The 50,510-nt window shown below is 39.9% G+C and carries 49 protein-coding genes, 5 tRNA genes and 2 pseudogenes; 18 read left to right on the forward strand and 38 right to left on the reverse strand.

Annotation, left to right across the window (positions count from 1 at the left end):
- Positions 1–356: 356 nt before the first annotated feature.
- Entirely contained in the window at positions 357–965 is a 609-nt protein-coding gene (locus CFT42_RS13285) for an HD domain-containing protein (protein ID WP_088816382.1), read from the reverse strand.
- A gap of 58 nt (positions 966–1,023) precedes the next feature.
- Here CFT42_RS13285 and CFT42_RS13290 point away from each other — a divergent pair, with 58 nt between their 5' ends.
- Both CFT42_RS13290 and CFT42_RS13295 read left to right on the forward strand, forming a co-directional pair.
- Positions 1,024–1,806 carry an ABC transporter ATP-binding protein gene (locus CFT42_RS13290; RefSeq protein ID WP_088816383.1) on the forward strand — a complete coding sequence of 261 codons (783 nt, stop codon included), beginning with the start codon at positions 1,024–1,026 and terminating at the stop codon, positions 1,804–1,806.
- Between the two features lie 14 nt (positions 1,807–1,820).
- Positions 1,821–2,180, forward strand: a complete 360-nt coding sequence (locus CFT42_RS13295; RefSeq protein ID WP_244169977.1) for a hypothetical protein — start codon at positions 1,821–1,823, stop codon at positions 2,178–2,180.
- Positions 2,181–2,248: 68 nt separating this feature from the next.
- Here the strand turns inward: CFT42_RS13295 and CFT42_RS13300 are convergent, their stop codons facing one another.
- A complete protein-coding gene (locus tag CFT42_RS13300; protein WP_179946586.1) occupies positions 2,249–2,626 on the reverse strand; it encodes a carboxymuconolactone decarboxylase family protein in 378 nt (125 codons plus the stop codon).
- A 71-nt stretch (positions 2,627–2,697) separates the two neighbouring features.
- Between CFT42_RS13300 and CFT42_RS13305 the strand changes: the two genes are divergently transcribed.
- Complete coding sequence (locus tag CFT42_RS13305; RefSeq protein WP_088816385.1) at positions 2,698–3,060, forward strand: MerR family transcriptional regulator; 363 nt, start codon at positions 2,698–2,700, stop codon at positions 3,058–3,060.
- 87 nt (positions 3,061–3,147) lie between these two features.
- Here CFT42_RS13305 and pepT read toward each other — a convergent pair whose 3' ends face one another.
- Positions 3,148–4,374 (reverse strand): peptidase T, encoded by a 1,227-nt coding sequence (pepT, locus tag CFT42_RS13310; protein ID WP_088816386.1) that lies wholly within the window; start codon positions 4,372–4,374, stop codon positions 3,148–3,150.
- Positions 4,375–4,400: 26 nt separating this feature from the next.
- Complete coding sequence (locus CFT42_RS13315; RefSeq protein WP_088810979.1) at positions 4,401–4,928, reverse strand: DUF1697 domain-containing protein; 528 nt, start codon at positions 4,926–4,928, stop codon at positions 4,401–4,403.
- An 87-nt stretch (positions 4,929–5,015) separates the two neighbouring features.
- On the opposite strand from CFT42_RS13315, the gene CFT42_RS13320 reads away from it, so the two are divergent.
- The gene (locus tag CFT42_RS13320) at positions 5,016–5,771 is read left to right on the forward strand and encodes an exodeoxyribonuclease III (RefSeq protein ID WP_088810978.1); all 756 of its coding nucleotides are present in this window, start codon (positions 5,016–5,018) and stop codon (positions 5,769–5,771) included.
- Between the two features lie 227 nt (positions 5,772–5,998).
- Here CFT42_RS13320 and CFT42_RS13325 read toward each other — a convergent pair whose 3' ends face one another.
- Complete coding sequence (locus tag CFT42_RS13325) at positions 5,999–7,198, reverse strand: MFS transporter (protein WP_088810977.1); 1,200 nt, start codon at positions 7,196–7,198, stop codon at positions 5,999–6,001.
- A gap of 201 nt (positions 7,199–7,399) precedes the next feature.
- Here CFT42_RS13325 and CFT42_RS15075 point away from each other — a divergent pair.
- Both CFT42_RS15075 and msrA read left to right on the forward strand, forming a co-directional pair.
- Positions 7,400–7,618: pseudogene (locus CFT42_RS15075) on the forward strand (bacteriocin immunity family protein); the annotation flags it as partial.
- A gap of 33 nt (positions 7,619–7,651) precedes the next feature.
- Complete coding sequence (msrA, locus tag CFT42_RS13330; protein WP_341864838.1) at positions 7,652–8,218, forward strand: peptide-methionine (S)-S-oxide reductase MsrA; 567 nt, start codon at positions 7,652–7,654, stop codon at positions 8,216–8,218.
- Positions 8,219–8,258: 40 nt separating this feature from the next.
- Here msrA and rplT read toward each other — a convergent pair whose 3' ends face one another.
- The 12 genes from rplT to groES all read right to left on the reverse strand — a co-directional run bounded on the left by rplT (position 8,259) and on the right by groES (position 19,092).
- The gene (gene rplT / locus CFT42_RS13335) at positions 8,259–8,618 is read right to left on the reverse strand and encodes a 50S ribosomal protein L20 (protein ID WP_007477027.1); all 360 of its coding nucleotides are present in this window, start codon (positions 8,616–8,618) and stop codon (positions 8,259–8,261) included.
- Between the two features lie 37 nt (positions 8,619–8,655).
- Positions 8,656–8,856, reverse strand: a complete 201-nt coding sequence (gene rpmI, locus CFT42_RS13340; RefSeq protein ID WP_007477029.1) for a 50S ribosomal protein L35 — start codon at positions 8,854–8,856, stop codon at positions 8,656–8,658.
- A 22-nt stretch (positions 8,857–8,878) separates the two neighbouring features.
- Positions 8,879–9,394: a translation initiation factor IF-3 gene (gene infC / locus CFT42_RS13345; protein WP_088810987.1), complete on the reverse strand. Its 516-nt coding sequence runs from the start codon at positions 9,392–9,394 to the stop codon at positions 8,879–8,881.
- A 302-nt stretch (positions 9,395–9,696) separates the two neighbouring features.
- Entirely contained in the window at positions 9,697–11,247 is a 1,551-nt protein-coding gene (locus tag CFT42_RS13355) for a hydantoinase/oxoprolinase N-terminal domain-containing protein (RefSeq protein ID WP_088816388.1), read from the reverse strand.
- Positions 11,240–12,343, reverse strand: coding sequence for a DUF917 domain-containing protein (locus CFT42_RS13360; RefSeq protein WP_088810974.1), 1,104 nt, complete (start codon positions 12,341–12,343; stop codon positions 11,240–11,242). Before CFT42_RS13360 ends, CFT42_RS13355 begins: the two co-directional genes overlap by 8 nt.
- Before the next feature lie 17 nt (positions 12,344–12,360).
- Positions 12,361–13,641: a cytosine permease gene (locus CFT42_RS13365; protein WP_088816389.1), complete on the reverse strand. Its 1,281-nt coding sequence runs from the start codon at positions 13,639–13,641 to the stop codon at positions 12,361–12,363.
- A 131-nt stretch (positions 13,642–13,772) separates the two neighbouring features.
- Positions 13,773–15,341, reverse strand: a complete 1,569-nt coding sequence (locus CFT42_RS13370; protein WP_088816390.1) for a PucR family transcriptional regulator — start codon at positions 15,339–15,341, stop codon at positions 13,773–13,775.
- 72 nt (positions 15,342–15,413) lie between these two features.
- The gene (locus tag CFT42_RS13375; RefSeq protein WP_088810971.1) at positions 15,414–15,812 is read right to left on the reverse strand and encodes a VOC family protein; all 399 of its coding nucleotides are present in this window, start codon (positions 15,810–15,812) and stop codon (positions 15,414–15,416) included.
- Positions 15,813–15,868: 56 nt separating this feature from the next.
- Entirely contained in the window at positions 15,869–16,405 is a 537-nt protein-coding gene (locus tag CFT42_RS13380) for a PRD domain-containing protein (RefSeq protein WP_088810970.1), read from the reverse strand.
- 296 nt (positions 16,406–16,701) lie between these two features.
- Positions 16,702–16,941 (reverse strand): hypothetical protein, encoded by a 240-nt coding sequence (locus CFT42_RS13385; protein WP_088810969.1) that lies wholly within the window; start codon positions 16,939–16,941, stop codon positions 16,702–16,704.
- A gap of 207 nt (positions 16,942–17,148) precedes the next feature.
- A complete protein-coding gene (gene groL, locus CFT42_RS13390) occupies positions 17,149–18,777 on the reverse strand; it encodes a chaperonin GroEL (RefSeq protein ID WP_088810968.1) in 1,629 nt (542 codons plus the stop codon).
- Between the two features lie 30 nt (positions 18,778–18,807).
- The gene (gene groES, locus CFT42_RS13395) at positions 18,808–19,092 is read right to left on the reverse strand and encodes a co-chaperone GroES (protein ID WP_007475470.1); all 285 of its coding nucleotides are present in this window, start codon (positions 19,090–19,092) and stop codon (positions 18,808–18,810) included.
- A gap of 206 nt (positions 19,093–19,298) precedes the next feature.
- Between groES and CFT42_RS13400 the strand changes: the two genes are divergently transcribed.
- Together CFT42_RS13400 and CFT42_RS13405 are read left to right on the forward strand one after the other, a co-directional pair.
- The gene (locus tag CFT42_RS13400; RefSeq protein ID WP_088810967.1) at positions 19,299–19,982 is read left to right on the forward strand and encodes a CPBP family intramembrane glutamic endopeptidase; all 684 of its coding nucleotides are present in this window, start codon (positions 19,299–19,301) and stop codon (positions 19,980–19,982) included.
- Positions 19,983–19,991: 9 nt separating this feature from the next.
- Positions 19,992–20,198, forward strand: coding sequence for a YdiK family protein (locus CFT42_RS13405; protein ID WP_088810966.1), 207 nt, complete (start codon positions 19,992–19,994; stop codon positions 20,196–20,198).
- Positions 20,199–20,229: 31 nt separating this feature from the next.
- Here the strand turns inward: CFT42_RS13405 and glmS are convergent, their stop codons facing one another.
- The 16 genes from glmS to CFT42_RS13485 form a co-directional block, all read right to left on the reverse strand.
- The gene (glmS, locus tag CFT42_RS13410; RefSeq protein ID WP_088810965.1) at positions 20,230–22,038 is read right to left on the reverse strand and encodes a glutamine--fructose-6-phosphate transaminase (isomerizing); all 1,809 of its coding nucleotides are present in this window, start codon (positions 22,036–22,038) and stop codon (positions 20,230–20,232) included.
- A 439-nt stretch (positions 22,039–22,477) separates the two neighbouring features.
- Positions 22,478–23,089: a DUF5105 domain-containing protein gene (locus CFT42_RS13415; protein WP_088816400.1), complete on the reverse strand. Its 612-nt coding sequence runs from the start codon at positions 23,087–23,089 to the stop codon at positions 22,478–22,480.
- A 177-nt stretch (positions 23,090–23,266) separates the two neighbouring features.
- The gene (locus CFT42_RS13420) at positions 23,267–24,118 is read right to left on the reverse strand and encodes a hypothetical protein (RefSeq protein WP_088816391.1); all 852 of its coding nucleotides are present in this window, start codon (positions 24,116–24,118) and stop codon (positions 23,267–23,269) included.
- Between the two features lie 43 nt (positions 24,119–24,161).
- Complete coding sequence (glmM, locus tag CFT42_RS13425; RefSeq protein ID WP_088816392.1) at positions 24,162–25,511, reverse strand: phosphoglucosamine mutase; 1,350 nt, start codon at positions 25,509–25,511, stop codon at positions 24,162–24,164.
- Between the two features lie 175 nt (positions 25,512–25,686).
- Complete coding sequence (locus CFT42_RS13430) at positions 25,687–27,027, reverse strand: CdaR family protein (protein ID WP_088816393.1); 1,341 nt, start codon at positions 27,025–27,027, stop codon at positions 25,687–25,689.
- Complete coding sequence (gene cdaA / locus CFT42_RS13435; protein WP_088810961.1) at positions 27,024–27,845, reverse strand: diadenylate cyclase CdaA; 822 nt, start codon at positions 27,843–27,845, stop codon at positions 27,024–27,026. Before cdaA ends, CFT42_RS13430 begins: the two co-directional genes overlap by 4 nt.
- Before the next feature lie 185 nt (positions 27,846–28,030).
- The gene (locus tag CFT42_RS13440) at positions 28,031–30,289 is read right to left on the reverse strand and encodes a glycoside hydrolase family 65 protein (protein ID WP_088816394.1); all 2,259 of its coding nucleotides are present in this window, start codon (positions 30,287–30,289) and stop codon (positions 28,031–28,033) included.
- 11 nt (positions 30,290–30,300) lie between these two features.
- On the reverse strand, positions 30,301–31,101 hold the full coding sequence (locus CFT42_RS13445) for a DUF1189 family protein (protein WP_088810959.1): 801 nt from the start codon (positions 31,099–31,101) through the stop codon (positions 30,301–30,303).
- A 24-nt stretch (positions 31,102–31,125) separates the two neighbouring features.
- Positions 31,126–31,977 (reverse strand): sugar ABC transporter permease, encoded by an 852-nt coding sequence (locus CFT42_RS13450; protein ID WP_088810958.1) that lies wholly within the window; start codon positions 31,975–31,977, stop codon positions 31,126–31,128.
- Entirely contained in the window at positions 31,977–33,284 is a 1,308-nt protein-coding gene (locus CFT42_RS13455) for a sugar ABC transporter permease (protein ID WP_088810957.1), read from the reverse strand. The genes CFT42_RS13450 and CFT42_RS13455 overlap by 1 nt, the downstream gene beginning before the upstream one ends.
- Before the next feature lie 65 nt (positions 33,285–33,349).
- Entirely contained in the window at positions 33,350–34,609 is a 1,260-nt protein-coding gene (locus CFT42_RS13460) for an extracellular solute-binding protein (protein ID WP_088810956.1), read from the reverse strand.
- Between the two features lie 182 nt (positions 34,610–34,791).
- Positions 34,792–36,549 (reverse strand): glycoside hydrolase family 13 protein, encoded by a 1,758-nt coding sequence (locus CFT42_RS13465; protein ID WP_088810955.1) that lies wholly within the window; start codon positions 36,547–36,549, stop codon positions 34,792–34,794.
- Positions 36,550–36,683: 134 nt separating this feature from the next.
- Positions 36,684–38,069, reverse strand: coding sequence for an immunoglobulin-like domain-containing protein (locus CFT42_RS15080; RefSeq protein WP_088810954.1), 1,386 nt, complete (start codon positions 38,067–38,069; stop codon positions 36,684–36,686).
- Between the two features lie 230 nt (positions 38,070–38,299).
- The gene (locus CFT42_RS13475) at positions 38,300–39,274 is read right to left on the reverse strand and encodes a LacI family DNA-binding transcriptional regulator (protein ID WP_088810953.1); all 975 of its coding nucleotides are present in this window, start codon (positions 39,272–39,274) and stop codon (positions 38,300–38,302) included.
- 170 nt (positions 39,275–39,444) lie between these two features.
- Complete coding sequence (locus tag CFT42_RS13480; protein WP_088810952.1) at positions 39,445–39,693, reverse strand: hypothetical protein; 249 nt, start codon at positions 39,691–39,693, stop codon at positions 39,445–39,447.
- A gap of 418 nt (positions 39,694–40,111) precedes the next feature.
- On the reverse strand, positions 40,112–41,941 hold the full coding sequence (locus CFT42_RS13485) for an APC family permease (RefSeq protein ID WP_088810951.1): 1,830 nt from the start codon (positions 41,939–41,941) through the stop codon (positions 40,112–40,114).
- Between the two features lie 265 nt (positions 41,942–42,206).
- On the opposite strand from CFT42_RS13485, the gene CFT42_RS13490 reads away from it, so the two are divergent.
- The 7 genes from CFT42_RS13490 to CFT42_RS13520 all read left to right on the forward strand — a co-directional run bounded on the left by CFT42_RS13490 (position 42,207) and on the right by CFT42_RS13520 (position 44,621).
- A tRNA-Glu gene (locus CFT42_RS13490) sits at positions 42,207–42,278 on the forward strand.
- 141 nt (positions 42,279–42,419) lie between these two features.
- Positions 42,420–42,493 (forward strand) — tRNA-Thr (locus tag CFT42_RS13495).
- Between the two features lie 11 nt (positions 42,494–42,504).
- Positions 42,505–42,588: transfer RNA gene (locus CFT42_RS13500), tRNA-Tyr, on the forward strand.
- A 4-nt stretch (positions 42,589–42,592) separates the two neighbouring features.
- Positions 42,593–42,667, forward strand: a tRNA-Gln gene (locus CFT42_RS13505).
- A gap of 5 nt (positions 42,668–42,672) precedes the next feature.
- Positions 42,673–42,745 (forward strand) — tRNA-Lys (locus CFT42_RS13510).
- Positions 42,746–42,811: 66 nt separating this feature from the next.
- The gene (locus CFT42_RS13515) at positions 42,812–43,465 is read left to right on the forward strand and encodes a phosphatase PAP2 family protein (RefSeq protein ID WP_159458177.1); all 654 of its coding nucleotides are present in this window, start codon (positions 42,812–42,814) and stop codon (positions 43,463–43,465) included.
- Positions 43,466–43,538: 73 nt separating this feature from the next.
- A complete protein-coding gene (locus CFT42_RS13520; RefSeq protein WP_088816396.1) occupies positions 43,539–44,621 on the forward strand; it encodes an FAD:protein FMN transferase in 1,083 nt (360 codons plus the stop codon).
- Between the two features lie 44 nt (positions 44,622–44,665).
- Here CFT42_RS13520 and CFT42_RS13525 read toward each other — a convergent pair whose 3' ends face one another.
- On the reverse strand, positions 44,666–45,304 hold the full coding sequence (locus tag CFT42_RS13525) for a GntR family transcriptional regulator (protein ID WP_088816397.1): 639 nt from the start codon (positions 45,302–45,304) through the stop codon (positions 44,666–44,668).
- A gap of 189 nt (positions 45,305–45,493) precedes the next feature.
- Here CFT42_RS13525 and CFT42_RS13530 point away from each other — a divergent pair, with 189 nt between their 5' ends.
- From CFT42_RS13530 to CFT42_RS13540, 3 genes are read left to right on the forward strand one after another with little or no spacing between them, the layout of a single operon-like run.
- Positions 45,494–46,396 carry an ABC transporter ATP-binding protein gene (locus CFT42_RS13530; protein ID WP_088810947.1) on the forward strand — a complete coding sequence of 301 codons (903 nt, stop codon included), beginning with the start codon at positions 45,494–45,496 and terminating at the stop codon, positions 46,394–46,396.
- Complete coding sequence (locus CFT42_RS13535) at positions 46,389–47,624, forward strand: ABC transporter permease (RefSeq protein ID WP_088810946.1); 1,236 nt, start codon at positions 46,389–46,391, stop codon at positions 47,622–47,624. The genes CFT42_RS13530 and CFT42_RS13535 overlap by 8 nt, the downstream gene beginning before the upstream one ends.
- A 13-nt stretch (positions 47,625–47,637) precedes the next feature.
- Positions 47,638–48,111, forward strand: coding sequence for a GNAT family N-acetyltransferase (locus CFT42_RS13540; RefSeq protein WP_088810945.1), 474 nt, complete (start codon positions 47,638–47,640; stop codon positions 48,109–48,111).
- Positions 48,112–48,256: 145 nt separating this feature from the next.
- Here CFT42_RS13540 and CFT42_RS13545 read toward each other — a convergent pair whose 3' ends face one another.
- The 4 genes and pseudogenes from CFT42_RS13545 to CFT42_RS13560 all read right to left on the reverse strand — a co-directional run.
- Positions 48,257–48,613, reverse strand: a complete 357-nt coding sequence (locus CFT42_RS13545; protein ID WP_088816398.1) for a hypothetical protein — start codon at positions 48,611–48,613, stop codon at positions 48,257–48,259.
- 232 nt (positions 48,614–48,845) lie between these two features.
- Complete coding sequence (locus CFT42_RS13550; RefSeq protein ID WP_088810943.1) at positions 48,846–49,277, reverse strand: hypothetical protein; 432 nt, start codon at positions 49,275–49,277, stop codon at positions 48,846–48,848.
- 140 nt (positions 49,278–49,417) lie between these two features.
- Entirely contained in the window at positions 49,418–49,849 is a 432-nt protein-coding gene (locus CFT42_RS13555) for a hypothetical protein (protein ID WP_088810942.1), read from the reverse strand.
- A gap of 2 nt (positions 49,850–49,851) precedes the next feature.
- Positions 49,852–50,510, reverse strand: a pseudogene (locus tag CFT42_RS13560) (hypothetical protein); the annotation flags it as partial.

Below are 50,510 nucleotides of genomic sequence, written 5' to 3' on the forward strand. Positions count from 1 at the left end.
CAGCGTTCGTCCTGAGCCAGGATCAAACTCTCTTTAAAATAAATCGAATTTGAATACTTATTCAACACCGTGAATAAGTTTCCTTAGCGTCACAAATTGACTTTGCTAGCTTGTTTCTTACTTTTTTGGAAACATCTTTTTGTTTCCTGTCCTATGAATTGATTGGTGAAACATCTGTTTCATCGCTTTTTCATCTTCGTTTTGTTCAGTTTTCAAAGGTCACATTGCTCTTTCGAGACAACTTAATTATCATATCATGATTAGGTTGCTACGTCAATAAAAAATTTATATTTTATTAACCTCTTTTTTTGAGCTTTTTAAGTATATAATAATCAATGAAATAATTCAAGGAAAAGCTACTTGTTTTTGATAACTTTTTCGTCTTGTAGTTCTGAAAGAAATTTTAGCATGTAGGAATGCCGTTTTTCTGCAGCTTTGATTGCGGTTTTTGTGTGCATCTTATCTTTTAATAGTAGAAGCTTATCAAAGAAGTGTGCCAGCGTTGTGTTTGGATTTTCGAGATGGTAATCGAGTGCCTGGCGGGCTTTGGCGCCGCCGTAAGTAAATGCTCGGATGATTCCGATTGCTCCAAGGGCATCTAGGCGGTCGGCGTCTTGCACAATTTTTTCTTCGAGCGTTTCTGCCAAAACGGGATTCTTACCTTGTTTGTAGGAAACAGATTCGACTGCGCGCATAATCTTTTTAATAGCGTCTGGATCTAAGCCTGATTTTTTCATCCAGTCGCTTAACTCTGCTTTAGCCAAAGCAGGGTCTGTAGTTAGTTTTTCATCAGGGTAATCGTGGAAAAGCGCGGCTAGTTCGATGATGAGCGTGTCACCCCCCTCCTTTTTCTGCAAATGTTTGGCAGTTCGAAAGACGCGCATAATGTGTTCGAAATCATGTCCAGTGCGGTCAGACTCGAATTTTTCTTGCATCCAATGTTTAGCTGCTTCTATTATATTCATTTCGCATTCTCCTTTCTTTTTTCAGATAATTGTGTAAAATAAAGATTGAGGTGATACGATGTTTGAATTTCAACAAGTGACTTTTACTCGGGAAGAAAAACAGATTATCAGAAATATTAATTGGGCTGTGCAGACAGGCGAAAAATGGGCAATGCTCGGTTTAAATGGCGCCGGAAAGACGACGCTTTTAAAGCTTTTAAATGGTTATATTTGGCCGAGTAGCGGGCGGTTACAAGTGCTTGGCCAGTGGTTTGGACAGACTTCTTTGCCTGAACTTCGGAAATCAATTGGCTGGGTGAGCAGCGCCTTGCAGTATCAGCTGAAGGAGTATGAAACGGCGGAGCAAATTGTACTTAGCGGTAAGTATGCTAGCATCGGGCTTTACCAGCCGTTTACAGAAGCGGATATCCATCAGGCGAAGGAGTTGCTTCTCTCGGCGCACGGCGGGTCGCTTATCGGCAAAGTTTATGCGACACTCTCACAAGGTGAGCGCCAACTTGTTTTGATTGCCCGCGCACTGATGGCGGATCCCAAATTGCTTATTTTAGACGAACCATGTAGTGGGCTTGATTTGTTCGCGCGCGAAAAGTTGCTTTATCAAGTGGAGCAAATTGCGGCTAGCGACAAGACGATTCTGTTTGTCACGCATCATACTGAAGAAATTTTACCACAATTTACAAAAACCGTCCTGCTTAAGGATGGGGAGATTTTCGCAAAAGGAGCTACTCGCGAGATGCTTTCGGTTAAAAAGATGGAGAGCTTTTACGAACATCCGATTGAGATATTTCAAGTGGCGAACAACCGCATAGCGATTTATCCGCGGGAAAGTTATAATGGTTAGAGGAGGCTGATTGTATGATGGCATATAAAAGTATGATTGCGAAGGCGCTCACGCACAATTTAATTGAACAAACAAGCGTGCCAGTTTATGGTAGTTTTCCCTTCAGCGTGGCAGGCGAATTAGTCCAATTAGACGGCCTTTGGATTGCCAACTTAGCGGGTGTTACTTTCTTCTCTGAAACCGAAGCTTATTTCGTCAATAAAATGTTTTCTTATCACGATATTGCCCACTGCTCCAGACATATAAGTTTACTGGCCATGAGTCCAAAAATTAAGTTTACTCTTTTAGACGATACTACATACACTATGCTTGTGGAACAAGAGGATGCCAAGCGCTTTGTGCAAACAGTTCGAGAGCGTCAACATCATGCGTAGTTCATTTAAAAACGAGAAGAAGTTGTCACTCAAACTTCTTCTCGTTTTTGTTTTCCATAGATTTACTTTCACTTATTCCTAGCTGCAAAAACTTCTTTTGAAGCGGTCACCGCATTTAATACTTTTGGAAAGCCGACATAAGGAATACACTGAATGAAGACCTCGATAATCTTTTCTGGCGTTATGCCAACATTTAGAGCAGCATTGATATGAACATGTAACTGATCATGAGTATCTCCTTGAGTAAGTAAGCTGGTGATTGTAATGATCTCTCGCTCTTGTAGTGTCAAAGTTTCTCTAGCATAAATTTCTCCGAATGCGAATTCAACGATATATCGACCAATATCAGGCGCGATTTCCTCCAGTGATTGAATGACTCTCTCTCCTGCTTCACCATCAATTCGATTCAAATTTTCTAGTCCAATTTTAAAACGATTATTTTCCATATCCAATTCCTCCTTGTTTGTGATAGACTAAGTGTAAACTATCAAGCCTACTTTATAGCAAGGGGGAAAATATGTATAAAATTAGTGAAGTTTCAAAACTAGTGGACTTAACAATTCCAACTTTACGCTACTACGAAGAGCTTGGAATGATTCAACCTAAACGAAATAAAAATGGTTACCGTGAATTTAGTGAACAGGATTTAGAGTGGATTCAGTTCATTATTCGCTTAAAACAAACTGGAATGGAGTTAAGCGAAATTCAGAAATATGCTCGACTAAGAGATCATGGGGACCAAACAATTGAAGCGAGAATGGCCTTGTTAGACGCCCAAGAAGAACTGCTTCTAAGCAAAAAGCTGGAGATTGAAAAACATATCTATTTTTTGAAAGAAAAACAATTGGTTTATCAAGACATGCTTCGGAAAAGAAACTAATCGAACTTTTCATTTTTTGAAATCTCCATTTGAATTGTCTTATGAAACAAAAAACAACCGCAAATGCATGCATTTGCGGTTGTTTTTTTATGCGCGTTTTTCAAATAATTGAACCATCTCGATGATGACTTTTGTTGCTAGTTCCATATTTTCAACAGAAACATATTCAAATTTACCGTGCATGTTCTCCCCGCCGGCAAATATATTTGGCGTTGGTAAGCCTTTGAAAGATAGCTGGGAGCCGTCTGTACCGCCGCGAATAGGTTCGATAAGAGGCTCAATGTCTAGGTTTTTCATCGCATCAAACGCAATATCGACAATGCCCTTCACGGGTTCGATTTTCTCACGCATGTTGTAGTATTGGTCATTTAGTTCCAAGACCACTTTGTCCTTCCCATATTTTTCCTGTATAGAAGAAACGATTTCTGCAACTTTTGTTTTCCGCTCCACAAACTTCAAATGATCAAAATCACGGATAATGTAAGTGGCTTTCGCTTCTTCTACCTCGCTGTTTAAAGAAATCAAGTGATAGAAACCGTCGTAACCTTCCGTATATTCTGGTGCTTCATTTTGTGGGAGCTGTGCGTTAAATTCCATCGCCATTTTTGTTGCGTTGACCATTTTATTTTTGGCTGTTCCGGGGTGAACACTGTTTCCTTTAAAGGTGATTTTCGCGGCAGCGGCATTGAAACTTTCATATTCCAGTTGTCCGCGCGGGCCGCCGTCCATTGTGTACGCATAGTTCGCGCCAAATGCAGCAACATCAAAAAGCGCTGGGCCTCGTCCGATTTCCTCGTCTGGTGTAAAAGCAACGCGAATTTTACCGTGTTTTAGTTCTGGGTGCTTCAAAAGATAATTCATCGCAACCATAATTTCCGTGATACCCGACTTATCATCAGCGCCTAGTAGCGTTGTGCCGTCCGTTGTAATGAGTGTTTGCCCTTTATAGCCCGTCAATTCTGGAAACTGCTTCGGTGACAATGCCAAATTCGGGTTTAGCATGATGTCCCCGCCGTCGTAATTTTCGTGCACAATTGGATTTACATCTTTCCCCGTAAAATCCGTAGCCGTATCAAGATGCGCTAAAAAGCCAATCACCGGCACATCTTTATCCGTATTTGCAGGTAAAGTCGCCATCACGTAGCCATTTTCGTCAACCGTCACATCGCTCATACCGATTTCTTTAAGTTCTTGCACAAGAATGCGACCAAGTTCGAGCTGACCTTCCGTTGTTGGGCAAGTCGTGCTTTCCTCGTTCGACTGCGTATCCACTTTTACGTATGTAGTAAAGCGCTTAATAAGTTCTTCTCTCATTTTCTACACTTCCTTCAATTCATTGTCTACTCCATTATAGGCTTTTCCAAAAGATCAAGCAACTTCTCACTCGTCTTTAAATTGCGCCCAGTAACCGCTTCTTCCGTCCAAGTTTTGATTACTTTATCCGTCTTAACTTCATGAACTTTTGTGGTGAACATTTTAACAAAAATAGCTGCACCGCTCGCCACATAAATCGCGTCCGCCGTTTCAATTTTGGCATTTGGCAAATGGCCGTTATGAAAGAAAATCATCAAACGCTCCGACTCCGAAATGATTGGAAATGGATTTTCGGCTAGCGTCAACCGATAAGCTTCCTCATTTAGCACCACAACAATTGGGTTTTTGATGGCGTAATACGCCTCTAGATGTTGTTCCATTTTGGCGCGCACTTCGGCCTCATTGAAAGGGGCGTTTAAAATGAGGTTGCCGCTTTGAATATACGTGATCACATTTTGAAATCCCTCTTTCGCTAAGCTCTCTCTTAGTTCTGCCATTTTTATTTTATTGTGTCCACCCACGTTTACAGCTCGTAGTAGTACTACAAATCTCATTTTAATCCCCCTTTATTACTAGTTATTATATTATATCTTAAAAGCAATCTGCGGTATAATGAAAAAAAGACTTGGAGGGTGATTTTTTTGAAATTGATTTCTTGGAATGTGAACGGTTTGCGCGCGGCTGTCAAAAAAGGGTTTATGGATTATTTTCATGAGGTCGATGCTGATATTTTTTGTTTGCAGGAAACGAAACTGCAAGAAGGTCAAATTGAGCTCGATTTAACGGGCTACCATGATTATTGGAATTATGCCGTCAAAAAAGGCTATTCAGGTACGGCGATTTTCACGAAACAAGAACCGCTAAACGTCTTTTACGGCATTGGGGCTGATGAGCATGACCAAGAAGGCCGCGTCATTACGCTCGAGTTCGAAAATTTCTTTTTCATTACCGTCTACACGCCAAATTCGCAACCTGAATTAGCGCGCCTCGCCTACCGCATGACTTGGGAAGAAGCTTTCCTAAACTACATTAAAAGTTTGGACGCAGAAAAGCCGGTTGTTTTTTGTGGGGATTTAAACGTTGCGCATAACGAAATTGATTTAAAGAATCCGAAAACAAATCGGAAGAATGCTGGGTTTACGGATGAGGAGCGCGCTAAATTTACGACGGTGCTTTCGGCTGGCTTCACCGATACATTTCGCTATTTTTATCCCGAAAAAGAAAGTGCTTATTCTTGGTGGTCTTACCGCATGAACGCCCGGGCGCGCAATACGGGGTGGCGGATTGACTATTTTGTCGTGTCAAGCCGTTTGGAAAGTCAGCTTGTTGATGCGAAAATCCATGCTGATGTGCTCGGGTCGGATCATTGTCCGGTTGAGCTTGAAATTAAACTATAAAAAACGCGGGAAGAATCATTTTCGATTCTTCCCGCGTTTTTAGTTTTATTGCCTATTCATATCTGCTAGGTTTATCCCTTTTCTTTTAACTTAATATCCTGCTTTTTATTAAATAGACATGTTTAATTATTACACTCTCTTTAATTTAATGGTTCAAAGAAAAACTTAGTCTTGCCCATTTCAAAATTTGATTAACCAAAACTCAGGCTATTAAAATTATTTTTCACTTATTCAGCGTTTCTAGTTCTTTTTGCTGCTAGTATGATAATACCAGATAGTAAAAAGGTAAGAGCCATGAATAAGAAGGCTGTTTGATAGGAATTTGTTGCAGCTACTAAGTCGCCAATAACCATCGGGGCAAAGAAGCCACCTAGAACGCCACCAGAGTTGATAGCTGCATATTTAGTTGCGATATGACTTTGTTTAAATAGTTTGTGTGGCAATCCCATTAAAGTTGTGAAAGCCATGATAAGAAAAATGTTGGCTAAACATAAACAAATAATGGAAAGGGTTAATTGATTTGACAAGTAAACGCCATAAACATTTAACGCACCTAAAATACTGAAAACGAAAATTATCATCCGTTCTTTTCCGATAAAAAAGCGACTGATTAAATATCCACCTAAAATTCCGGCGATAAGAATGCAAAGTCCAGCTAAGGAACTAATATAGCTCACTTGGCTAAGTGAAAGCCCTCTTGCCTCGTTTAAATAAGAAGCGAGCCAGCTGGTTAAACCGTAATTAGCGGCGTTAATGAAAAAGGCTGACAATAACAAAATCCAAAGTTGCTTATCACGCAATAGTTCTGAAAAAGGAACTTTATTTTTTTCTTTGTAAGAAAGGCGTTCTTCCTTGGTCGATTTTGGAATGACTAGGAAGATGCAAAGGCCGATGAAAACGACAATTGCGCCCATAATATAATACGTATGCCGCCAGCCAATCGAAACGAGTAGCGGTGCAATTAGCAACGGCCCAATGAATGCCGCAAAACCAGAAGAGGCGAGCATCGCTGACTGCGCAAATCCCCTTTTATTCAAAGGAAAATGAAGCGATATATAATTGCTGACCGAAGGCGGATAGCCGGAGTGTCCGAGGGAGCCTGCTAAAAAGCGGACGACGACTAAAAATAAGAGTGAGTAGCCAAAACCAAAAATGGCTAAAAACAAACCGATGATAATGATGGATAGCGCTAGCACAGGGCGCGCGCCAATACGGTTATTTAAATAGCCCATTGGAATTTGGAAAAGTGTATAACCTAAAAAGAAAGCGCTTAAAATTAATCCTTTTTGACTGGGATCGAAGCCTAAATCTTGCGCAACAGGCACAAGGGAGATTCCAATTGTGTACTTATCGACGTACACGCTCGTATAGCCTATGAATAGAACGAGTAAAACAAGTAACGAATTTCTATCCTTCACTTTGTTCATTTGAATTAGCCCCTTTACTTCGAGTATTCCTCAAAACAAGCTGAACATTTCGTTTTAAAGCACCTTTATTATATAATAAAAAACACACTTCGCCTGTGACAAAGATATGTATTTTTTATCCAAAATACTGCTAAAAATGTACAGAATACACATTTCAATAGCAGCACTCAAAATAAAAATAGCTATGTGAGGGATGTTTCAATGAAATATACGCCGTCAGAAATTATAAATGACTTATATAATTTAATTTTGAATCCTGGAACACGTGAATTTGAACGCTCCCTTTTAACTAAAACGAAAAATTCGTTGGAAGACGGAGCCAATTTTCACAATCAGCTTTTAAAACTTGAAGCGAGCTTACGTCCCCTTGCTTTACGAAATAATTTAACGCCTGATGTGACGGATTTTTATTTAAAAATAACGGGCAATGCTAATAAACCTTTTGATTTTTCTATTCATGACTACGAAAAAAAGCCCCATCAAGCACGCGCCATCTTTGCGGGGGGCTGTTTCTGGTGCATGGTGGAACCGTTTGAAACGAAACCGGGTATTATTTCTGTTTTGTCAGGATATACGGGCGGACATGTTCCTCACCCGACTTATGAGCAAGTCAGTGGCGGGTATACGGGACATACGGAAGCTGTTGAAATTATTTTTGATACTGAAATTGTTAGTTATTTGGAACTTGTAACGCTTTATTTCCAATTGACAGATCCAACTGATGCGCTTGGTCAAATGGCAGACCGTGACAGCAACTATCGACCTGCTATTTTTGTAATAAATGCCGAGCAACGCGAAATTGCGGAACATTATAAACAGCATTTAATTGACTCTAACCTATATAAACGGCCAATTGTCACTGCTATTGAGCCTGCAAGTACATTTTGGCCAGCAGAAAATTTCCATCAACAATTTTACCGAAAAAATCCGAAAAGGTATCGGAAAATCAAACGGGCTCGCAAGCAGTTTTTGTTACTTCAGCATCTGCAAATGAAGCTGCGTCATTTTCGTCAAAAATAAAAAAAGCGGCCTGACAAAGTGTCAAGTCGCTTTTATTCATTTATTTCGCTAATTCTTTTTTCGCTGCATCAGCTAATGAAGTGAAAGCTTGTGCATCGTTTACAGCTAAATCAGCAAGCATTTTACGGTTAATGTCAATACCAGCTAATTTTAAGCCGTGCATTAATTTGCTGTAAGATAAGTCGTTTAGACGTGCTGCTGCATTAATACGAGCAATCCATAATTTACGGAAATCACGTTTCTTTTGACGACGATCTCTGTAAGCATATTGGTAAGATTTCATTACCGCTTGGTTAGCTACTTTAAATAGTGTATGTTTAGAGCCATAATATCCTTTGGCTAATTTAATGACCTTTTTACGACGTTTGCGAGTTACTGTTCCGCCTTTTACGCGTGGCATATTGTCTACCTCCTAGAATTTAGAAAATTATTTTTTATTATTTCATTTTAGCGACCATTTGACGAATACGTTTAAAATCGCCAGCTGATACCATTGCCGCTTTACGCAGTTTACGTTTTTGTTTTTGAGATTTGTTAGCAAACATATGGCTAGTAAAACCATGTCTGCGTTTTAATTTTCCAGATCCTGTTCTTTTGAAACGTTTAGCGGAACCGCGGTGAGTCTTCATTTTTGGCATGAAATTTTCCTCCTCAAAACTTTTACTTTTCTTGAAGTGGTGCTAGGACTAAGAACATTGAACGTCCGTCCATTTTCGCTTTTTGCTCGACTGTGCTTACATCTTTACACTCGTCTGCAAAACGGTCAAGCACCTTTTGACCGATTTCTTTGTGGGTGATTGCACGACCCTTAAAGCGGATAGAGCATTTTACTTTATCGCCTTTTTCAAGGAATTTACGCGCATTACGTAGCTTCGTATTGAAATCATGCTCATCAATTGTTGGGCTGAGTCGCACTTCTTTTAACACGATGACTTTTTGGTTTTTGCGGGCTTCTTTTTCTTTCTTTTGTTGTTCAAAACGGAATTTACCGTAGTCCATGATACGAGCTACTGGCGGTTTCGCGTTTGGCGCAACAAGCACAAGATCAAGATTAGCCGCCTCAGCAATACCAAGTGCGTCAAATTTACTTTTTACACCCAATTGTTCACCGTGTTGATCGATCAATCTCACTTCACGTGCACGAATCCCATCATTTACCAACATGTCTTTGCTAATGGCGAGCCACCTCCGTAGTTTATTGGTACAACAAGTCAGAAAAGAGCAAATCATGCGTCTACCAGCGGCAGACATACAAAAAGCGAGTCTGCAAACTTTGCAAACCCGCCGATTCAAAGTCACACCAAGACTGGCGCAACGAAAAATTGAACTTTTTGCCTGAAAACACTCGTTAACGAGGCGAGAAGCGGGTTGCTTCTTCTTTCTTGTTTAATAACCTTAGTAACTATAGCATAGATGGAAAGGGATTGTCAACCATTCATTTTGCCTAGTCTTGCTCGTTTTATACAAAGAAACGTTTTTTAGACTAAGTTTCCAACCACTTTTATTCGCAATCGGTTTGCGTTATCTGGGTGATAGGCGAGCGGAATTTCATCGATTTCCACCACTTCAATGGTATTTTCAATGGCTCCTGCTAAAGTTGCCTGCGCACGCGCTTTATTTTCGGCATCTTGGAGTGCTTCTTCGCGTGGTTGCTTGGCATAAATATAAATTTGCTCATATTGGCCGCTAATTTGTGAGATGGAGGCACCAATTGCGTTTGCAACAGCGCCGTTTGGATTGCGGATAATTTTTGAAACGCCATTTAGTTCTTCAGGGATAATAACGCTGCCCCCGCCGACAAGAATAAGTGTCACATCGCCTGAATTCGTCTTCATTTTATCAATTGCGTCTTCGGTCATTTCTGCCATCTGCGCATAGGCTTTTTCCGCAAATTCTTGACTGATATGCGCAACTAGTTCTGCATCTCCAATCGCGACTTTTCCTAGTCGCACGGCAATATCCGTTGCTGTTAAATCGCTACCGCCAAAAACAAGAGCCTTTTCTGTAATTTGATAACCTACGCTATCTGGTCCGACCGTCACTTCGCCGTTTACTTCACGAACGAGACTGCCACCACCGAGACCGATGGAAATAATATCTGGCATTCTGAAATTAGTACGCACGCCTCCAACGTCAACAGCTAGCGAAGACTCACGCGGGAATCCGCCTGAAAGCACGCCAATATCCGAAGTCGTCCCGCCGACATCAAGCACCATCGCATTTTCAAGGCCAGCAAGATACGCCGCTCCGCGAATACTGTTCGTTGGACCACAAGCAATCGTCAAAATCGGAAACTGGCGCGCATAATCAAGCGACATGAGCGTCCCGTCATTTTGACAAAGATAAATGGCCGCATCTTCCACCCCTTCTTGTTGAAGTGCTTTTTCAAACCCATTTGAAGTTAAAGCCATCACTTTCATGAGAGCTGCATTTAAAATTGTTGCATTTTCCCGTTCGATTAAGCCGACCGAGCCGATGGAGGAAGACAGCGAAACAGGAATGGCACTACCTAATACTTCTTTTGCAAGTTCAGCGACCTTTTCTTCCTGCTCATTTTTAAGTGACGAGAAAACGCCAACAACGGCGATAGATTCCACTTCATTTTGCCACTTTTTAAAGACATCACGAATCTCAGCTTCTGAAAATGCGGAAAGTTCGCTCCCATCATATTCGTAACCACCTTTGGCGAGTGCATATGTGCCTGAAAGGGTTTCAATCATATCTTCTGGCCATGCCGTGTAGGGGAGGACAGAAGCTGTCGCTGGGTAGCCTAGGCGCAAGACCCCGACTTTGGCTAGCTTTTTGCGCTCTACGATGGCATTTGTACATTGGGTTGTGCCAAGCATGGCGTGCGTCACTAATTTGCGGTCGATACCTGTTTCTGCTAAGACTTGTTTTAAGGCGCGCGCAATGCCCGTTTCAATATCTTCACTTGTTGGGATTTTGACACTGTGAATTAAATTTAAGTTTTCATCTAAAATGACGGCATCGGTATTTGTTCCGCCAACATCAATTCCTATTTTATACATGATTAAGTTTCCCTACCTTTCCAACAAGTTCCTCAACAGGCGTATACGGATAGTCGTAGCCGAAATAACGCGGGCCAACAGTTTCGATGCCTTTAGCTGTACGCCATTCCAAGTCGCAAGGAAGGGCTAGTACGCGCACTCTTTTTCCGTATTTTAGTCCTTCGGTTGTAACTGGATTTAGTGTTTCTAAATCGACAAGGCAAATTAAATCAGGCGTTAATGCAATGGGCTTGCCGTCCATTTCGGCGACTAAATTTTCATTTTGGAAAAAGATTTTCACTTGATGGTCTGCATATGCATGTAAGCCCTCAATGGTCACACAGCCGCGATTAAATCCACCCGTTGTGCCACGTTCAACGTCAACAATTTTGCCATCAAATAAGTGAAAGCCCCCTGTCGCTTCTAAAAGCTCGTTTAGTTTCACTTGCTCATCTTGTTGGTTGGAACGAATGATTCGACCAATTTTTTCAGAGAGCGTCACAATATTTTTCACACTAGCCGTTTTAAGCTGGTTTCCTGTACACGGATAAATGCTAACCAATGAGCTGGCACCCATTTCAACTGTCGAAACACGAGCTAGGCGCTCCGTCCATTTATTGTCAATTGTTTCCATAATGCCAATATTTCCTTTTTCATCTGTGATAGCCATTGGTGTCGAAGGAATGTCGTGCAAATGGAACGTCACCATTTGGAGTTCAGGAAACGCGCGTCCCATTCCGTCACAATCGATTAGCGGCAAACCTAATTGAGCAGCTACCACAATTGGAATCATTGAATTGACCCCGCCCGCTTCCATCGGGAATGTTCCTTTTACTTCTCGCCCTAAATAGCGGCCTAACTTTTGGAAAACGCGCGTAAACTCGTCGCCTTTTGGAAATTTTTCAATCAAGACAGAAGGCGCACCCATCATTGCTGCTGGGATAAAAAAATCTTCGTCTGCTACTTCTTCTGTTGATAAAAGCTCGACTGGGCCATATTTTTTGATTGCCGAAAGGGCCATCATTTTTCCGATGTAGGGGTCTCCGCCCCCGCCTGTTCCTAAAAATGCAGCACCCACTGCAATATCTTCAATTGCTTGTTCGTCTAAATAACGCATCATCATTCCTCCAACGCTTAATAATTTTTCTTAACGCTTCCTTGGGCTGTATTTCCAACTAGCTTTTGTCCAATAAGATAAAGGGCTAGCGAAATAACAATCCCAATTAGCGGTTGGTTCGGTAACTGTGGCAACGTTTCAGGGAAAAAGGAGAAAATGACTGGGAGTGCTGCAAATACAGCACCAACAGACCAAGCTAGAACGCCTAGCCAGTTTACACCTTCTACAAGTTGCCATTTGTTTGGATCTCCTTTTTGAACAATCCAGTAAGAGGCAATCATGACTCCTGCGACTGGCGGCACCATAGCGGAGAGGACTGACATAATGGGGATAAAATAGTTTAAAATGCCAAAAACAGCTAAGAGTGTGCCTATTCCGCCAGCCATTGCAACTGCTACTTTTTCGCGCTTTTTAGAAATATTAAAGACATTGACAATCGCTATTCCGCCAGAAAAAGCATTGACGGCATTAGTTGTCCAAGCAGCTAGAATTAAGGCTACAACGCCTAAAACGGGCATACCTAGTTCATTAAAAACAGATGTAATATCGGCTGTTCCTGAAGTTAAAGTAAGAATTGCGCCTACGCCTATCATCAAAATGCCAGATGGCAGGATTCCGCTAATAGCGGCTTTCATAATGTTTGCTCGTCCTTTTGTATATTGCGCATAGTCCCCAGCGATAACTGCACCAAGCGCAAATGACCCGACTGTTACAGATAAGCCAGATAAAAACGGTAATGTCGTCTTCGGCGTATAGTTTGTAATTTGAGCTAAGCCCCCGCTTTGTAGCGAAGTGATAAGGGCGTATAGACAAACGATTAATAGAATCGGTACCGCAACATAATTTAAAATATTCAAAATTCGTATTCCGTATAAGGCAGATAACAGCATGATAATCCCCCAGATGAGCGATGCCAGCCAAACAGGAAAATCAATACCGTACACGGCTAAGAAACCTGAAAACGCAACGCCACAAACATTGGCTTGAATACCAAACCAACCGAGGCAAGCGATAGCTAAAATGATAGAAATGATTTTTTTAGAACCTTGCTCACCAAAAACTTGCGCTGCCGCTTTCACAGTCGGAAGTTTTAAATCACTCCCTTGGATTCCTTGAAAAATCATAAATAAGACGATGATTCCATAACCGACACAAGCGGTTAGAATCGCCTCCCAGAAAGGCATACCTCCAATTAACGTTCCACCTACCAAGAGGGCAGGTACACAGATCATTGCGCCAGTCCATACAAAAGCTAGACTTCCCCACGACTGGGCTTGTTCTAAATTCTTGTTTGTCATGATTTTGTACCTCCAATTTTTTTAATATTTTTATTATATAGAAACGTTATACTGTTGTAATTGTTAAAAACACAAAATAAAATAAGCTTTCATTGTTCAATTGGACAACGAAAGCTTATTTTATTTAAAATTTACGTTTGGTTCATTTCCTGAAGTAAGCGCCAAATAGCAACAGATGTGTATAGATTATAGCTTTCTGGAAGTTTAGTGACCGGATATTGCAAAATTTCATGTAACCGTGCTAAGCGGTACTTAATTGTGTTTTTGTGAAGGAATAAAACGTCTGCTGCTTTTCCCATATTGTTTTCTGTATCAAGTAGAAAAACCGCCAATGTCTGTAATAATTCTTCACCTTGACTTTGCATTTGGAAGAGAGGCTGTACCAATTTAAGCTGCTCAGAAATGGCTCTTTCACCTCTGTTGACAATTTCATAGCATTCTGCAGCAAACATCACTTCTTGAATAGAAAAAATGGTTTTAAGTGGATAAATGATTTTCGCGGCCTCAAAATAGCTTGAAACTGTCGCATAACTTTGCTGCACATCAGTCGTGTTTTCCTGCCCACCGCATATAATAATTTGGACGTCTAGCTCTTTTAGCAAATGCTTCGCCAGTTCATCATACTCCCCTTGCGTTAAACTATTATCCATTAACGCCACAATGAAATCATCATGAAAATCAACGAGCGAAACTTGGAAATGGGCCGAAAAGTAAGACTGAATTTTTTGTAGTGCTTGTTCATTTGCTTGCGCATTTTGTGCTTCGATAAGCCACATGGTTTGAATGCTCGCCACATCAATTCCTAGAATTTTCGCTAGGCGACGCATTTTGACACTCTCATTATTTAAGATCGCTTTCACAAGTTCAGACGTGCTAATCTCGCTATATTTTTCACCCCAAAGGTTCATAAAGACTTGAACCACTTCCGTCATTTGTGCGGCGAGCTCCTCCGTCAAAGCTTCGTTTTCTTTGATCAAAAAAAGCTGTAGCATCTTAATACCATCTTGCATAAGTGGTCGTTTCGTGATGAACAGCTGGTCATGTTGCTCGATTTTTTCTGTAATAGGAAGGTGGATTACTTTGTCTAAAGCAATCGTATTGATGCGCGGCCAGGTTACGGCATGTACAATTTCGCCTGAATTATCGGTTAACACAATCGAAGAACGGGTGCGGTCTGTTAAAATTTTAAGCATTGTATCAATATTTCGCTGATTATTTGGTAAGTTTGAAATTTGTTCGAGAAGTTCACTTGCAAAATGGGTGACGCGCATTTCTTGTTTTACGATTGCTTCTACAACTTCATAAATCACTTCGCTATATCTGAGCGTCATTTCATTTTCAGGCATAACAATAAGTGTGAAATCCAGTTTGTTGGCTAATCGGATTAATTTCTCATCTACTTTTGGCATAAAAATACCGACATAGTAAAGAATTAATGCCACTTCGCCTGCATGATGTAGCCTTTCTATCATATTGCACTGAGCATCCACATTATCTTTTATATTGATAAAGGCGGAAATCACAATTTCACTGCCATAAAATTCATCATTATCGAATAACGCGTCTTCCAAAATTTCAACATCGGTATGTTCTAAAACGGATATGGAAGAAACTAATTTTTTTAGCCCGGTCTTTCCGGCAACCACTTTTGCTTCTCGTAACGATGGTAATTTAAGTAATTCTTCTAACTTAACGCTCATTTTTATGCCTCCTTCCTTTGTTAAATGAACACGAAATAAACTCTCTTTTGCTTTGCAAAAGAGAGTTTGCTATTAAACATGTGTATAATTTAATTCCCACATGTAACCGAACTTGTCTTCCACTTTGGCATGTGTCGCTCCCCAAAACATGTTCGCGACTTCCATTTCGACGCGTCCGCCAATTTGAAGTATTTCCATATAGCGGAGAAGTTCTTCGTTTGAATCACATTCTAGCCCAATGATTAGCGTGTTCCCGTGAGTCATTTCGCCGAGTTGTAAATCGTTGAAAAAAAGGACTAAATTTTCAGCAATGTGCAGTTCGGCGTGGATGAGTTTATTTGGGAATTTTTCAAACCCGGGGACATCTTTTCCGTAGGAGGCGTGCAGAATTTCGCCCCCAAATACGGTTTGGTAGAAAGAAACCGCTTCTGCGCAGTTGTCCATCGTAAAATAAGGAATAATTTGTTTCATGCTAGCACCTCGCTTGCTCCATTTTTCTTTATCATACTGCAAAACGGTGTTCTAAGCTACCTTTTTGTAAATTCGGCCATTTCACGAATCACATCTTCTGCTTGTGGGAATAAACCTAGTTTGTCCATGAAACCCGCTTCGTCTTCTGGCAAGTCAACATCCGCATGCTCATTGATTCGCGCCAAACATGTTTTTGCAATAGCAAATTCTTCCGGATAAAACTTTTTTATTTCCCAAAGCAACCGATTTTCAAAAAAGATGCCTTGTTTAAAACGTGATACAGCGTAATGGATATGATCGGTTAACGTGACATAAATAATCTTATTTAATGATTTTACGAGTTCTTTTTCCGTATAGCAAATAATATCATCTGCCAACGAGAAGTAATCAAATGGTATTTCTTCCAGAAGCTGAATAAGTTGTTTGTTCGAAGGGTCATTGTCTGTTGTAAATATTTTCTCAATCTTTTCTGTCGGGATTGTATCGCCAATTTTACGATTAAACCCCACGCCAAGTCCTGTGACGATAACTTCCTCTTTCACTTGATTGACTGAAAAAACAACATTGTTATTTAAAATTTTTGTAATGAGCATCTGAAAAATCTCCTTTTGCACGAAATAAAACCCGTATTAGTTGACACACTGCGTTCCTAAACAAACAGTATGTACTAACACGGGTTTTGCCTGCTTTACCAGTCACAATCCATTAATTTCCTATAGTGTATCATAATTAGTAAGCGATTACAACCTGAGTTTTTTTGACCATTTCTTTACTAGAAATCAACCTATCGTTCATAATGGCTTTACAAAATTGCGCTAAAATAAGGTTACAAGCTTTGAACTTGTAACCTTTAAACTCCCTAACTTTAGCTGGCATCTGCCGGCTTTTTTTAATCCATACGACTTCTTTTCGTTAAAATAAGCTCTTTATCTGCCGTAACGCGAACAAAGTTATTCCAATCGGTTCGAATGAGTGAAATTTCTTTTTCTGTACAACTAAATTTTAGGAGTACATCATCGTCTTCATCTACAACCAAATAAACATCTTCTACGCTTTGATAAATCTTCAAATTGTTTTCTAATTGTATTTTCCATCCAAAAATTAATAAATCCGTCTTCATAATCGTCATTTCCGTTCACTCCTTTTGTTTTAACTTTTACTTAGAGTGAACTTGCTAGCTTTTATTTCATGTAAATCTTTTTTGCATGATTTCGCTCTCCTTTTATGGCTTTGATTTCATTTTAACTTGGAAAGGTGCGGGAATCAAGATTTTAATCAAAAAAAAGAGACCTCCGAGGAGATCTCTTAGTAGGCAGCATGTAAATAGCTGGGCTAGTTACATCATACCGCCCATTCCACCCATGCCGCCCATATCAGGTACTGCAGGAGCGTTTTCTTCTGGTTGATCAGCGACTACTGCTTCAGTTGTAAGAAGTAGAGCTGCAACAGAAGAGGCATTTTGAAGCGCAGAACGCGTTACTTTTGTTGGATCCACGATACCAGCTTCAATCATGTTGACCCATTCGCCGTTAGCTGCGTTGAAACCAACACCAACTTTTTCGCCTTTCAAGCGTTCAACAATAACAGAACCTTCTAAGCCGGCATTGTGCGCGATTTGACGAACTGGTTCTTCAAGCGAACGAAGAACGATTTTCACACCAGTTGCTTCATCGCCAGTTGCTTCGATAGCAGCTACTTTATTGTAGACATTTACAAGGGCCGTACCACCACCGGATACGATACCTTCTTCAACAGCTGCACGCGTGGAGTTTAACGCATCTTCAATACGAAGTTTGCGCTCTTTTAATTCCGTTTCAGTAGCGGCACCAACTTTGATGACAGCTACACCGCCAGCTAATTTTGCTAGGCGTTCTTGAAGTTTTTCTTTATCGAATTCAGAAGTTGTTTCCTCCATTTGCGCACGAATTTGGTTCACACGTGCCGCAATTTGGTCGGAATCGCCAGCTCCTTCAACGATTGTCGTATCATCTTTTGTTACGACTACTTTTTGAGCAGTTCCAAGTTGTTCCATCGTTGTTGATTTAAGTTCAAGACCTAAATCTTCCGTAATCACCTGTGCACCAGTTAAAATACTGATGTCTTCAAGCATTGCTTTACGACGATCACCAAAGCCAGGCGCTTTAACTGCTACCACGTTAAAGGTTCCGCGTAGTTTGTTTAAAACAAGAGTCGCTTGTGCTTCGCCGTCAACATCTTCTGCAATAATGAGAAGCGGACGCCCTTGTTGTACTACTTGCTCCAAGACAGGTAAAATTTCTTGAATATTAGAGATTTTTTTATCTGTGATTAAAATATAAGGTTTTTCGAGTGCTGCTTCCATTTTATCAGAATCAGTCACCATGTACGGACTTGTATAGCCGCGGTCAAATTGCATCCCCTCTACAACATCAAGTTCAGTTGCAAAGCCTTTTGATTCTTCAATCGTAATAACTCCGTCATTACCAACTCGTTCCATCGCTTCGGCAATTAATTTCCCAACTTCCTCATCACCAGAAGAAATAGCAGCAACTTGCGCAATGGAATCTTTTCCTTCAATTGGTTTTGAAATCGATTGAAGCTCTTCAATTGCTGTTGCAACAGCTTTTTCAATTCCGCGGCGGATGCCTACAGGGTTTGCGCCAGCTGTTACGTTTTTAAGACCTTCTTGAATCATTGCTTGAGCTAGAACTGTTGCCGTTGTTGTTCCGTCACCAGCTACGTCATTTGTTTTAGATGCCACTTCAGAAACAAGTTTAGCTCCCATGTTTTCAAAAGCATCTTCTAATTCGATTTCTTTAGCAATCGTAACACCATCATTTGTGATTAAAGGTGAACCAAATTTTTTCTCAAGAACGACGTTACGTCCTTTTGGGCCAAGCGTTACTTTTACTGCGTTCGCTAATTGGTCAACGCCGCGTAACATTGCGCGACGAGCGTCTTCACTAAATTTAATATCTTTTGCCATAAGTCAATACCTCCGTTTTAATCCAAAATTCTATTTAATTACTGCTAAAATGTCGCTTTCGCGGATAATCAATAAGTCTTTTCCTTCAAAGGTTACTTCCGTCCCAGAGTACTTGGAGAAAATAATGTGGTCGCCTGTTTCAACTTCTAGCGCTTCTTTTGCACCGTTATCAAGAATTCGACCAGAGCCTACTGCGACAACTTTACCTTCTTGTGGCTTTTCTTTCGCTGAATCAGGTAAAACTATCCCGCTCGCTGTTTTTTCTTCAGCCTCTACAACTTCAATAATAACGCGATCTCCTAATGGTTTTAACAATTCCATAACCTCCTTGAATCTTTTTAGCACTCGATACACTTGAGTGCTAACACAATTCTTATATTAGTCAAAATAGGTTAAAATTGCAAGTATAAAGGGCTCGTTTTTATTAAAATTTCTTTCTTATTTGCAACTGCCACCTATTTCTTAGTACAATAGAACAGAATTGAAATGAAACATTAGGTTTCTTGGAAGGAAGCGGTTTTTTGGCAAAACGATATATCACTATTATTATAAGTTATTTTATTCTACTATTTTCTGGAATTTTAGGTGTGCCTCTTGTTGCGGCCATTTTAAACTCATTTAGCTCAGCTTCAAAAACTGAAATTGCAAATCTATCCGTCGTAATTTGGAGTATTCTTGCAAATATCGCTTCATTATGTATTATTTGGTTGCTTCTTCGGAACCAGCCTGAATTTAATAAAATTGCTACCGGACAAAAAGCGGGACTTCCAAGTAGCATTCTTTGGGCCGTAGGTGGCTTCTTCATTTTACTTGTTGCTCAATACGTGGCGGTTTTTGTCATTACCATTTTTGCCGGCCTACCTAGTGGGTCAGAAAATACGGCAGACCTTTTAGGCTATTCCAAAACAGCGCCTATCTTCCTCATTTTTATCAGCATCCTCGGTCCGATTTTAGAGGAGTTAGTATTTCGAAAAGTGTTGTACGGAGGACTGGCAAACATTATAAATATTCATGTTGCGGCGGTTATTAGTTCGTTTGTTTTTGCCCTTCTACATGGTGACATACAATATTTACTTTCTTACTTCTTGATTGGTCTTATTCTTTGTTATCTGTATACGAAAACAAAGCGCATTATTGTTCCGATGTTTGCACATATCTTAATGAATTCTTTCGTTATAATCTTAAGTCTTTTCTTTTGGGGGTAAAAAAGGGATATGAATCGACGTTTTTTATTACAAGGATTACTTTACATTATTTTAGGTATCGTATTCGTTTATTTCGCTATACAACAAGTAAATACAAGTGGTTGGGGCTTTTTTGCCTACGTGATTGCCGGCATGGCTGCTGTTGATTTTGTGACCGGCGCCCGTTTTATTATTCAAGGATTTAAAAAAGACGTTCCACCATCAGATGAAAATTAAAAAGGCTTCCAATTTTTGGAAGCCTTTTGCTTTATTCTACTGTAACACTTTTCGCTAAATTACGTGGTTTGTCCACATCGCATCCGCGGTGGAGTGCCGCATAATAAGCGAGCAATTGGCACGGAATAACACTAGCAAGTGAAGTTAATAACGGATGGACTTGTGGAATTACAAGACGGTCTCCAGGCTGTTCTAGGCCTTCCATCGCAAATACGCAAGCATTTGCTCCGCGTGCTAAAACCTCATTGACATTTCCGCGGATATTCCAATTAATATTTTCCTGCGTGATAATCGCTAAAACAGGCGTTTCGTCCTCAATAAGTGCGATTGTTCCGTGTTTTAGCTCGCCGCTCGCAAACCCTTCTGCTTGAATATACGAAATTTCTTTCAGCTTTAAGGCCGCTTCCATCGCGACAAAATAGTCAACACTTCTTCCTAGGAAAAAAGCATTCCGTGTAGTTGCGAGAAACTCACCTGCAATATGTTCAACTAATTCCTTTGAAGTGACCATCGTTTCCATGGCTGTCGCTACGATACCAAGCTCGGCAGCAAGATTCAACTCTTTTGCGTCTTGAATCCCTTTCGCCCGACCAAGTGTAACCGCCAGCACACTTAAAACCGCGATTTGTGCGGTATACGCCTTTGTAGAAGCTACGGCAATTTCGGGACCGGCGAACAAATACATGGCATGGTCCGCTTCACGGTCGAGTGTCGATCCTGCCACATTCGTAAGCGTTAGCGTTGGATAGCCCATACTCTTCACCTTCACGAGAACTTGACGGCTGTCCGCCGTTTCCCCGCTTTGCGTAATAAATAGAAATAGCGGGCGCTCGGAAAGGAGTGGCATGTTATAACCAAATTCACTGGAAACATGGACTTCTACTGGAATGTGCGCCAACTTTTCAATTAGATTTTTTCCAACTAGGCCAGCATGATAGCTTGTGCCGCACGCAATGATGTGCACGCGGTCGGATGCTAAAATCGCGTCTAGGATAGCTTCATCCACGGTAAGATCGCCAGCTTCATTTTGATACGACTGAATGATGCGGCGTGTGACAGCCGGTTGCTCATCGATTTCTTTTAACATATAGTGTGGGTAAGTGCCCTTTTCAATGTCTGTCGCGTCGATTGTTGCGGTGTAAGGCGCACGCTCAATTTCTTCCCCTTCAAGATTTAAGATTTGAATGCTAGAGCGTTTTAAAATCACCATTTCTCCGTCCATAATCTCAATGAACTCGTCGGTTTCTTTTAAAGCTGCCATCGCATCGCTTGCAATAATATTAAAGCCATTTCCTTTGCCGATTAGAAGCGGACTTTTACTTTTAGCTGCATAAAGCGTTTGGCTTTCTTTGTTGTCAATTAAGCTAATCGCATAGGAGCCTTGTAGGAGCGCAAGCGTTTGCTGAAGCGCTTCTTGCGTCGCTAAGCCTTCATTTGCGAATTTCTCAATTAATTGAACGATAACTTCTGTGTCGGTGTCACTTTTGAAAGTCGCCTCTTTTAAATAGTTTTCTTTTAAAAGGGAATAGTTTTCAATGACGCCATTATGCACCATCGTAAAACGACCAGACGGGCTTTGATGCGGATGCGCATTCTCATGACTCGGTTTCCCGTGCGTTGCCCAGCGCGTATGCCCGATTCCGATTTCTCCGTATGCCTCGTTTGCTACTGCTTTAGCTAGGTCAGCAATTCTACCTTTTTCCTTCACAACATACACATTATTTTTGTCTAAAAGCGCAATTCCAGCTGAATCGTAGCCACGATATTCTAGTTTTTCTAGTCCGTTTAGTAACACATCTTTCGCATTTTTTTCTCCAATAAATCCAACAATTCCACACATATTTTTATCCTCCAATAGTTAAAAGGGCAGACGAATCCAATTTTTGCCCTCCCCGAAAATTTTTCGTTTCCTTGGAGAAAAACACATGCTCTTTAGCGCTCTGTTCATCTGGTCGCCCAAATGGTTTGTAGCTAAAGCGTAACGACTGCATGTACAGCCGGGAGACTCCCGCCGAAATTTCGATTAATCTCCTCCTCGTCAACTAATTTCATAGCAAGCTAGAGTTTCACTAGCGGCTAGTTCCGTCCAATTAGTTCTGGCGCTTTTATTTAGTTTTAAACGATCCTCCTTTCCTTTTTTCAAGGAAACAAAATCATTCTACACTAAATTGTATAGTTGGTCAAGCATTTTGTTAAGCCAATTAAGAGGAATTGGTATATACATATTCCCAGAAATCAAAAAAAATGGAAATCAATTATGATTTCCATTTTTCTTAGTTTTACATACCACCCATGTAGAAAGCTTTCATTAAACTTTGGACAAAGGCAATTTGATTACTTATTTTCCATTCGCTTTCATCTTTCGAATTAACTTCAAGTTTAAGTTTGACATCTACTGGTGTTGATACGACATCTGCTTTTTTGATTTGCTCTGTATAAACTTCAAGCATTTTCTTAACAAGTTTATCTTTATCAGTAGCTAGTGATGGATCCGCTATAACTTCTTTTTGTAATTCCGTTGTTAACCCTTGTTGAACGGCCTTCATATCAAGACCTTTGACGGAAAAAGTAATTTCAGGATTTTCTTTATCGTCGTTAGTTACTTTTGTCGTATATGTTGCTTTTTCTTTCACACGGTTGCGTAGCGCACTATATAAGTCATCCACTTCTTTGTCGATATCTAGAGCGCTACCTGTCATTCGTGCTAAAGTTGATGTAAAGCTTTCTTTAAAACCTTTTTCAAACTCTTTTTCAGTGTCTGTTCCGTCTTCCCCATAAACGTCTTTTACTTTGTCTGTGTCTTTTCCGTACACAAGCGCGTTAACAGTAATTTCTGCTGCTTCCTTAGGCTCTACACGGTCATTTCCACATGCTGTTAAAAAGATGGACATTACGAAAATTAAAATTAAGCTAACAATACCCTTTTTCTTCAAAACAATTCCTCCCTAAATTCAATAATATACTTTCTAGTTCAGTATATCATTTTCAAGCAAAGTCACAATAGATTTGTGACAAAATTCACTTATTAGACACAGAATAAGTAGTTTTACTTCAAAAAAACGGAACTTTTAACGTTTTCTTCCAATCAAAATCAATATTCCTGAAAGAAAACTGGAAACACCCACAACAAATTGGATGCCGAATAAGCGATTTTCATTTTTGGCAAGGTCATACCCGTTTTTTATCGCAAAAGTCATCCATTGTTCGAACCAAGTATAGTTGACCAAATATAAAAAACCGATTCCGAGCACGATTCCAGCCATGAAGTAAGAGCCTCGTTTTAAGCTCGATGTTGCCGCTATCAGTAAGAGAAGTGCGCTTACACAAGCAAACAGTGCATCAAAGTCATTTGTAAAAATGTATGCATCACTCGCTTTAGGGTTTTGAAAATGTTGAATAATAATGACCGCTAGCCAAATCGCGAGCCCTGCACTTGCTACTAAAAAGACAATACTTGTAATCAGCCATTTTCGTTTCCAATTTTCATTTTGATTGAGCTCTGTACTAAGTTGCCCTTTTTTGTTAAAAATAAAGATAAAAAATAGTACGAGACTAATGACAGCCAAGATGGAATTGGTGTAATTAAATGGCCCTTGAATATCTTCTGTTTTATCAAGTAGAGGTTGAATTTGGTAAAAATAAACTGAGAATGCTTGGAACGCTGTGTAGGCTAGTAGAACGACAGCTACTGCTAAACGGAAAATATCATTTTGAATCATGACGGCTCCGCTCACAATTAGGAGTAGCGCAAATAGGCCAATAATCCAGTAATTCCACACAAAGTTATAATCTCCAGCGTCGCTCATGAAATAGCCGTACACGGCACTAGAAAAGCTATATAGTTGGGCGAAACCAATCATGATTGTGAAACTTGCAGCCACTTGACGTAATTTTTGCAACAAAAAAATCCTTTCTTTCATAAAAATCCCGTCATCGCAATCGATAACGGGATTTTTAGGTTACTTAGTTTAAGCCCATTTCTGTGCGAACAACACTTGCAATTTGTTCGCAATAAGCTTCAGTTTTTTCGGTTGTTTCGGCTTCGACCATTACGCGAACAAGTGGTTCTGTTCCTGAAGGACGAACTAAAACGCGTCCGTTATCTCCCATATCGTTTTCAACGAGACGAATTGCTTCGCTTACTTTAGGATTTTCTTCTACCGCATTTTTATCTGTCACACGAATGTTCACTAATTTTTGCGGGAAAGTTTGCATCTCACTAGCAAGTTCCGATAATTTCTTACCTGTTGCTTTCATCACGTTGATAAGTTGAATGCCTGATAATAAACCATCCCCCGTTGTATTATGGTCAAGGAAAATGATATGACCGGATTGTTCCCCGCCAAGATTATAATCACCAGCGCGCATGGCTTCGACGACGTAACGGTCACCAACAGCCGTTTGCACATCCGCGATATTCAATTCCTTTAATCCTTTATAGAAACCTAGGTTACTCATAACCGTTGAGACAACTGTATTTTGGTTGAGCGAGTCATGTTCATTTAAATATTTAGCACAAATAAACATGATTTTGTCGCCATCGACAATTTCGCCGTTCTCATCAATTGCAATGACGCGGTCGCCATCACCGTCGAATGCTAAGCCAACATTTGCTTCTTTTTCTTTTACAAATGCAGCTAAACTTTCTGGATGTGTTGAGCCGACGCCGTCATTAATGTTTAAACCGTTTGGCGAGGCACCCATTGAAACCGTTTCTGCTTCTAAATCTGCGAACAAATGGTTCGCTAAACTAGATGTGGCTCCGTTTGCACAGTCCAGGGCTACAAGGACACCTGAAAAGTCTTGGTCAACCGTTTGCTTCAAGAATTGTAAATACTTTTGCTTTCCTTCCAAATAATCGCTCACTGTTCCTAATCCGTCAGAACTCGGGCGCGGAAGCTCATCTTTTACTTGATCAAGTAGTTCTTCGATTTCAAGTTCTTGGTCATCGGACAGCTTGAAGCCATCTGAGCCGAAGAATTTAATGCCGTTATCTTCAACTGGGTTATGTGATGCGGAAATCATGACACTGGCTGAAGCACCTTGTGCACGTGTTAAGTAAGCAACTCCTGGTGTTGAAATAACACCTAAACGCATGACTTCAATTCCTACAGAAACAAGTCCTGCAATAAGTGCAGATTCTAACATTTCCCCAGAAATACGTGTGTCTCTTCCTACCAATACTCTTGGGTGTTCTCCCACATGTTTGGTTAGAACGTAGCCCCCCATGCGTCCTAAGCGGAAAGCAAGTTCTGGTGATAATTCCTGATTAGCTACGCCGCGAACTCCGTCCGTTCCAAAATATTTTCCCATTATAATTCTCTCCTTCTGTATCAAAACATTGGATTACATTTCTAGCAGCAGATTGATTTCTGCTCCATTCGTCAATTATTTCATTTCTATGCAAAAGACAATGCAAGTTCTATTATACCTTTTTTTGTTAAAAATTTCATCTTCTCAAGAAAAACATAGCTTTAGATGCCATTTGTCAGCTTACAGCAGCCGTTTCTTTTAGCTTAATTAAAAAGTCAGCAGTGCTTACCGAAAGTTTATAACTCACTTTATTAGGCAGATTATTCACTTGAATTCTAGTGCTATATTCGCCTTCTTTTGCGTTAGATAAATCCGCTACTGCGGTAATACTTGATGCACTAATTTGATTGATGGTACTTCTCGGACCGCTTAAAGTTACGTTAACTTTTCCATTAGTTGGCGTAATCATTTGTGCCGTGTAGGTGGACGGTAAGCCTCTTGTAAAGACGTCTAAACTCTGGAAAGTCTTTGAAACCGTTTGATCCCCGTCTGTTCCGTCATCTGAGTTTGGATTGTCATCATTTGAATCTGGCTCATTTTGATTAGCGTTTGAATCATCATTCGACTTTTTTACCGTCTTAATTCGCACCTCGACAGTCTGCGGTTGAACAGATTTCGCACCATTTGGAACAGGAATTGTCACTTCTTGTACCGTATCCGCCGTAATGTTACTTACATTTACATTCACACTAATTTCATCAATTTTAGCGAGCACATCTGCATCACCTTCGACCACGACTTCCTTCGTTTCAGGCGTTATGCTCGAAATCGTAATGTCCTCACTAGGCGTCCCGGTTTGATTAATTTTTAGCGGCACCGATTTACCAACTTTTTCTACCGGAACTGAAACATCTACTTTTTCAGGACTAATTTCAACATCTAGTTTGTTTAAATTATTGTCAAAAGCAGAAACCGTAGCTTTCGCTGTAAAATCTTCCTTATGCGCTGAACTTGTCTCAACGTTTGCTTTCACGTAAGCAATTTGTTCAATCGTATCTTTTGCCCCTGTAATGGACACTTTGCCTGGATCTACTTTTGGTGTACCTGCCTCATAGCCGTCTGCAATAACCGAGTTACCAATCTCTGCATCAACAGAAAATTTCTTCGTTACTTTTTCTTGGACATTGACTTTCGCAGATTCAGGACTAATTGTCACTTTTAAGCGTTCCGAAATATCTTTCACTTGGAATTCCACCGTTTGTTCACCAATTTTGGCATTTCTTAGATCGGCGTATACTTTAAAATCTTGTTGTGCGCGCGCATTTTGCACGATACTTCTAGGTCCAGAAAGCGTTACTGTTACCGTGTCTGGCACGCCAGAAACATACAGGTTTTCTTTGTCGTAATAAACCTCAACTGGAACATTTTGAATTGTTTCCGTATCCATCTGAGAAGCCGTTTGAAAAGAGCCATCGCCCGCATTATTTTCAGACGTAACCGACGTAAATAAAATGGCGGCTAAAACGAGTGAAAGAATACGAATTGACCATTTATTATTTAAAATGCGATCCATCATTTTTTATGCCCCCCTTTCAAACGTGAAAAGAAGGATTTTTTCGCTTCCACTTGCGTCACTAATTCTTTTTCCAAAATTTCTTGTAGCCGTTCCTCTGACACTTCACGGAACAATTCGCCATTTTTCGTTACAGAAATGCCACCCGTTTCCTCCGACACGACAATCGTTAAACTGTCCGTTACCTCACTAATTCCAAGTGCTGCCCGGTGTCTTGTTCCAAGCTCTTTGGATAAAAAGGGGCTATCAGATAGCGGCAAGTAACTTGCCGCAGAAGCAATTTCATTTCCACGAATGATGACTGCACCGTCATGAAGCGGCGTATTCGGAATAAAAATATTGATTAAAAGTTGGGAAGAAATATTCGCATGAAGCGGTATCCCTGTTTCAATATAATCTTCCATGCCCGTATCTTTCGCAATGGAAATGAGCGCGCCGATTCGGCGCCTTGCCATGTATTTCGTTGATTTCATAATGGAGTCAACCAAATTGTGTTGCTCTTTCTCGATTCTCGAACCGAGTCGGATAAAAATATTCCCCCGCCCGAGTGATTCAAGCGCGCGACGTAATTCCGGTTGAAAAATAATGATAATCGCAAGAAAACCCCATGTTAACGCTTGATCGGTAATCCATTCAACCGTTTGCAAATGCAGGAAGCTACTTGCCACTTTCACAACGATGATAATAAAAATACCTTTTAGAAGCTGTACCGCTTTTGTTCCGCGGACAAGCATAATTAATTTATAAATGACAAACCAAACAACAAGTATATCTACAATGTTAGCTAAATATTGTAAAAGTGGAATGTTCGCAAAGCTCATCTTTTCGCCTCCATTACTACAGCAACTTAGTATCTGTGCTAGTTTTTATCAACAGTTCGAACACTGTTCTTTCATAAGTTTCATTATAGCATAAGTATACAGCCATAAAAAGAAATCAAAAAGGCAGTTTGTTAAAGATTTTTATAAGAAAAAAGCTTTGCCAGATTTCTAGCAAAGCTTTTTTCTTATTGGTATGCGACTTTTAATTCTGTTGTAGATGTGAGCAAGTATTGAACACCGTAAACGAAAACTGGAATTTCATCTCCCGCAAGGAGTTTTAAGGTTACTTGGTCCTTTTCTACGCGAACTTGAACGAGTGTATGGCGGTAATTAATTTTGAAGGCATAATCATTCCATGTTTTTGGCAAGAAAGGAGCGAATTCTAGTTTTTCTTGCGTTGTGCGCATGCCCGCAAATCCTTGTACGATGGCGAGCCAGCTGCCGGCCATTGAAGTGATGTGCAGGCCGTCTTCTGTGTCGTTGTTGTAGTTATCTAAATCGAGGCGCGCTGTCCGTTCGTACATCTCGACGGCTTTGTCGTACTTGCCAATTTCAGACGCGAGGACGGCGTGAATCGCCGGCGACAAGCTAGATTCATGGACGGTTAGCGGCTCATAAAACTCGAAGTTACGCTGTTTGGTGTCGAAATCAAATTGATTCGGGAAATAGTATATGCCTTGTAGCACGTCCGCCTGCTTGATAAAGCAGGAGCGCAAGATTTTATCCCAAGACCAATTTTGATTTAAAGGCAGATCGGTATCTTTGAGCGTGTCGGTTGCGCGTAGTTCCTTGTCTAGGAAGGTGTCATGTTGAATAAAGATTTGCCACTTTTCATCGTACGGGAAATACATGCGTTTGACGATGTCTTGCCATTTTTCAAGTTCTTGCTTGCTAATATGCAGGCGCTCTGCCGCTTCTGCATCTACGTGTTGCAACGTAAATTGTAGCGTCCAACTTGCCATGTAGTTGGTGAACCAGTTATTGTTGACGTTATTTTCATATTCATTTGGTCCGGTCACGCCGTGAATCATATATTTGCTTAAACGGTCGGATAGGTGAACACGATCTGCAAAGAAGCGGCTAATTTCAACTAAAACGTCAAGGCCGTATTCGGCGAGATAGTTTTTGTCTCCCGTATAGGTCACATAGTTGTATATCGCGTACGCAATTGTGCCGTTTCGATGGATTTCTTCGAATGTGATTTCCCATTCGTTGTGGCATTCAATTCCGGTGAAGGTGACCATCGGATAGAGTGCGCCGTCTAAACCGATTTTTCGCGCGTTTTGTTTCGCTTGTTCGAGTTGGTTAAAACGGTATTTCAGAAGGTTGCGCGGCACTTCTTCGCTCGTTAGTGCCAAATACATTGGGAGCGCAAACGCTTCTGTGTCCCAATACGTTGCACCACCGTATTTTTCTCCTGTGAAGCCTTTTGGACCGATGTTTAAACGGGCATCTTCGCCGTAGTATGTGGAAAACAATTGGAAAATGTTGAAACGAATTCCTTGTTGCACAGAATCGTCTCCCGATATCACCACATCGGCTTTATTCCAACGTTCGCCCCATGCTGCGACTTGCTCATCGAACAGATTTTCAAACGTTTTCGCCGCTTCGCTCGCTAAAATCGCTTGCGCGTGTTGCTCCAAGTCAGTTGTATCCCGCGAAGTTGTGATGATTACACGCTTTTCAAGGGTGACGGCTACATTCTGCTTCGCTAAAACCTTAAACCTTTTTTCGGTATAAAGCGCGCTTGAGTGTTCTGTTTCCGCCAAAACTTCACCCGAAATTTTATTTTCCATCAACGCATGAATCGTAAAACGTTCCGTATCAAATGCATTTGGGATAGTCCGTGTGGTTAATGAATTTTCCGTCACATGGACAGCTTCCCAAAACATTTCGTCATAGTTGGCATCTTCATTGTGGACTTCTCCGTCTAAAAATGGCGCTAAAACAAGTTCTGCGTCGCCGTCTAGTGCTGTAACCGTGTACGTTATAACCGCGAGTTCGCGCGTTTGAATGCTCAAAAATCGAGTGGCGCGAATTTCGTAGCGCTTCTCATTTTTTAGTACGGTGAATTGCCGCGTCAAAATCCCTTTTTGCATATCAAGTTTCATATCAAAATCGATTAATGTATCCGTGTATAAATCCAGTTTCTCCCCATCAATTAGCACTTCAATGCCGATAAAATTAAGTGCGTTAATAACTTTTCCGAAATAATCTGGATAACCGTTTTTCCACCAACCGACGCGCGTTTTATCTGGGAACCAAACACCTGCAATATAAGTGCCTTGGTGTGTGTCGCCTGAATACCCTTCTTCAAAATTGCCACGCATGCCCATGTAGCCATTTCCAAGCGATGTTAAACTTTCCTGCAAACGTTTTTGTTCTTTATTTAATTCTTTCGTTTTCAGTTTCCATGCGTCTATCTCGAATAATCGTTGCCTCATGCTAAATCCTCCTAAACTAACCTCACATCTTCTTTGTAAAAACGGGTTTTTAAAAATGTCATTGCAATGAGTAAGACCGCACCGAGTGACTGAATCCCAATCATTACTGTAATATCAAAATAAATGAAACCGAAAATGGTCGCGATGAGCGTTGGTAGCCCAATTGCATTCAGTGATAAATTCATCGCTTCTTTAAACGAATTGATTTTTGAAAAAGAGCTCTTTTTCGTGAGCGCCAAGCAAATGGCACTAAAAAGTACGAGCATGAGCGAGCTCACGAGCGTTAGCGTTCCTAAAACGAAAACCATTCCTAGAAATACTATCGGTTTGTACTGCGCGTACCAAGTCGTGTTAATAAACTCTTCCAAGTTTGTCACGACGCCAGATTCCGGATAGGCTAGGGAAAACTGGTAGCCTGACGCATCTTTTAAGTCTAAACGGGTTTCACCAAATGAAATGGCATTTTTAGCCGTATCAAACGTTTCTTTTGGGACGAAAACGCCAGACACAGAAGCGTCGTCTTGAAAAATCATTTCGCTTGCATTCACTAGTTTTCCGTCTGCAATTTTAAGCCCGTCAAACTGACTAGCCGCCTGATTTGTCGCAAGCGCATCTAAACCGCTCGTCCATTTCAGAATTTCAAAGTCATTTTGCTTCGCTTGGTGGAGCGAAATTGGTATCAGAAGTAGCGCATTCAGCAAAATGAAGCAAAAAATCATTTTCAACCACGAAAGGTTTTTTCGGGCTGCAAAAATCCGCTTAGGGCTCCAAATATTTGGAAAATATAGTTCCGGGAAGGTTTGCTTTTTCATTTTAGGACTCCTTTCAAAAAATGATTACCCTTTCGTACCGCCTGCCGTCAAACCAGAAACAAAGTTTTTTTGCAAGAAGAAGAAAAGGAGACAAATTGGCAGTGCCGCAAGTATGGCTCCGGCCGCGAACAGCGCCACTTTTTGTTGCTGCGGGTTTGAAATGAAGCTTTGCAAACCGACCGCAATCGTTAAGTTTTCTGGCGTGCGTAGTAAAAATTTCGCGAGTAGGAAGTCGCCAAACGGTCCCATGAATGCCCACAGCGCTTGAACGGCAATCATCGGCCTTACGAGCGGCAAAATAATTTGCCCGAAAATCCGGAAATGCCCGGCCCCGTCTAGTTTTGCCGATTCGTCCAAATCGCGCGGGACGGTGTCGAAGTAGCCTTTCATGAGCCACGTGTTCATCGGAATCCCGCCGCCGATATAAATAAGCGTTAGGAACCAGTAGTGATCAAGCGCCCCAAGGAGCATCGCTAGCACGTAAAAAGCAGTTAGCGCCGCCATTGTTGGCACCATTTGAATGATTAAAAAGAATACGAGGCTGTTTTTACGCCCTTTAAAACGGTATCTGCTATACGTGTAGCCGGCAAATGTGACGATTGTAACCTGCAAAATCATTGTGAACGTCGCAATAATTAGCGTGTTTTTATACCAATCGAGGTAAAGTGTTTCATTAAACAGACGCACAAAATTATTTAGCGTCCAGTCGTCCGACCATTCGAGTGAGAAGGCCGCAATGTTGCCCGGTTTAAACGCTGAGGATGCTGTAATCAAGATTGGATAAAGGATAACGACAGAAAGCGCGAGTAAAAACAAATACGTGAAAAACTTCGTTAAAAAGTTCGTTGTGCGTTGATCTTTAAAAAATGCTTTCATTACATCATCTCCTCATTTCCGAATGCGTTGGTTTTCTTAAAGGCAATCATGGAAACCCCGATGACAATCGCTGAAATAATAAGCGTCACAGCCGCTGCCAGTGCATATTGCGGGGACGTCCCCGTCGTAAGTTTGTAAATCCATGAAATTAAAATATCGGTCGAGCCGGCACCACCACCGACACTGCCTGGTCCCCCTTCATTAAAGAGGTATATAATTGAGAAATTGTTAAAATTAAACGTGTACTGCGTAATAAAAACGGGTGCCGTGACAAATAAAATCATCGGCAGCGTAATCTTTCTAAAACGCGCCATCGCGCTTGCGCCGTCAATTCGCGCCGCTTCGTAGAGCTCGCCCGGAATAGCTTGCAAGACGCCTGTCACCATCACGTAAATGTACGGGAAACCGAGCCATCCTTGGATAGAAATGAGGGCTACCTTTGTCCAAAATGGATCCGTCTTCCATGAAATGGCGCCAATATCAACAAATGGCAAATGATTGAGTAGCGGAATGACTTGCGAATTAATCGCGCCAATGCTGTCATTAAACATGTTTGAAAAACTCATAATCGTAATGAAAGCCGGAACCGCCCATGGTAATAGGAAGATAACACCAAAAAGGCGTTTTCCTTTAATAAAGCTTTGGTTGGCAACGATTGCGGTGAATACACCTATCACGATTTGTAACGTGGTCGCACAAAGTGTCCAAACAATCGTCCATGAGAACACGCTTAGGAATGTGTCGCGGTAAGCGCTCAAGAAGAAAATATTAAAGAAGTTTTTAAACCCTACCCAGTCGATTAGATTCGCTGGTGGGATATGGTAAAAATCGTAATTCGTGAATGCCATGAAAAGTGTAACTAGTACGGGGAAAATGATAACAAATGTCATCACAATATAAGCTGGCATCGTAAAGAGATATGGAAAGCCTTTATCCACCATATTTTTTAAGATGGCTTTTGTGCTAACATTGACACTTTCACCGAGGTTCCACTGTTTGGCTACTCGATTTGCATCGTATAAATTAAGTATGTAAAAGCCAATAAAAATCATTGTGATAATGAGTTGCAACGTGCCTTCAATCAAGAGAAAGAGCGAATGATCGACACCAGGAATAGATCCAAGCGTAATCAAATTATATAAAGCTCGAAAACCGAACATGACAAGCTCTATGACAAACAAAACGAAAATAAGTAAAAAGATGATTCCTTTAAAATTTTGCTTATTATAAAACTGGCCTAGACCGGGAATGATTGATAACAAAGTCGCTTTACGGACATTTTTTATTTCCTTTTGTTCGATATCCATTTTGTGACCCTCTCACTTCTTTATAGTCCGTCTGGGAAAGCGTGGCAGCTTTCCCAGACGTCATTTTATTTCGTGTATTTTTGTGAAATGTTATCTTCAATTACTTTTACAGCATCATCTGCTGATTTTTGAGGTGTTTTCTTGCCAGAAGCTGCATCAAACATTAAGTTTTCTGCCCCTGTCCAAACTTCAGCCATCTCTGGAATATTTGGCATAGGTTGCGCATTTTCATATTGTTCGATAACTGCATTGGTTAATTCATCATTTTTATCAAGAGCAGCTTTTCTTGCCGCAGTATTTGCTGGTACTTCATTTGTTAAATCATAAAGTGTAGATTGATTTTTTTCATTTGTTACATAATCTAAGAATTTTTGTGCTAAATCTTTGTTTTTCGAGTAGTTGCTAATCACCCAGCCTTTACCACCTGCAAACGGCGAGTATTCTTTGCCATTTGGAAGCGTTGGAATTTTAGCAACCCCGTAATTTAATTTCGCTTCTTTGTAGTTTGCTGCCGACCAAGGACCACCAATGATTGCCGCTGTTTTCCCTTTAACAAATTGGTCTTGAATAAAGTCATCGGCACTCTTATTATCTTGCATTCCTTTTGGCCATACATCTTGGAACCATTTCGTAGCGTAAGTAATACCTTCTACAGAGCCTTTATTATTTAAACCAATATCTTGTGGATTCGTACCATCATCACCAAAAACATAGCCACCGTATCCAGCTAAAAGTCCATAAGAGAAGTAGAAATCAGTCCATTTCGCTAAGAAACCAATATTTTTACCTTTTTCTGAACTAAAATCAAATCGCGCGTCTTTCGAGATGTTTTCTAAATCGCCAAATGTTTCAGGCGCCTTATCTAACAAGTCTTTATTATAATAAAGCACAACCGTTTCAATAATCGCTGGTGCTCCGTATATTTTTCCGTCTATTGTGACTTGTTTTGCATCTTTTTCATCATATTGATCTTTATTTCCTAGTTTCACTTCCGCCAAGTGCCCTTGTTGTCCAAGTCCCCCGATTCGGTCATAAGCAGACATCATAACGTCTGGTGCCGTTCCAGCTGGCCCATCAAGTGGCAGCGCCTCTAATTGTTCAAACATATCTTTTTCAACAATTTTGATTTTCGCATCATTTTCTTTCTCAAAATCGCCTTTTATCGAGTCTATATATTTTTTGTAGCCGCTATCAACTGAAACAGTTAATGTTTTCGTATCCCCACCACTTGCTTTATCATCAGATGCTCCCCCGCCACATGCTGCTAGACTTAGAACAAGACCAGTTGCCAGTCCTAAAACACCAAGTTTCTTTTTCAAATCCATTACCTTTTCCTCCTCAAATTTAAAAAATCAGTTTGACGCTTCTTTGTAAAACTAGGTTAACCTTACATGTATTATATCCTCTTCAAGAAAACGTTTTCAACACAAATTTTCATGTTACCGATAACAGAATTTCGGAAACTTATTTGTGAAAAATACGCAAACTCGTTTCCAAAACCTGCTTCCTATTTCACAATCCGGAAACCTTCTTTTGGCACGATAACTTCCGCACCCAACTTCTCATCGTGAAAAACGTCAACGCCCGCTTCCACGCGCACTGCTTTCTCTTCTTTTGCTTGGTTAAAAATAAAGGTGAGCGCTTCTCCGTCTAGTTCGCGTTTAAAAATAACCAAGCCTTCCTGAACACGACTAATATCCCAAATCAGTTCGCCGCGTGAAATGAGTGCTTGATACTCTTTTCGAATCGCAATTAACCGTTTTGTAAAGGCCAACATCTCTAAATCTTGTTGCGCTTCTTCCCAAACCATACATTTTCTGCACAGCGGATCGTTCGCGCCGTCCATGCCGATTTCCGTTCCGTAATAAATGCACGGTGAACCTGTGTGGGCAAACATGAACGCAAGTGCCTGTTTTACTTTATCTTTATTTCCATCTGCTCGCGTTAAAATTCGCGCCGTATCATGACTGTCAAGCATATTAAACATGACTTCGCTCACTTGTTTCGGATAGCGCATATATTGCTCATTAATACTTGCAACCATCTTCTCAGGCGAAATTTTATTTTCAATAAAGTTTTCAATAATTGTTTGTGTGAACGGATAGTTCATCACCGCATCAAATTCATCGCCAAGTAACCAAATCCACGAATCATGCCAAATTTCACCTAAAATATACACATCTTCTTTTTCGTTTCGCACCACTTGGCGGAATTTTTTCCAAAAAGCATGGTCGACTTCGTTCGCAACATCAAGGCGCCAGCCGTCAATATCAAACTCACGAATCCAGTAAGCCGCAATATCAAGTAAGTATTTTTGCACGTCTGGATGACTCGTATTTAATTTTGGCATGTGTGTAGTAAAGGCGAAGGTATCATATGAAATCGACGTCGCATTCTCCACATTCCCATTTTCTCCGTAACGAACTGGAAAACTATGCACGTGGAACCAGTCTTTATAGCGCGATTTCTCCTCATTTTGAACGACATCTTGCCACATTTCACTCGTATCCCCAATGTGGTTAAAGACAGCATCAAGCATCACTTTTATCCCGCGTTTATGCGCTTCATCAACAAGCTTTCTGAACGTTTCTTTATCGCCAAAATGCGGATCAATTTTCATATAGTCGAGTGTATCGTACTTGTGATTCGTAGGCGCCTCAAAAATCGGCGTCATATAAATCCCGTTAATTCCGAGATTTTCCAAATAATCTAAGTGCTCGATTATCCCCACTAAATCACCGCCAAAAAAGTCGGTCGTGCTTGGGTCCTTACTGCCCCAAGGAAGTGCATTTTCTGGTGATAAACTTGGCTCTCCGTTTGCAAACCGTTCTGGGAAAATTTGGTACCAGATAGTGTTTTTAACCCACTCCGGCGCTTTAAAAGTATCCACCTCATGAATGAATGGAAATTTAAAATAATAGTCCATCGTGTTCAAATTAACGAGCGTATCTTCAAAAAAACCACGTCCGCCGTAAAATATTGTATCTCCTTCGAAATCCTCTAGAATAAAACCATATTGCACACGTCTACGCTCCGGTTTTAATACAAAAGCAAAATAGTCGTGCTCTTCCGTCGTGGCGATTTTTTTCATTTCAAGGCGCTCGCTCATCCATTTCTCGTTTTCATAATCATACGGATCTGCACAAATTAGCGTAACCTTTTTAATATCGTCCTTTTTTGCCCGAATGCGGATATGTAAATCAAAACCATCATAACTAAATGCATAGTGACTTGCCGGTTGATGATAAATTGCAGCTTTTTCCACTAATACGTCCTCCTTTTTATTTTCTACCCCAACGTTAGCAAACAATGTAACCGCTCGCAATCTTTTTTTCCTCGTTAACGGTAACAAAAAAATACACCTAACTTTTTAAATAAAAGGTAGGCGTATTTCGTATACTATAATTTTCTTCTAGAAAGCTTCCACGCACCGTAGACAAATGCAGCTCCTGCCAAAACATAAGCGCCTTCCTTGTCGTCACCCGTTTGAGGTAATGTAAGGTTTGTTTCCTCCTGCGCATCGCTATCACTTAGGGGGCTTTCATTATTTGGGCTTGTATTTTCACTGGAATAGGTCGCTTGCTTTTTCGAATTCTCTTCGGTTACCTCTTCTGGCTTAGAACCTTCTTTATCCGCCTGAGCCGAATCTACAACATGAACTTCACTCGTTGCCGTTGTCACATTCTTATCATTATCTGATACTTTATATTGGACGACATAATCTCCTGCTTTTGAGGTATCGACAGCTTCGCTAATCTCAATTTTGTCCGTCAAATCACCATCTTCTTTATCATAAGCTGTCACATTCTCTTTCAAGTTGATTTCGCTTCCAGAAGCTACTGTTTCATCCTCTACACCTGAAATAACAGGGGCTTCGTTTTGAATAACCGTCACTAGAGGAGATGTCTCAACCGAACCATCGCCATTTACATCTAGCGGGGTAACACTTCCATCATCACTAAACGCTGCATAATTAACATAAAAGCTAAAATTTGCCGGGAGTTTCGATGGTAGCATCATCGAAAAATGACCACTTTCATCAACGGTTGCTCTCGCTTCCGATTGACTTGATTTTTGCCATGACTCCATTTCTGCATATTCACTTGAAAAGGTTTCTTTAGAGCTAGGTGCTGGTGTGAGTATCACCGTTTCACCTGGTTCACCAGTTCCAGTTATTTCAGTACTACTGCTATTCACCGGATTGACAGTTATAGGCGCCACGTCTGCTCGGGTTACACTTAAATTTGATACCGTACCTTCCAATGAGCTCCCTGTCCCTTCAGTAGTGATATTAATCGTTGTTTCTTCCGACATAGCTCTAAATTGAATTTTACCGTCTTTCGTTTCTTGTGGAATAATAGTTGGCGTCGTATTGGGTGCATAAATTCCACCATCGACAAATTGAATATTTATATTCTCGGCGTCAGCCTTTAATTCATATACTTTTCCTGGCTCTGTCTCAAAAGTTTGCTGCAAATGATGATTTTCATAAACCCCATCCTTTCGCAATGTTTCTGGAATCATTTTCATAGAGCCGTCTTGGTTAAAGTTAATACCAATAAAGCTTTGTTTTACCTTGTCTTCCCCTTCTTTTCGCCAACCTGTCCACCCTGTTGTATTCATAAATTCAGTGTTTTCTAGAAGATTAGTTTTTTCAGTTTCGCTCGTAGTCTGAATTATATTTTCTGCATGAGATGTCTCCGCGGAAACTTGATTCGCAATTGGAAGGGCTACTAAACTCGTTGTGCAAAAAAATACTAATCCAAGATAATATCTTTTTTTCATCCGGTTTATTTGCCTCCTATATTTAGTTGCCGAAGTTTAACTGCTAAATCCTCTATTTTAGATAACTTCATTATAAAGAATAAAATTGATAACGCGCTTTGACTTTACTTAAAATCACATGAGATATTCTAAAAGCTTATTAATAGTAGCCAGAGTAAATTCACATTTTTAAACAAAAAAATACTCTTAACCTCTAGCTCGAGAACTAAACGTTAAGAGCATTAAATAGCCTAGTAGAAAGATTGTTCTGCCCCGGTAGTTGAACCGCGGACGATTAATTGCGGTTCGAATAAGATATTATCTTGAGGAGCTCCGGCGTCATTTATTTTCCGAAGAAGCATGCGCGCCAGTTCCTCCCCCATCTCAATAACAGGCGATTGAACAGTCGTAATATGCGGCGAAGAAATACGATCTAAGAAAACACCGTCAAAACCAGTGACCGCAAAATTCTCACCAAATTTCCGTCCAAAACTCAGTCCTGCTCGAACGACTCCGATTGCAATTCGGTCAGAAGCGCAAACATACGCAATATCATTGGAGTTGTAGCGGAGCAAATCAATCCCTTTCTGCTCTGCCACACGTGAACTGTTTTTTAAAAAATAGGATTCTGGAGTGAGCCCATGCCGGCGCATCGTTTCTTCAAACCCCGCCAAACGTGAAACCATAAATTGTTCTTCTAATAAATCAATCCCTAAAAAAACGATACGTTTAAAGCCTAAATTGATAACATGTTCCGTTGCAAGTCGCGTTCCTTTTTTATTATCCACATCGATAAAATCATAACCACGCGTATTTTCCCCATACAAAATGACAGGCTTTTCAATATCTAACACGCCTAAATCAAAATCCTCGTTTCGAATACCTGTCACAATCAAGCCATCGTAAGAACCGATATTTTTGGATTTTCGTGTAACGAGCTGTAAGGAATAAAAATGCTTATCTAACTCCCTGCTAATCCCCGTCAGTAAATTCATGTAGTATGGCTCAACCGTATCAATTTCTTCTAAAATCAAAAATTTTATCACCTGCGTCCGGTTTTGTACAAGTGCTCTTGCAGCAAAGTTAGGTACGTAGTCAAGCTCTTTCATCGCTTTAAAAACAAGGGTTTTTAATTCATCAGAAACTTGATCAGGATGATTGATAACGCGCGAAACTGTCATTTTTGAGACATTCGCTTTTTTTGCGACATCTGCTAATGTGGCCATCAAAATCCCCTTCCAATTCAAATCTTGTACTTTAATTGTATCATTTTTTCCGATTAGGACAAGAAAATAAAAAATATCAGACTACTGATAAATAACTTTTAACAGCAATCTGACTTTAATTTATCTTATAATTTTTCTACAAACCGAAGTATTCAGGCAAAAGTAATCCGTTAGGCCTTGTTGTACTGTGTCCCCATTTTCTTCTTGGGTGACTCTTTCGCGCGATATGTACGCACGTTTTCTGCGACAAGTTTACACAACTGATGCGTTGTACCTATAATAACGCCTGCTATACATGAGATGAGTGCCACAATAAAAAAGTTTAGTAGCGGGGAAGCCACGCTATTCATAGCCGCAATACCAAGAATAAAAATGATACAAGCTGGTAATACAAAATATCTAATATCCTGTTCCGACATTCAACGCACCCCTACTTTCATAACTTTGTGAAAATCTCTCACTTACAACTTTAGTATACTCCGATAAATGGCATTTTTCAAGGGTTTTTCAAAACGTCACAAATTTGTCAAGTTTGCGCTTTTTTTTCGACAAATGGGACAATAACACGCTTTTCAACTTCCTTACAAGCTAACTTTGTTTACGACATCAAAATGATACAATTGTTATCTTTTTGTAAAACCAAATTGTTACTAAATGCCCAATTTTGTATTTCATTGTATATAAGGCTACAAAAAATCCTCTTTTTGTCTTAACAAAAAGAGGATTTTCGAACGAATTTCATTTTAAAAACGGGATTTCCTGCTTTTTACAAAGCCAAAAGAAGTTGTTATTCTATAGCTGTTCCACAAATTACTTTTTCTTTCCCCCGAAGAAAAACTATTCCTTCAAATGGTATGGATACGTAGCAACAACGACATCGCGTTTCATCATAAGCTTCGTTCGTATCATAAGGCTTGTCTGATTATGCAGAACATTCTCCCAGCCTTTTTTAGGAATAAACTGCGGAATGAGCACAGTTAATGAATAATTATCCTGATCCGCTTTTTGTTTTGCGGTATCAATAAACTTCATCAGCGGTTCGGAGATGGACCTATATGTTGAATATAAGTGGGCAATTCTAACTTCGGGATGAACCCGATTCCACCTTTCAACAAACTCCTTCCCTTGTACACGGTCCACAGATACATGAACCGCTATGACTGTGTCTCCAATTGATTTCGCATATTTTAATGCCCCTTCTACAACTCTTGTCGTATCTGAAACTGCAATAATAACGGCATTTCCTTTAAAGTCAGGCATATCAAGATCCATCGACTCATCGACTCTAAGTTGCGGACCAAGCTTCACATAATGCCTTCTCGTCCTGTGGAATACATAAATCATGATTGGCAAGAAAATGAAAACCGGCCAAACAGATTCAATTCGTGTTAGAAAGAGCACAATTAAAACAGTAAATGAAATGACTGCTCCGAGCAGATTCGCTGCAAGTTTTTTCTTCCAACCTTCAGACTTTTCTTTCCACCATTTTACAATCATGCCCGATTGCGATAATGTAAACGGAATAAACACCCCGACAGAATATAATGGCACAAGTAATTCAGTTTTTCCTTTAAATAAAATAATCAACACGATGGAGCCAACTGCAAGCGTGATAATCCCGTTCGAATAACCTAAACGATCGCCACGCGCTAAATACATTCTTGGCATGTATTTATCCTTAGCCAAATTAAAAGCAAGCAGCGGGAAAGCTGAAAAACCGGTGTTTGCTGCGAGTACTAAAATGAGCGCAGTAGTTGCTTGAATAAAGTAAAACATGAAATTACGTCCGAAAACATTTTCAGCAATTTGAGATAGCACTGTCACCTTAAGTTCGGGTACTGTTCCGTACATAAAGGCAAGCAAGGTAATTCCTAAAAAGAAAAAACCTAATAATGAAGCCATAATCGTCAAAGTCTTCGCTGCATTTTTAGCTTGCGGCTTTTTAAATAGAGGTACTGCATTTGAAATGGCTTCGATGCCTGTCAAAGAGGCAGAACCTGATGCAAAAGCTCGTAGTAACAAGAATACGGTAACACCTTGAACGTGTGTCCCGACGGATGCTGTTTCGTGAGTGGCATCAACACCCATTATTAGTTTAAATAGTCCCGTAAATATTAAAACGACAATAGAAAAAACAAATAAGTAAACGGGAATTGCTAATATGCTCGCGGATTCTGTAATCCCACGTAAATTAATGATTGTCACGATAATGACTAATACAATAGCAATTGGAACCGCAAAAGGAAATAAAGAAGGGATTGCCGATATGATTGCATCGGTACCAGAAGATACACTTACAGCGACCGTTAACATATAATCGACAAGGAGTGAACCTCCGGCCACTAAGCCAGCATTTTTCCCTAAATTTTCTCTTGAAACAACATACGCCCCGCCCCCGTGAGGGTAGGAATAAATGATTTGTTTGTAGGATAAATTTAACGCTAGTAATAAGATAAGTACACAAAGTGCGATTGGAAGTGAATACCACATTGCCGCTGCACTGACGGTAACAAGAACAAGCAAAATTTGTTCTGTCCCGTAAGCAATAGATGAAAGTGCATCTGATGATAAAACTGCGAGTGCTTTTAATTTCCCTAATTTTTGTTCCCCTGCTTCTGAACTTTTAAGCGGGCGCCCAATTAATAATCTTTTAAGAGGCGAAGCCATGATATTCCCTACCTTTTTTAGTTTAATTTAAAATAAGCAAAAAACAATATGACAAATTATAGCATAGCTAGCCATAGAAGTAACGAGTTTTTTTATTCTTCCTAATAAAGTGCCCATATTGCAATCAAATTTATAGATTAATACCCTCTTTTCAATAAGAAAACGTATTTTTATTTTCAGAAAAGTGAAACTTTATTTTAGGTATTTACAAATCTATAAAGTGTTTATATAATAGATTTTGGCTGTAAAATTACTTTTTATTTTTGGCCCGTTGGTCAAGCGGTTAAGACACCGCCCTTTCACGGCGGTAACACGGGTTCGAATCCCGTACGGGTCATCGTAATACTTATTTCTTAAAACTAGCTTTATTTAAGAAAATGTTATATTATGATGAAGTAACTTTTAATGGAAGTTGTGTTTACATCTGAAATTTTAAAAGAGACTGATATGTGTTGCCTCAACGTTCAGATGTGCTTACGCCGACTTAGCTCAATCTGGTAGAGCAACTGAATCGTAATCAGTAGGTTGCGGGTTCAATTCCTGCAGTCGGCATCTTAATATTTGGAGGAGTAGCGAAGTGGCTAAACGCGACGGACTGTAAATCCGTTCCTTAGGGTTCAGTGGTTCGAATCCACTCTCCTCCACCAGTAATGGGCTATAGCCAAGCGGTAAGGCAACGGATTTTGATTCCGTCATGCGCTGGTTCGAATCCAGCTAGCCCAGCCATTTTTGAGCCATTAGCTCAGTTGGTAGAGCATCTGACTTTTAATCAGAGGGTCGATGGTTCGAGCCCATCATGGCTCATCAAGGATGAAAGATTTTTCTTTCATCCTTTTTTCTTACTATAAAACAAAAAAGGGCGAGGTGAATATGATGGCTAACAAAGCTACTCAAAAATATTCGTTTTTAATGATTAGTATTATTTGCTACTTACTTTTTCTTTTTCTATGGATTGGTGTGATGTTTCAACTCTCTTTCATCTCAAAGCTGGATGATGCGCTTATCCCTCTTGTTCAAGGAAACATGACAGATGTAAAAACCCAATTCTTTACAATACTTACACAATTTGGTGGCACTGTAGCTATGATTATTTTCTCTCTTATTACGGTTATCATTGTGTGGCGCAAATTAGGCGTGAAAATTGCGGTCTGGACGGGTGCGACATTTTTTTTAGGTGAGCTTTTGCTGCCACAAATTTTTAAACATATCACTTTACGTCCGCGGCCAGATGAACCGCTAATTCCTATTTCCGGCTACAGTTTCCCGAGTGGTCATGCGACAGGCTCCACGACTTTCTACGGGTTTTTAGCCATCTTACTTATTCTTTTTTACCTAAAGAAAAAAAGCAGTAAGGTTATTGTGCCACTTCTATTTGGCTTTTTCGTGATACTGGTGATGATTTCTCGGGTGTACTTATCGGTGCATTATCCGAGTGATGTTCTCGCTGGGTGCTTACTTGGTTTGGGGACGATTTTCCTTGCGACTTTTATTTATGAACGGGGTTATTTCCGGATTAAAAAGTAGTCCACTAGCCTTATTGACTTCATTTGTTTAACAAGTTACATTAATAGCGTAGGAAAAAATTCGAGGTGACATAATGAAAAAAAGAAGATTGCTTGTTAGTATTGCGGCTTGCTCAGTTCTTCTCTTGTCTAGTTGCGGGGAAGCTCCGAAAGAGGCAAAAAGCGAAACGAGTCAAGCAGAGCGCCATTTAGCTTCTAATCCGTACACGAAAACGGAGTTCCTGATGGGGACCGTTGTAACGCTTACAATATATGATGATGGAAAAGAAGCTGTTTTAGATAAAGGATTTGACCGCGTTCGCGAACTCGCAAATAAAATTGATGTAAATGATGAACAAGAAAGAGCATCTGAAATTGATAAAATCAACGAACAAAGCGGTGTTGCACCCGTTAAAGTTGATGATGATATTTTCTACCTCATAAAAGAAGGCATTAAATATAGTGATCAAACAAATGGTACGAAAGATATTACAATCGGCCCGATTACTTCTCTTTGGCATATTGGTTTTCCAGACGCGAGAAAGCCGTCTCAAAGCGAAATCGATGCTAAATTACCGCTTATCAACTATAAAAATGTAGAACTAAATGAGGACGATAAAACGGTTTATTTAAAAGAAAAAGGTATGGAACTTGATTTAGGTGGTATCGCCAAAGGGTTTATCGCTGATGAAGTTGGAAAAGTGTTTAAAGAAAATGGCGTCACAACGGCCATCATTGATTTAGGCGGAAATATTTTACTTCAAGGAGAAAGTCCTAAAGGTGGCGATTGGAATGTTGGGATTCAAGACCCCTTCTCCCCACGCAATACGATTCTCGGCAAAGTGCCTGAACAAAATAAATCGATTGTTACTTCCGGGATTTACGAGCGCTATTTAGAAGTAGATGGCAAAAAATACCACCATTTATTTGATCCTAAAACGGGTTATCCGTTCGATAATGATATTGCGGGTGTTTCCATTATTAGTAAAAAATCAATTACTGGTGATGGCCTCTCCTCTGCAGCTTTCTCAAAAGGCATTAAAGAAGGACTTAAATTCATTGAATCGCACGATGGTGTAGAAGCCATTTTTGTAAGCAAAGATAAAAAAGTCTATATTACATCCGGCTTAAAAGGGGAATTCGAATTGACGAATGACGATTTTAAGATGGGAAATTAAAAAAATAGTTTGGAACAACGTTAAATTTTGTTCCAAACTATTTTTTATGAACCAAAAAGTAAATTTACGTTATGCACATAAAATTGATTGAGCGTTTGATGACATTTTTCAAATTCTCGCTTATCGAGTGAATCAATTAGCGTGTCCAAGTAGTCGATTATGCCGCGTGCTTGCACATTAAAAAACGCCTGCCTATCTTCCTTTTCTAAAGAGATTAAAAGAGCAATTAAATAATCCGTATTTTTTTCTAGACTGGGCATTTCTGTATGCTCAATCATGCAGCCGTAAAAATTACGGATTCCACTTGTTAGAACATCAAAATTTTGTTCGCGAACAGCTAGTTTAATTTTCATAAGTTCCTGTTTTAAACAATCAAAACAAACGGGAACATCTTTTTCTTCTAATTTTTGAACAGCATAATTTAAATTATAAAAAGTCATTTTTAGCCTTGATATTAGGCGAAAATCTGCATAGTCAGTTGTAAGTATCTTGTAATCAAAGCTAAGCAAGCCAGTTTCCACTAAATTTTCAAGTGCATCCATCGCAAAAGGTCGGCAAACATTAAATCTGCGCATGACGTATTCCACTGAAATCTTTTCTTCTCGCTTGAACTTATGGTTCAAAATATCTTTTTTTAATTCTGCATAAATTTCGTCTGCAACGAAAGTTAATTTTATCCTCATATAACTACCTTCTTCTTTAAAAAAATAAAAATATTTTGAGATACTGTTATCATATCGAATTATTCGCTCATTTTTAAATCAATCTTTTCACTATAAAAGGAAAAAATTTACATTATCCGTAAATTTACGCAAGCAATTCTGCATTTTTTTGGTAGAATAGAATGTGTAGAAAAAAAAGGAGGAGAGCAAATGTCACTCGAATTACAGCATGTTACAAAACAATTTGGTCAGAAGATAGCTGTTGATGACTTATCTTTTAAAATCGAACCTGGCGAAATACTTGGTTTAATTGGCCAAAACGGGGCCGGCAAAACGACGACTTTCCGACTTGTTTTGCATTTTATAGAAGCAACAAGTGGGCAAATTACTTGGGACGGGCAACCAACTACTAAAATAAATCCTAATTTAATTGGCTACCTGCCTGAAGAGCGTGGACTTTATCCGAACGTTACAATTGAAGACCAGTTGCTTTTTTTTGCTGAACTAAAAGGAATGAGCAAAAAAAATGTTCTACCAGAAATTGATCGCTGGTTGGAACGAGCAGAAGTCGTCGGTAAGAAAAGTGATTTGGTGAAGACATTGTCTAAAGGAAATCAGCAAAAAATCCAGCTCATAAGCACTGTTTTACACAACCCCAAATTGCTTATTTTAGACGAACCCTTTAGTGGACTTGATCCTGTAAATGCTGAAATTCTTAAAAGCATTGTTTTTGAAATGAAGGCGCGCGGGACAGCCATTATTTTTTCAAGTCATCGCATGGAAAATGTCGAAGAACTCTGCGATTCATTAATCATGCTGAAAAAAGGAAAAACGGTCTTACACGGTGATACGGATTCGGTGAAGCTTAGTTTTGGAAGTAAAAGGATTCGCTTAAAATCTCCTTTTTCAAAAGAAGAATTACAGGTTTTGCCTGGTGTTAAGCAAGTCGAAGCGAAACGCGACGGTATTTTACAGCTTGAATTAGCCGATGAATCGTTTGCAAAAGCGGTTTTCGAACATGTGACAAAAGACGGCTTTATTCCAATGTTTAGTTTGGAGCCGCCAACGCTCGAAGAAATTTTCAAATGGAAAGCGGGTGAAGAAAATGAGTAAGTTTTCGGTCATCACGAAGCAAGTTTATAAGCGGCGCGTCAAAACGAAGTCTTTTCTCTTTTCACTGTTGTTTCCCATTTTAATCGCCGCTTTTATTGTCGGCTTGCCAAAAATTATGGATTATTTTAATAGTGATGATATGACTAAAATTGCGGTTTTAAGTGATAACGAAGCTTTTGTTTCGGCTTTTCAAAAAGATAAGGATTATTTTAAAGTACAAACCGATGTTAAGACGGAAGACGCAGCGAAGAAGGCTCTTTCAAATGGCAAACTAGACGGCTATCTCACGATTACGGATACAAACGGGCAAGTTTCAGCCGTATACACTACTGAAGAAACGGCCGGTCAAGAGGTGCTTGCACGTATTACGACCGACTTAACTGCTGCAAAGGTTGCTACAAAGGCAGAAAATTACAAGATTACGGAAGCCCAGCTACAAGACATTACTGCTCCTGTGCCCGTCAAAAATCATGTTGAATCAACTGACCAGCTGACGAATAAACAAAAAGAAGTGATGAGCGCCGCCATTTTAGTTTTAACCCTCGTCATCTTTATTTTTGTTGTCAGTTACGCGAATATTGTGGCGTCTGAAATTGCAACTGAAAAAGGGACGCGCATCATGGAAGTCATTTTGTCGAGCGTTTCTGCGACAACGCATTTGCTCGCTAAGCTCACTGCGATTATTTTAATGCTTCTCACGCAAATTGGCTTTTACATTGTGGTTTCGGTTTCCGTTATGCTCGTGATGAAAAACACGGATGTTGTGCAAAACATTTTAGATCAATTAGCGGCATTCCCAACCTACTATTTAATCCTAAACTTGCTCTTTATTTTGTTTGGTTTACTGCTTTATATTATTTTATCCGCGATGGTCGGGTCGATGGTACCAAACGTCGAGACGGTCGCACAGTTTATTTATCCGCTTACGATGCTCTCGATTCTCGGCTATTGGGGTTCGATTGCGGCGAGCAACGTGCCAGACAACATTCTCGTGATTATCGGCTCCTACATTCCGATGTTCTCACCGATGATGATGCTTGCGCGCATGGATTTACTTTCTGTTTCGAACACGGGCATTTTCATTTCACTCGGTATTTTAATACTCACAACAGCGCTCGCTTTCTTCCTTACGCTCAAGCTTTACAAAGGAAACGTGCTGCTTTACTCGAATGATGGGCTTATCAAAACCTTAAGAAAATCTTTTTCTTATGCTAAAAAATTAAATTAGAAGGTGACAAAATTTGGAAATTAGACATTCAAAAAAAGAAGATGCTGCGTCAATGATGGCGCTGGAACATTTAGTTTGGACACCCGGGACTACACCTAGCGAAATTCATTTTGACTCCCCCGCTGATTACTTAGCGAAAAACCCTGCTGGCGACAAATTTGTGGCAGTTAACGGGGACCAAGTTGTCGGCATTCTCGGCTACCACTCTCCGATTCCACTGCCATCAAACAAACATGTCGCAACACTCGACATCGCCGTGCACCCAGACTACCAAAAACAAGGCATCGCCAGCCAATTGATGACCTTCCTAAAAGAAAATGCCAAAAAAGAAGGTTACACCAAACTCCAATTGCGTGTCCTTTCCAAAAATGAAAAAGCGATTTCGTTCTATACGAAAAATGGCTTTCACGTGGAAGGACGCTTGGAGAAGGAATTTCTAATAAACGGGGAATATGTGGACGATATTATTATGGCGTATTTTTTGTAAAGAGAACTTCCACTAAAAATGGCGGATAGAGAAATAGATTGAAAAAAAGAGAAACAATTCCTGTGTTAGGATTTGTTTCTCTTTTTTAGTTATTGTAACAATTAAATCAATAACTCCCTGCTTGCAACATATTTATACGAATCCATCAACTATTACATAAAACGTCTTTAAATTTTTCGATTTTCATAATCCTCCCATAATCATCATCCACATAAATATCATTCAAAAAATTCTTTTGTGAAAAAATTTGCTTTAGTAATGAGACTGAAGAATAGGTTAGTATAATAAAATATGGGTGACTATAGGGAATATTTTTATTCTCCTCCTCTTCATACTCTTCCAATAGATTTTCAACATAATCATAAAAAATATGTTCTTCTCCAAAGTCTACAACGATTCTATTTCTATCTACATCCGCCATTTTATTTTTCTTATCATATTTAATTGCCTTTACTACCTCAAGATTAAAGTTCTCATCGCCAATTAAAATAATCCATTGCATGTTTTTAACTCCTCTTAAAAACTACTTTTTTTACCAGGTTTAGACGTCCACATACTTTACACTCCCATAATCATACAGCGTTCACAGATAAGCATGAGCTCGCATACAGGCAAAGTAAGGAAGTACTTTTAACTGTCTTAGATGACATTTTTGAGAATTATTTGGATGAGATTAATTCGGATGAATAGTATTAAAAGGGAGCTAAATTAACAGCTCCCTTTCTCGATTTGTCTTACCATTCCCCTAAACGAAAACTTTCACTATCAATTTCTTTTACAAAAATGGATATCCATTTTGCCGTATCATTCACAACCTCAGTTTCAATATATACTCCTTTTTTAGTTTCATATATTTCTTCAAAATCATCATACACGAAAGATGGTTCTATCTTTAAAAACTCCTCGCTCTTCATCCCTACCTTTATTTTACCAAAAAGAGTTCCTTTATATCCTCCAAGCGTTACAATTTTAAAAAGCTTTCCTGTCAATAGATCAAAAAATAATTCCAATGAATCGTCTATACTATAAACAATCCATGTATTGTGAAATACCTTTGTTTCCACATTTTTTCCAGTTATTATCTCTTTCACATCTTTGATAGTACTATATAGCTTTACTCCCCCCATACTTTCATATGGAATGATGGGTGCATTTACATCTATCATTCCACTTGTCTCCCTTCAAAAATAATTTGGAAAGCTTTTATAACCCACTATCTCTTTCCGAGAGGGGAAAGTGAAAGTTCTATTTTTTGATTTAATTAAGATTAATTTCTTATTATTACAATCTTGTTAATATAATACGTCTACCATTCACCTTTTTTAAATGCCTCCGTTCCTAGTTCTTTTACAAAAATAGATATCCATCTTACTGTATCATTCCGTGCCTCGGTTTCAATATATACTCCCTTTTCAGTTTCATACACTTCCTCAAAGTCGTCATATACAAAAGACGGCTCTATCTTTAAAAATTCTTCACTTTTCATACCTACTTTTATTTCGCCAAAAAGAGCCCCTTTGTATCCTGCCAGCGTCACAATTTTAAAAAGCTTTCCTGTCAATAGATCAAAAAACAGTTTTAACGAATCACCTATAGTATAGATAATCCGTACTTTGTTAAACACCTGTACTTCAACATTCTTTCCAGTAACAATCTCTTTCAACTCTTTAATAGTACTATATAGCTTTATTCCTCCTATACTTTCATATGGAACAATCGGCGCATTAATATCTATCATTTTTATCTTCCTCCTTCAAAAACAACTGTTACATTTTTTTCGCCATTCGAGATATACAAAGACTCTTCTCCATATACAATTTTTATCTTACCCACATCTGCACTTGTTGTACTAATTTTAGTATATGGTAAATCCCCATGTCTTCCTCCACCTGGTGAAACCTGTACCTGCGAAATATTTCTTCCTTCTTTCTCAGATGCATTCTTCACTTTGATAATCATAGCTCCTGTTTGTGACTTGGACGATTCCTCTACAACTACATCATATCCCGATTTTCTCATTGACTCTGCAATTTCATCTGCTGTTTTCCCTTTGAAAGCCCCTGTATTTTTTTTAATACTATCTACAGTTATATTTTTGTTGAAAACTTGGGAAGCTTTTGCAGCCCCACTACCACCCTTATACGCCTTACTCCCACGAGCTATCGCAGCGCCTAGGCCTACGCCTGATAACGCCGACATAATGCCGGATTCGGCTAGTTGGCCTTCCCAGTCCTCCACATACGCAGAAGCTTGTAAGATGCTCCCTGCCGCGCCTGAATACACTTTTCCGTCCATGTAATACGTCTTATCTTGCCAGGCTTTCATGATTTTCTCGTTTAACTCTTCTAACGTTAGTATAGTATATTTATCCTCATCTTGGTAGTCAGCGGTTCGTTTTA

This window comes from Listeria goaensis (assembly GCF_900186125.1).
Classification (GTDB): domain Bacteria; phylum Bacillota; class Bacilli; order Lactobacillales; family Listeriaceae; genus Listeria; species Listeria goaensis.

Coding starts and splice junctions, on each gene's coding strand:
- CFT42_RS13285 (WP_088816382.1), bottom strand. CDS start 965: ATGAATATAATAGAAGCAGCTAAACATTGGATGCAAGAAAAATTCGAG.
- CFT42_RS13290 (WP_088816383.1), top strand. CDS start 1,024: ATGTTTGAATTTCAACAAGTGACTTTTACTCGGGAAGAAAAACAGATT.
- CFT42_RS13295 (WP_244169977.1), top strand. CDS start 1,821: ATGATGGCATATAAAAGTATGATTGCGAAGGCGCTCACGCACAATTTA.
- CFT42_RS13300 (WP_179946586.1), bottom strand. CDS start 2,626: ATGGAAAATAATCGTTTTAAAATTGGACTAGAAAATTTGAATCGAATT.
- CFT42_RS13305 (WP_088816385.1), top strand. CDS start 2,698: ATGTATAAAATTAGTGAAGTTTCAAAACTAGTGGACTTAACAATTCCA.
- pepT (WP_088816386.1), bottom strand. CDS start 4,374: ATGAGAGAAGAACTTATTAAGCGCTTTACTACATACGTAAAAGTGGAT.
- CFT42_RS13315 (WP_088810979.1), bottom strand. CDS start 4,928: ATGAGATTTGTAGTACTACTACGAGCTGTAAACGTGGGTGGACACAAT.
- CFT42_RS13325 (WP_088810977.1), bottom strand. CDS start 7,198: ATGAACAAAGTGAAGGATAGAAATTCGTTACTTGTTTTACTCGTTCTA.
- rplT (WP_007477027.1), bottom strand. CDS start 8,618: ATGCCACGCGTAAAAGGCGGAACAGTAACTCGCAAACGTCGTAAAAAG.
- rpmI (WP_007477029.1), bottom strand. CDS start 8,856: ATGCCAAAAATGAAGACTCACCGCGGTTCCGCTAAACGTTTCAAAAGA.
- CFT42_RS13355 (WP_088816388.1), bottom strand. CDS start 11,247: ATGTATAAAATAGGAATTGATGTTGGCGGAACAAATACCGATGCCGTC.
- CFT42_RS13360 (WP_088810974.1), bottom strand. CDS start 12,343: ATGCGTTATTTAGACGAACAAGCAATTGAAGATATTGCAGTGGGTGCT.
- CFT42_RS13365 (WP_088816389.1), bottom strand. CDS start 13,641: ATGACAAACAAGAATTTAGAACAAGCCCAGTCGTGGGGAAGTCTAGCT.
- CFT42_RS13370 (WP_088816390.1), bottom strand. CDS start 15,341: ATGAGCGTTAAGTTAGAAGAATTACTTAAATTACCATCGTTACGAGAA.
- CFT42_RS13375 (WP_088810971.1), bottom strand. CDS start 15,812: ATGAAACAAATTATTCCTTATTTTACGATGGACAACTGCGCAGAAGCG.
- CFT42_RS13380 (WP_088810970.1), bottom strand. CDS start 16,405: ATGCTCATTACAAAAATTTTAAATAACAATGTTGTTTTTTCAGTCAAT.
- CFT42_RS13385 (WP_088810969.1), bottom strand. CDS start 16,941: ATGACGATTATGAAGACGGATTTATTAATTTTTGGATGGAAAATACAA.
- groL (WP_088810968.1), bottom strand. CDS start 18,777: ATGGCAAAAGATATTAAATTTAGTGAAGACGCTCGTCGCGCAATGTTA.
- CFT42_RS13405 (WP_088810966.1), top strand. CDS start 19,992: ATGAATCGACGTTTTTTATTACAAGGATTACTTTACATTATTTTAGGT.
- glmS (WP_088810965.1), bottom strand. CDS start 22,038: ATGTGTGGAATTGTTGGATTTATTGGAGAAAAAAATGCGAAAGATGTG.
- CFT42_RS13415 (WP_088816400.1), bottom strand. CDS start 23,089: ATGTCCATCTTTTTAACAGCATGTGGAAATGACCGTGTAGAGCCTAAG.
- CFT42_RS13420 (WP_088816391.1), bottom strand. CDS start 24,118: ATGAAAGAAAGGATTTTTTTGTTGCAAAAATTACGTCAAGTGGCTGCA.
- glmM (WP_088816392.1), bottom strand. CDS start 25,511: ATGGGAAAATATTTTGGAACGGACGGAGTTCGCGGCGTAGCTAATCAG.
- CFT42_RS13430 (WP_088816393.1), bottom strand. CDS start 27,027: ATGATGGATCGCATTTTAAATAATAAATGGTCAATTCGTATTCTTTCA.
- cdaA (WP_088810961.1), bottom strand. CDS start 27,845: ATGAGCTTTGCGAACATTCCACTTTTACAATATTTAGCTAACATTGTA.
- CFT42_RS13440 (WP_088816394.1), bottom strand. CDS start 30,289: ATGAGGCAACGATTATTCGAGATAGACGCATGGAAACTGAAAACGAAA.
- CFT42_RS13445 (WP_088810959.1), bottom strand. CDS start 31,101: ATGAAAAAGCAAACCTTCCCGGAACTATATTTTCCAAATATTTGGAGC.
- CFT42_RS13450 (WP_088810958.1), bottom strand. CDS start 31,977: ATGAAAGCATTTTTTAAAGATCAACGCACAACGAACTTTTTAACGAAG.
- CFT42_RS13455 (WP_088810957.1), bottom strand. CDS start 33,284: ATGGATATCGAACAAAAGGAAATAAAAAATGTCCGTAAAGCGACTTTG.
- CFT42_RS13460 (WP_088810956.1), bottom strand. CDS start 34,609: ATGGATTTGAAAAAGAAACTTGGTGTTTTAGGACTGGCAACTGGTCTT.
- CFT42_RS15080 (WP_088810954.1), bottom strand. CDS start 38,069: ATGAAAAAAAGATATTATCTTGGATTAGTATTTTTTTGCACAACGAGT.
- CFT42_RS13475 (WP_088810953.1), bottom strand. CDS start 39,274: ATGGCCACATTAGCAGATGTCGCAAAAAAAGCGAATGTCTCAAAAATG.
- CFT42_RS13480 (WP_088810952.1), bottom strand. CDS start 39,693: ATGTCGGAACAGGATATTAGATATTTTGTATTACCAGCTTGTATCATT.
- CFT42_RS13485 (WP_088810951.1), bottom strand. CDS start 41,941: ATGGCTTCGCCTCTTAAAAGATTATTAATTGGGCGCCCGCTTAAAAGT.
- CFT42_RS13515 (WP_159458177.1), top strand. CDS start 42,812: ATGATGGCTAACAAAGCTACTCAAAAATATTCGTTTTTAATGATTAGT.
- CFT42_RS13520 (WP_088816396.1), top strand. CDS start 43,539: ATGAAAAAAAGAAGATTGCTTGTTAGTATTGCGGCTTGCTCAGTTCTT.
- CFT42_RS13525 (WP_088816397.1), bottom strand. CDS start 45,304: ATGAGGATAAAATTAACTTTCGTTGCAGACGAAATTTATGCAGAATTA.
- CFT42_RS13530 (WP_088810947.1), top strand. CDS start 45,494: ATGTCACTCGAATTACAGCATGTTACAAAACAATTTGGTCAGAAGATA.
- CFT42_RS13535 (WP_088810946.1), top strand. CDS start 46,389: ATGAGTAAGTTTTCGGTCATCACGAAGCAAGTTTATAAGCGGCGCGTC.
- CFT42_RS13545 (WP_088816398.1), bottom strand. CDS start 48,613: ATGCAATGGATTATTTTAATTGGCGATGAGAACTTTAATCTTGAGGTA.
- CFT42_RS13550 (WP_088810943.1), bottom strand. CDS start 49,277: ATGATAGATGTAAATGCACCCATCATTCCATATGAAAGTATGGGGGGA.
- CFT42_RS13555 (WP_088810942.1), bottom strand. CDS start 49,849: ATGATAGATATTAATGCGCCGATTGTTCCATATGAAAGTATAGGAGGA.